Origin of the sequence: Amycolatopsis sp. NPDC006125 (genome assembly GCF_040614195.1) — a bacterium.
In the GTDB taxonomy this organism is placed as follows: domain Bacteria; phylum Actinomycetota; class Actinomycetes; order Mycobacteriales; family Pseudonocardiaceae; genus Amycolatopsis_E; species Amycolatopsis_E tucumanensis.
In genome coordinates this window covers 1-55,299 of record NZ_JBEXTZ010000044.1, presented here as the reverse complement: position 1 = coordinate 55,299, position 55,299 = coordinate 1, and the positions used below count along the sequence as shown (strand labels likewise).

General features: G+C 72.6%; 56 protein-coding genes and 1 pseudogene (1 of these 57 only partly in view). 29 read left to right on the top strand and 28 right to left on the bottom strand.

Going from position 1 to position 55,299, the window contains the following annotated elements:
• Nucleotides 1-144, top strand: the 3' portion of a protein-coding gene (locus ABZ193_RS22770) for a M20 family metallopeptidase (protein WP_020423176.1). Its footprint begins 1,152 nt before the window's first position; only the last 144 of its 1,296 coding nucleotides appear in the window; its start codon lies off the left edge, out of view; it ends in the stop codon at nt 142-144.
• Nucleotides 145-244: 100 nt separating this feature from the next.
• Here ABZ193_RS22770 and ABZ193_RS22765 read toward each other — a convergent pair whose 3' ends face one another.
• Nucleotides 245-697 carry a gamma-glutamylcyclotransferase gene (locus ABZ193_RS22765; protein WP_039792089.1) on the bottom strand — a complete coding sequence of 151 codons (453 nt, stop codon included), beginning with the start codon at nt 695-697 and terminating at the stop codon, nt 245-247.
• 99 nt (nt 698-796) lie between these two features.
• Between ABZ193_RS22765 and ABZ193_RS22760 the strand changes: the two genes are divergently transcribed.
• From ABZ193_RS22760 to ABZ193_RS22745, 4 genes are all read left to right on the top strand, one after another.
• Nucleotides 797-2,200 carry an NAD(P)H-quinone dehydrogenase gene (locus ABZ193_RS22760; RefSeq protein ID WP_020423174.1) on the top strand — a complete coding sequence of 468 codons (1,404 nt, stop codon included), beginning with the start codon at nt 797-799 and terminating at the stop codon, nt 2,198-2,200.
• 83 nt (nt 2,201-2,283) lie between these two features.
• Nucleotides 2,284-2,775 (top strand): hypothetical protein, encoded by a 492-nt coding sequence (locus tag ABZ193_RS22755; protein WP_354711368.1) that lies wholly within the window; start codon nt 2,284-2,286, stop codon nt 2,773-2,775.
• Entirely contained in the window at nt 2,772-3,299 is a 528-nt protein-coding gene (locus ABZ193_RS22750; RefSeq protein WP_354711367.1) for a class F sortase, read from the top strand. Before ABZ193_RS22755 ends, ABZ193_RS22750 begins: the two co-directional genes overlap by 4 nt.
• Nucleotides 3,300-3,369: 70 nt before the next feature.
• Complete coding sequence (locus tag ABZ193_RS22745) at nt 3,370-4,146, top strand: VOC family protein (RefSeq protein ID WP_237338792.1); 777 nt, start codon at nt 3,370-3,372, stop codon at nt 4,144-4,146.
• 887 nt (nt 4,147-5,033) lie between these two features.
• Here the strand turns inward: ABZ193_RS22745 and glpK are convergent.
• Nucleotides 5,034-6,539 carry a glycerol kinase GlpK gene (gene glpK / locus ABZ193_RS22740; protein WP_237338749.1) on the bottom strand — a complete coding sequence of 502 codons (1,506 nt, stop codon included), beginning with the start codon at nt 6,537-6,539 and terminating at the stop codon, nt 5,034-5,036.
• A gap of 33 nt (nt 6,540-6,572) precedes the next feature.
• Nucleotides 6,573-7,577, bottom strand: a complete 1,005-nt coding sequence (locus ABZ193_RS22735) for an MIP/aquaporin family protein (RefSeq protein ID WP_235716323.1) — start codon at nt 7,575-7,577, stop codon at nt 6,573-6,575.
• Between the two features lie 151 nt (nt 7,578-7,728).
• On the opposite strand from ABZ193_RS22735, the gene ABZ193_RS22730 reads away from it, so the two are divergent.
• Nucleotides 7,729-9,441, top strand: coding sequence for a glycerol-3-phosphate dehydrogenase/oxidase (locus tag ABZ193_RS22730; RefSeq protein ID WP_237338750.1), 1,713 nt, complete (start codon nt 7,729-7,731; stop codon nt 9,439-9,441).
• Nucleotides 9,442-10,032: 591 nt separating this feature from the next.
• Here ABZ193_RS22730 and ABZ193_RS22725 read toward each other — a convergent pair.
• From ABZ193_RS22725 to ABZ193_RS22705, 5 genes are all read right to left on the bottom strand, one after another.
• Nucleotides 10,033-10,671, bottom strand: a complete 639-nt coding sequence (locus tag ABZ193_RS22725) for an AMP-binding protein (RefSeq protein ID WP_354711365.1) — start codon at nt 10,669-10,671, stop codon at nt 10,033-10,035.
• 108 nt (nt 10,672-10,779) lie between these two features.
• Nucleotides 10,780-11,115, bottom strand: coding sequence for a hypothetical protein (locus tag ABZ193_RS22720; protein WP_020423463.1), 336 nt, complete (start codon nt 11,113-11,115; stop codon nt 10,780-10,782).
• Nucleotides 11,115-11,474 (bottom strand): DUF1707 domain-containing protein, encoded by a 360-nt coding sequence (locus tag ABZ193_RS22715; RefSeq protein WP_020423462.1) that lies wholly within the window; start codon nt 11,472-11,474, stop codon nt 11,115-11,117. The genes ABZ193_RS22720 and ABZ193_RS22715 overlap by 1 nt, the downstream gene beginning before the upstream one ends.
• Complete coding sequence (locus ABZ193_RS22710) at nt 11,471-11,929, bottom strand: DUF1707 domain-containing protein (RefSeq protein ID WP_020423461.1); 459 nt, start codon at nt 11,927-11,929, stop codon at nt 11,471-11,473. The genes ABZ193_RS22715 and ABZ193_RS22710 overlap by 4 nt, the downstream gene beginning before the upstream one ends.
• Before the next feature lie 9 nt (nt 11,930-11,938).
• Nucleotides 11,939-13,738, bottom strand: a complete 1,800-nt coding sequence (locus tag ABZ193_RS22705) for an acetyl/propionyl/methylcrotonyl-CoA carboxylase subunit alpha (protein ID WP_237338751.1) — start codon at nt 13,736-13,738, stop codon at nt 11,939-11,941.
• 179 nt (nt 13,739-13,917) lie between these two features.
• Between ABZ193_RS22705 and ABZ193_RS22700 the strand changes: the two genes are divergently transcribed.
• Nucleotides 13,918-14,541, top strand: a complete 624-nt coding sequence (locus ABZ193_RS22700; protein ID WP_020423459.1) for a hypothetical protein — start codon at nt 13,918-13,920, stop codon at nt 14,539-14,541.
• Here ABZ193_RS22700 and ABZ193_RS22695 read toward each other — a convergent pair.
• From ABZ193_RS22695 to ABZ193_RS22675, 5 genes are all read right to left on the bottom strand, one after another.
• On the bottom strand, nt 14,538-15,857 hold the full coding sequence (locus tag ABZ193_RS22695) for a dicarboxylate/amino acid:cation symporter (RefSeq protein WP_020423458.1): 1,320 nt from the start codon (nt 15,855-15,857) through the stop codon (nt 14,538-14,540). The genes ABZ193_RS22700 and ABZ193_RS22695 overlap by 4 nt on opposite strands.
• A 100-nt stretch (nt 15,858-15,957) precedes the next feature.
• A complete protein-coding gene (locus tag ABZ193_RS22690; protein ID WP_354711364.1) occupies nt 15,958-16,584 on the bottom strand; it encodes a Maf family protein in 627 nt (208 codons plus the stop codon).
• A gap of 16 nt (nt 16,585-16,600) precedes the next feature.
• Nucleotides 16,601-18,040: an MFS transporter gene (locus ABZ193_RS22685; protein WP_020423456.1), complete on the bottom strand. Its 1,440-nt coding sequence runs from the start codon at nt 18,038-18,040 to the stop codon at nt 16,601-16,603.
• Nucleotides 18,024-18,638, bottom strand: a complete 615-nt coding sequence (locus tag ABZ193_RS22680) for a helix-turn-helix transcriptional regulator (RefSeq protein WP_020423455.1) — start codon at nt 18,636-18,638, stop codon at nt 18,024-18,026. Before ABZ193_RS22680 ends, ABZ193_RS22685 begins: the two co-directional genes overlap by 17 nt.
• A 499-nt stretch (nt 18,639-19,137) precedes the next feature.
• Complete coding sequence (locus ABZ193_RS22675) at nt 19,138-19,785, bottom strand: GntR family transcriptional regulator (RefSeq protein WP_237338756.1); 648 nt, start codon at nt 19,783-19,785, stop codon at nt 19,138-19,140.
• Between the two features lie 59 nt (nt 19,786-19,844).
• On the opposite strand from ABZ193_RS22675, the gene ABZ193_RS22670 reads away from it, so the two are divergent.
• Nucleotides 19,845-21,089, top strand: coding sequence for an MFS transporter (locus tag ABZ193_RS22670; protein ID WP_237338757.1), 1,245 nt, complete (start codon nt 19,845-19,847; stop codon nt 21,087-21,089).
• A gap of 49 nt (nt 21,090-21,138) precedes the next feature.
• Here ABZ193_RS22670 and ABZ193_RS22665 read toward each other — a convergent pair whose 3' ends face one another.
• The 6 genes from ABZ193_RS22665 to ABZ193_RS22640 all read right to left on the bottom strand — a co-directional run bounded on the left by ABZ193_RS22665 (nt 21,139) and on the right by ABZ193_RS22640 (nt 25,535).
• Nucleotides 21,139-21,378, bottom strand: coding sequence for an acyl-CoA carboxylase epsilon subunit (locus tag ABZ193_RS22665; protein WP_354711363.1), 240 nt, complete (start codon nt 21,376-21,378; stop codon nt 21,139-21,141).
• A gap of 9 nt (nt 21,379-21,387) precedes the next feature.
• On the bottom strand, nt 21,388-23,028 hold the full coding sequence (locus tag ABZ193_RS22660) for an acyl-CoA carboxylase subunit beta (RefSeq protein WP_017986835.1): 1,641 nt from the start codon (nt 23,026-23,028) through the stop codon (nt 21,388-21,390).
• Between the two features lie 47 nt (nt 23,029-23,075).
• Nucleotides 23,076-24,068, bottom strand: a complete 993-nt coding sequence (locus tag ABZ193_RS22655) for a hypothetical protein (RefSeq protein ID WP_354711362.1) — start codon at nt 24,066-24,068, stop codon at nt 23,076-23,078.
• 89 nt (nt 24,069-24,157) lie between these two features.
• Complete coding sequence (locus tag ABZ193_RS22650) at nt 24,158-24,286, bottom strand: hypothetical protein (protein ID WP_354711361.1); 129 nt, start codon at nt 24,284-24,286, stop codon at nt 24,158-24,160.
• Nucleotides 24,283-25,224 carry an SRPBCC family protein gene (locus ABZ193_RS22645; RefSeq protein WP_354711360.1) on the bottom strand — a complete coding sequence of 314 codons (942 nt, stop codon included), beginning with the start codon at nt 25,222-25,224 and terminating at the stop codon, nt 24,283-24,285. The genes ABZ193_RS22650 and ABZ193_RS22645 overlap by 4 nt, the downstream gene beginning before the upstream one ends.
• Nucleotides 25,221-25,535 carry a metalloregulator ArsR/SmtB family transcription factor gene (locus ABZ193_RS22640; RefSeq protein ID WP_020423046.1) on the bottom strand — a complete coding sequence of 105 codons (315 nt, stop codon included), beginning with the start codon at nt 25,533-25,535 and terminating at the stop codon, nt 25,221-25,223. Before ABZ193_RS22640 ends, ABZ193_RS22645 begins: the two co-directional genes overlap by 4 nt.
• Before the next feature lie 110 nt (nt 25,536-25,645).
• Here ABZ193_RS22640 and ABZ193_RS22635 point away from each other — a divergent pair, with 110 nt between their 5' ends.
• Nucleotides 25,646-26,086: a PPOX class F420-dependent oxidoreductase gene (locus ABZ193_RS22635; protein ID WP_354711359.1), complete on the top strand. Its 441-nt coding sequence runs from the start codon at nt 25,646-25,648 to the stop codon at nt 26,084-26,086.
• On the opposite strand, the gene ABZ193_RS22630 is transcribed toward ABZ193_RS22635, so the two are convergent.
• A complete protein-coding gene (locus tag ABZ193_RS22630; RefSeq protein WP_354711358.1) occupies nt 26,083-26,691 on the bottom strand; it encodes a TetR/AcrR family transcriptional regulator C-terminal domain-containing protein in 609 nt (202 codons plus the stop codon). The two genes, ABZ193_RS22635 and ABZ193_RS22630, sit on opposite strands and share 4 nt — an antisense overlap.
• Nucleotides 26,692-26,763: 72 nt before the next feature.
• Here ABZ193_RS22630 and ABZ193_RS22625 point away from each other — a divergent pair, with 72 nt between their 5' ends.
• Genes ABZ193_RS22625 through ABZ193_RS22615 form a run of 3 tightly spaced genes read left to right on the top strand, consistent with a single transcriptional unit; the run spans nt 26,764 to nt 29,446 of the window.
• Entirely contained in the window at nt 26,764-27,285 is a 522-nt protein-coding gene (locus ABZ193_RS22625; RefSeq protein ID WP_354711357.1) for a peroxiredoxin-like family protein, read from the top strand.
• Entirely contained in the window at nt 27,282-28,265 is a 984-nt protein-coding gene (locus ABZ193_RS22620) for an LLM class flavin-dependent oxidoreductase (RefSeq protein ID WP_020423042.1), read from the top strand. The genes ABZ193_RS22625 and ABZ193_RS22620 overlap by 4 nt, the downstream gene beginning before the upstream one ends.
• Nucleotides 28,266-28,273: 8 nt before the next feature.
• Nucleotides 28,274-29,446, top strand: coding sequence for a serine hydrolase domain-containing protein (locus ABZ193_RS22615; protein ID WP_354711355.1), 1,173 nt, complete (start codon nt 28,274-28,276; stop codon nt 29,444-29,446).
• Here the strand turns inward: ABZ193_RS22615 and ABZ193_RS22610 are convergent.
• Nucleotides 29,432-30,418, bottom strand: coding sequence for an NAD-dependent epimerase/dehydratase family protein (locus ABZ193_RS22610; RefSeq protein WP_354711353.1), 987 nt, complete (start codon nt 30,416-30,418; stop codon nt 29,432-29,434). The two genes, ABZ193_RS22615 and ABZ193_RS22610, sit on opposite strands and share 15 nt — an antisense overlap.
• A 57-nt stretch (nt 30,419-30,475) precedes the next feature.
• The gene (locus tag ABZ193_RS22605; RefSeq protein ID WP_020423039.1) at nt 30,476-30,991 is read right to left on the bottom strand and encodes a helix-turn-helix domain-containing protein; all 516 of its coding nucleotides are present in this window, start codon (nt 30,989-30,991) and stop codon (nt 30,476-30,478) included.
• A gap of 82 nt (nt 30,992-31,073) precedes the next feature.
• Here ABZ193_RS22605 and ABZ193_RS22600 point away from each other — a divergent pair, with 82 nt between their 5' ends.
• A complete protein-coding gene (locus tag ABZ193_RS22600; protein WP_354711352.1) occupies nt 31,074-32,420 on the top strand; it encodes an MFS transporter in 1,347 nt (448 codons plus the stop codon).
• A 28-nt stretch (nt 32,421-32,448) separates the two neighbouring features.
• On the opposite strand, the gene ABZ193_RS22595 is transcribed toward ABZ193_RS22600, so the two are convergent.
• A complete protein-coding gene (locus ABZ193_RS22595) occupies nt 32,449-33,318 on the bottom strand; it encodes an alpha/beta hydrolase (RefSeq protein ID WP_354711351.1) in 870 nt (289 codons plus the stop codon).
• A 68-nt stretch (nt 33,319-33,386) separates the two neighbouring features.
• Between ABZ193_RS22595 and ABZ193_RS22590 the strand changes: the two genes are divergently transcribed.
• Nucleotides 33,387-36,824, top strand: coding sequence for a BTAD domain-containing putative transcriptional regulator (locus ABZ193_RS22590; protein ID WP_354711349.1), 3,438 nt, complete (start codon nt 33,387-33,389; stop codon nt 36,822-36,824).
• 471 nt (nt 36,825-37,295) lie between these two features.
• On the opposite strand, the gene ABZ193_RS22585 is transcribed toward ABZ193_RS22590, so the two are convergent.
• Nucleotides 37,296-38,423, bottom strand: a complete 1,128-nt coding sequence (locus ABZ193_RS22585; protein ID WP_354711369.1) for a C40 family peptidase — start codon at nt 38,421-38,423, stop codon at nt 37,296-37,298.
• A gap of 99 nt (nt 38,424-38,522) precedes the next feature.
• On the opposite strand from ABZ193_RS22585, the gene ABZ193_RS22580 reads away from it, so the two are divergent.
• From ABZ193_RS22580 to ABZ193_RS22545, 8 genes are all read left to right on the top strand, one after another.
• The gene (locus tag ABZ193_RS22580; RefSeq protein WP_354711348.1) at nt 38,523-39,344 is read left to right on the top strand and encodes a biotin--[acetyl-CoA-carboxylase] ligase; all 822 of its coding nucleotides are present in this window, start codon (nt 38,523-38,525) and stop codon (nt 39,342-39,344) included.
• A 23-nt stretch (nt 39,345-39,367) separates the two neighbouring features.
• Complete coding sequence (locus tag ABZ193_RS22575) at nt 39,368-39,913, top strand: PH domain-containing protein (RefSeq protein ID WP_017986847.1); 546 nt, start codon at nt 39,368-39,370, stop codon at nt 39,911-39,913.
• The gene (locus ABZ193_RS22570; RefSeq protein ID WP_354711346.1) at nt 39,894-40,493 is read left to right on the top strand and encodes a GNAT family N-acetyltransferase; all 600 of its coding nucleotides are present in this window, start codon (nt 39,894-39,896) and stop codon (nt 40,491-40,493) included. The genes ABZ193_RS22575 and ABZ193_RS22570 overlap by 20 nt, the downstream gene beginning before the upstream one ends.
• An 85-nt stretch (nt 40,494-40,578) precedes the next feature.
• Nucleotides 40,579-41,004: a YbaB/EbfC family nucleoid-associated protein gene (locus tag ABZ193_RS22565; RefSeq protein ID WP_020423032.1), complete on the top strand. Its 426-nt coding sequence runs from the start codon at nt 40,579-40,581 to the stop codon at nt 41,002-41,004.
• A complete protein-coding gene (locus ABZ193_RS22560; protein ID WP_354711345.1) occupies nt 41,001-41,321 on the top strand; it encodes a hypothetical protein in 321 nt (106 codons plus the stop codon). The genes ABZ193_RS22565 and ABZ193_RS22560 overlap by 4 nt, the downstream gene beginning before the upstream one ends.
• Before the next feature lie 3 nt (nt 41,322-41,324).
• Entirely contained in the window at nt 41,325-43,184 is a 1,860-nt protein-coding gene (locus tag ABZ193_RS22555) for a TNT domain-containing protein (RefSeq protein WP_354711343.1), read from the top strand.
• Nucleotides 43,181-43,459, top strand: coding sequence for a hypothetical protein (locus ABZ193_RS22550; RefSeq protein ID WP_017986852.1), 279 nt, complete (start codon nt 43,181-43,183; stop codon nt 43,457-43,459). Before ABZ193_RS22555 ends, ABZ193_RS22550 begins: the two co-directional genes overlap by 4 nt.
• A 68-nt stretch (nt 43,460-43,527) precedes the next feature.
• Complete coding sequence (locus ABZ193_RS22545) at nt 43,528-44,061, top strand: DinB family protein (RefSeq protein WP_354711341.1); 534 nt, start codon at nt 43,528-43,530, stop codon at nt 44,059-44,061.
• On the opposite strand, the gene hisN is transcribed toward ABZ193_RS22545, so the two are convergent.
• Nucleotides 44,046-44,828, bottom strand: a complete 783-nt coding sequence (hisN, locus tag ABZ193_RS22540; RefSeq protein WP_020423028.1) for a histidinol-phosphatase — start codon at nt 44,826-44,828, stop codon at nt 44,046-44,048. The two genes, ABZ193_RS22545 and hisN, sit on opposite strands and share 16 nt — an antisense overlap.
• 47 nt (nt 44,829-44,875) lie before the next feature.
• On the opposite strand from hisN, the gene ABZ193_RS22535 reads away from it, so the two are divergent.
• Both ABZ193_RS22535 and ABZ193_RS22530 read left to right on the top strand, forming a co-directional pair.
• Entirely contained in the window at nt 44,876-45,568 is a 693-nt protein-coding gene (locus tag ABZ193_RS22535; protein ID WP_026153804.1) for a response regulator transcription factor, read from the top strand.
• Entirely contained in the window at nt 45,568-46,857 is a 1,290-nt protein-coding gene (locus tag ABZ193_RS22530; RefSeq protein WP_020423027.1) for an ATP-binding protein, read from the top strand. The genes ABZ193_RS22535 and ABZ193_RS22530 overlap by 1 nt, the downstream gene beginning before the upstream one ends.
• 198 nt (nt 46,858-47,055) lie before the next feature.
• Here ABZ193_RS22530 and ABZ193_RS22525 read toward each other — a convergent pair whose 3' ends face one another.
• Together ABZ193_RS22525 and ABZ193_RS22520 are read right to left on the bottom strand one after the other, a co-directional pair.
• Nucleotides 47,056-47,589 (bottom strand): GtrA family protein, encoded by a 534-nt coding sequence (locus ABZ193_RS22525; protein ID WP_020423026.1) that lies wholly within the window; start codon nt 47,587-47,589, stop codon nt 47,056-47,058.
• Between the two features lie 68 nt (nt 47,590-47,657).
• Nucleotides 47,658-49,799 (bottom strand): sigma-70 family RNA polymerase sigma factor, encoded by a 2,142-nt coding sequence (locus tag ABZ193_RS22520; protein ID WP_354711339.1) that lies wholly within the window; start codon nt 49,797-49,799, stop codon nt 47,658-47,660.
• A gap of 180 nt (nt 49,800-49,979) precedes the next feature.
• On the opposite strand from ABZ193_RS22520, the gene ABZ193_RS22515 reads away from it, so the two are divergent.
• From ABZ193_RS22515 to purE, 5 genes are read left to right on the top strand one after another with little or no spacing between them, the layout of a single operon-like run.
• Entirely contained in the window at nt 49,980-50,789 is an 810-nt protein-coding gene (locus tag ABZ193_RS22515; protein WP_354711338.1) for a GGDEF domain-containing protein, read from the top strand.
• A gap of 42 nt (nt 50,790-50,831) precedes the next feature.
• Complete coding sequence (locus tag ABZ193_RS22510) at nt 50,832-52,163, top strand: glycosyltransferase 87 family protein (protein WP_020420999.1); 1,332 nt, start codon at nt 50,832-50,834, stop codon at nt 52,161-52,163.
• On the top strand, nt 52,138-53,280 hold the full coding sequence (locus tag ABZ193_RS22505; protein WP_354711337.1) for a glycosyltransferase 87 family protein: 1,143 nt from the start codon (nt 52,138-52,140) through the stop codon (nt 53,278-53,280). Before ABZ193_RS22510 ends, ABZ193_RS22505 begins: the two co-directional genes overlap by 26 nt.
• A gap of 7 nt (nt 53,281-53,287) precedes the next feature.
• The gene (locus tag ABZ193_RS22500) at nt 53,288-54,469 is read left to right on the top strand and encodes a 5-(carboxyamino)imidazole ribonucleotide synthase (RefSeq protein WP_020420997.1); all 1,182 of its coding nucleotides are present in this window, start codon (nt 53,288-53,290) and stop codon (nt 54,467-54,469) included.
• A 32-nt stretch (nt 54,470-54,501) separates the two neighbouring features.
• Nucleotides 54,502-54,981 carry a 5-(carboxyamino)imidazole ribonucleotide mutase gene (purE, locus tag ABZ193_RS22495; protein WP_039791803.1) on the top strand — a complete coding sequence of 160 codons (480 nt, stop codon included), beginning with the start codon at nt 54,502-54,504 and terminating at the stop codon, nt 54,979-54,981.
• 199 nt (nt 54,982-55,180) lie between these two features.
• On the opposite strand, the pseudogene ABZ193_RS22490 reads toward purE, so the two are convergent.
• Nucleotides 55,181-55,299, bottom strand: a pseudogene (locus ABZ193_RS22490) (IS982 family transposase); the annotation flags it as partial.

Sequence of the window (55,299 nt, the reverse complement as noted above, 5' to 3'; positions counted from 1 at the left end):
CCGGGCGCCTTCTGCCGCCTCGGGGTGTGGTCCGGCGAAGGCGACCAGCGCGACCTGCACCGCCCCACCTTCGAACTGGACGAGCGCGCGCTGCACGTCGGCGTCCGCGTCCTGGTCCACACCGCGCTGGCCGCCCTGGCCTGACCAGCACGAACAAGGCCGGCGAGCGTCTGGGTGACGCTCGCCGGCCTTCGCTTGTCCACAGGGCCGGCGGTTGTCCACAGGGGTTGTGGACAAGCCGGGGTCAGGATGTGATACCGCGGCAGGGGCGGGTGCGCAGGTCGTCCACGTAGTCCGTCGGCGCGCCCGCGGCCTCGGCGGCGTCGGCGAGCACGCCCAGGTACCGGGCCGACGGCAGACCGCCCTCGTAGGCGTCCAGCACGTACAGCCAGGCCAGCGCGGAGCCGTCCATCGTCTGCACGCGGAGCCGGATCTTGTTGTGCATGCCCAGCTCGCCGCCTTCCCAGCTGTCCAGCCGGGCCTCGTCCAGGGGCGTCACGTCGTACAGCACGACGAAGACCCGGGAGCCCGGGTCTTCGACGATGGTCGCCAGGGCGCCTTCCCAGCCGAGGTCCTCGCCTCCGAAGGTCAGCCGCCACCCCTCCAGCCAGCCCGTGCCGGCCATGGGCGAATGCGGCGCCCGCTCCATCATCTGATTCGGATCCATGTTGGACCCGTAGGCGGCATACAACGGCACGCGCACAGCCTAGCCGCCCATCGCTCACCCGACCGGACGTACTCCAGGTGTCGCGGCCTAAGGTTGTGGATGAGGTGCGCGTAAGGAGGAGGAGACCACGTGACCAGGATCGTGATCATGGGCGGCGGACCGGCGGGCTACGAGGCGGCGCTGGTGGCCGCACAGCACGGCGCCGACGTCACGATCGTCGAGAAGGACGGGCTCGGCGGCGCGTGCGTGCTCTACGACTGCGTCCCGTCGAAGACGTTCATCGCCTCCTCCGGCGCCCGCGCGAACATGCACGGCCTCGGTGAGCTGGGGATCATCACCGACATGGCCGACACGAGCGTCGACCTGCGCACCGTGCACGGCCGGGTCAAGGGCCTCGCGCTCGCCCAGTCCGCCGACATCCGCGCCCGCGTGCAGCGCGAAGGTGTGAAAGTCCTCACCGGCGAGGGCCGGTTCGACGACGACGAGCCCGGCCTGGCCACCCACAAGGTGCGCGTCACGAAGGCCACCGGCGACGTCGACGTGCTCGACGCCGACGTCGTCCTGATCGCCACCGGCGCCACCCCGCGCGTGCTGCCGGGCGCGGTGCCCGACGGCGAGCGCATCCTCGACTGGCGTCAGCTCTACGACCTGCCGGAACTGCCCGAGCACCTGGTCGTGGTCGGGTCCGGCGTGACCGGCGCCGAGTTCGCCTCCGCCTACACCGAGATGGGCGTCAAGGTCACCCTCGTCTCCAGCCGCGACCGCGTCCTGCCGCACGAGGACGCGGACGCCGCCGCCGTGCTGGAGGAGGTGTTCGCCCAGCGCGGCAACACCGTCGTCAAGCACGCGCGCGCCGAGCGGGTCGAGCGCACCGAGAAGGGCGTCGAGGTCCACCTGCAGGACGGCCGCGTCATCGAGGGCACCCACGCGCTGATGACCGTCGGCTCGGTGCCCAACACCAAGGACATCGGCCTGGAGCGGGTCGGCATCGAGCCCGGCCCCGGCGGGTTCATCACGGTCGACCGCGTGTCCCGCACCAGCGTCCCCGGCATCTACGCGGCCGGCGACTGCACCGGTGTGCTGATGCTCGCGTCGGTGGCCAGCATGCAGGGCCGGATCGCGATGTGGCACGCGCTCGGCGAGGGCGTCGCGCCGATCAAGCTGAAGACGGTCGCCGCGAACGTGTTCACCCACCCGGAGATCGCGACCGTCGGCATCAGCCAGAGCGCGATCGACTCCGGCGAGGTGCCTGCCCGGACCATCATGCTGCCGCTGGCGACCAACGCGCGGGCCAAGATGGAGGGGCTGCGCCGCGGTTTCGTGAAGCTGTTCTGCCGTCCGGCGACCGGTGTGATCGTCGGCGGCGTGGTCGTGGCGCCGACGGCGAGCGAGCTGATCCTGCCGATCGCGCTGGCCGTGCAGAACCAGCTGACAGTCGACCACCTGGCGCTCACCTTCGCGGTGTACCCGTCGCTGTCCGGCTCCATCACGGAGGCCGCGCGGCAGCTGATGCGGCACGACGACCTGGACTGACGTCACGGTTCGGTGTCGGGGGCCAACCCCGGCACCCGGCGGCGCGCCTTAAGGGCCATCAGCTCTACCGCCGTGAGGCCGCCATGAGAACAACCGCCATCGCCGCCGGCTTCTTCGCGACCCTGGTCGCCGCCACGCCGGCGTTCGCGCAGACCACCACCACTTCGCCGGAGGAAACCAGCTCGGCGGAGGAGACCACTTCGGCGCCGATGCCCGTCTGGTTGAAGCTGTCCGCGTACAGCGGGCACGCCGGCGAGCAGGTCTCGGTCGCCGCCGCGTGCGACGCCGAAGCCAGTCCACTCACCACGCGAGCCTTGCGGGTGACGCAGCCGCTCGCGGCGAACGCGGAGGGTCATCAGCCGTGGGCGTTGTTCGCCGAAACGGTGATCCGCGATGTGCCGGAAGGCTCCTATCCGGTGTCGTTCCACTGCGGTGGGGAACCGGTGACCGTCTACTTCACCGTGCTCGACCGGGATTCGTCGGCCGCGCCGGGCAAGGCGGACCAGAGCCCGGGGCAGACGCGGGTCGTGCCGCGGGGCGCGCCGCAGACCGGTGACGGGTCGCTGGCGCCGTGATCCGGGCGGCGTTCGCCGCGGTGCTGGGCCTGCTCCTGCTGTGCGGTTGCGCCGCATCGCCGGAGCAGGCCCGGCCGGTCGCGGCTCCCGCTGCCGTGGAGATCCCGGCGATCGGGGCGCGCTCGACACTGATCCCGTTGGGGCTCAACGAGGACGGGACGGTGGAGACGCCGCCGGTGACTTCGCCAGGGCAGGCGGGCTGGTATTCACACGGCCCGGCGCCGGGGGAGCGCGGGCCCGCGGTGGTGCTCGGGCACGTCGACGGCAACCGGCGGCCGGGGATTTTCGCGCGGTTGGGGGAACTCTCGCCCGGTGACCGGGTGGAGGTGTCGCGTGTGGACGGTTCACGCGCTGGTTTCGTGGTGACCCACGTGGAGCGGGTGGCGAAGGCGGAGTTCCCGACCGCCGCGGTGTACGGCGACACGGCCGGCCCGGAGCTGCGGCTCATCACCTGCGGCGGCGAGTTCGACCGGGCGGCGCGCAGTTATCGGGACAACGTGATCGTGTACGCCGTTCTCGGCTGACCCGTTTTTGTCGGGGGTGGCTGCCAGACTGTGACCACTGGCACAACTCCTGGTGGAAGGGATGTTCGAGATGACTCTGCGCGACACCGCTTGGCCCGAGGGCACGCCGGCGTGGGTCGACCTGATGGTGGCCGATCCGAAGCGGGCGGCCGAGTTCTACGGTGGGCTGCTCGGCTGGCGGTTCGAGGACCAGGGCGAGGAGTACGGGCACTACACGATCGCGACGCTGGAGGGCAGAGCCGTAGCCGCGGTCGGCCCGTTACCACCCGCGGTGGACGACCAGGGCGCGGCGTGGACGACGTACCTGGCGGTCGCCGACGTCGACAAGACGACCGCGAAGATCAGCGAGGCAGGCGGTCAGGTGCTGTTGCCGCCCGGCGATGTCGGCGATTCGGGCCGGATGGCGATCGCGGCCGACCCGACGGGCGCGGCGTTCGGCCTCTGGCAGGCGAAGGGGCACATCGGCGCGGGAATCGCGAACGTGCCGGGCACGCTGGTCTGGAACGAGTGCATGACACGCGACTTCGACTCGGCGAAAGGTTTTTACGGCCGAGTGTTCGGCTACCGCTTCGACGACCTGTCCGCAGACGGCTTCGTCTACGCGGCGCTGAACGTGGACGACCGGACGGTCGGCGGGCTGGGACAGCTGCCGCCGGAGGTCCCGGCGCAGGTGCCGCCGCACTGGTCAGTCTACTTCGGAGTGACGGACACCGACGAGGCGCTGGCGAAAGCGGAGTCCCTTGGCGGCCGCCGGATGACCGAGCCGCAGGACTCACCGTACGGGCGAATGGCCCAGGTACTGGACGACCAAGGGGTGCCGTTCACGCTGATCGCGGTGGAGTCCTGAGCGGAGGACGGTAGGGGTTTCGGTCGGGGTTTCGGTCGGGGTTTCGGTCGGGGAGGGGATGCCGAGGTTTTCGATGAGCTGAGTCTTGCGCCTGCGCGGCGGACGGTCCCGCTGGGGCCGCGCAGGTTGTTGCGGGCCGAGTCGCAGTGCTGAGCTCGGGCTGAGGCACGGTTGCTTCGGACCGGATCGCAGCGCCGTGTTGGTCGCGGGAGGTTGTTGCGGGCCGAGCCGTAGCGCTGAGTTCGGGCTGAGGCACGGTTGCTTCGGACCGGATCGCAGCGCCGTGTTGGTCGCGGGAGGTTGTTGCGGGCCTAGTCGCAGTGCTGAGTTCGGGCTGAGGCACGGTTGCTTCGGACCGGATCGCAGCGCCGTGCTGGTCGCGGGAGTTTGTTGCGGGCCGAGCCGTAGCGCTGAGTTCGGGCTGAGGCACGGTTGCTTCGCGTCGGATCGCAGCGCCGTGTTGGTCGCGGGAGGTTGTTGCGGGCCGAGTCGCAGTGCTGAGCTTGGGCTGCGTGAGGTTGCGTCGTGCCGGATCGCAGCGCCATGCTGGGCGCGCGAGGTTGTTGCGCGCTGAGCGCGTGCCCTGCGTCAGCTTCCCGCCGCGCCCGGTCGCGGCCCGCGGCGGCCCAGCGCCGCCCCGCCCTGCCATCGCTCACCGCAGGGCGCGATCCGAGCGCACCGGAGCGAGCCGAGCGCACCGGACTGCGGTGCGAGCCGAGCGCACTGGAACGAGCCGGCCGCACCCCTCGCGAGCCGAGCGCACCGGTCGCGAGCCGACCGCACCCGTCGCGAGCCGAGCGCACCCGTCGCGAGCCGATCGCACCGGAGTGCGGCGCGCGCCTCCCGCCGAAAACCCTGCCGTGGCAAGGAAACGCGCGCCGCCGCCGTCACTCCACCCAGTCGAAGGTCTTCGTCACCGCCTTCTTCCAGTTGTGGTACTGCGCCTCGCGGTGCTGGGCGTCCATCGACGGGTTCCACTCCTTGTCCTGGGCCCAGTTGTTGCGGATGTCGTCCTCGCTCGCCCAGAAACCGACCGCCAAGCCGGCGGCGTACGCGGCGCCGAGGGCCGTCGTCTCCGCCACCACCGGGCGGATCACCGGGACGTCCAGGATGTCGGCCTGGAACTGCATCAACAGCTCGTTCACGACCATCCCGCCGTCGACCTTCAGCGACTTCAGCGGCACGCCCGAGTCCGCGTTCATCGCCTCGATCACCTCGCGCGTCTGGAACGCCGTCGCCTCCAGGACCGCCCGCGCGATGTGCCCCTTGTTCACATACCGCGTCAACCCGGCGATCACGCCACGCGCGTCCGACCGCCAGTACGGCGCGAACAGGCCCGAGAACGCCGGCACGAAGTACGCCCCGCCGTTGTCCTCCACCGTGCGCGCCAGCTCCTCGATCTCGGCCGCATTGCGGATGATCCCGAGGTTGTCCCGCAGCCACTGCACCAGCGAACCGGTCACCGCGATGGAACCCTCCAGCGCGTACACCGTGTCGTTCGACCCGATCTTGTAACAGACCGTCGTGAGGAGGCCGTTCTCCGACATCACCTTCTCCGTGCCGGTGTTCAGCAGCACGAAGTTGCCGGTGCCGTAGGTGTTCTTGGCCTCGCCGGGGGACAGGCACGCCTGCCCGAACGTCGCGGCCTGCTGGTCACCGAGGATGCCGGCGATCGGCACACCCGACAGCACGCCACGCGGGCGCACCTTGCCGTACTCCTCGGACGACGACCGGATCTCCGGCAGCATCGACATGGGAATCCCCATGTCCGCCGCGATTTCCTCGTCCCAGCTCAGCGTGTCCAGGTCCATCAGCAGGGTGCGCGAGGCGTTCGTCGGGTCCGTCACGTGCACCCCGCCGTCCGGGCCGCCCGTCATGTTCCACACGGTCCAGGTGTCCATGTTGCCGAACACCAGATCGCCGGCCTCGGCGCGTTCCCGCGCGCCCTCCACGTTGTCCAGGATCCACTTGACCTTCGGCCCGGAGAAGTAGGTCGCCAGCGGCAAACCCGTCTTCGGCCGGTACCGCTCCTGGCCACCGCCGAGCTCGCCGAGCTGGTCGACGATCCGGTCGGTGCGGGTGTCCTGCCAGACGATCGCGTTGTAGACCGGCTTGCCCGTCTTCCGGTCCCACACCAGCGCCGTCTCGCGCTGGTTCGTGATGCCCACCGCGGCGATGTCCCCGGCCTGCAGGTCGGCCTTGGCGAGCGCGCCCGCGGTGACCGCACGCGTGTTCTCCCAGATCTCCTCCGCGTTGTGCTCGACCCACCCGGCCTGCGGGAAGATCTGCTCGTGCTCCCTCTGTTCGACGGCGACCACCCGGCCGGAGTGATCGAAGATCATCGCCCGCGTCGATGTGGTGCCCTGGTCGATGGCGGCGACATATGAGGCCATGGGACTCCTCCCGTTGATTTGCCTGCCTGTGGGCTACTCGGATCGCTGCACCTGCCGCCCGGACCGGGTCTGGTCCGTCTCGGGCAGAACGTCCCCCTCGGACCGGGCGCCGTCACCCGCGTCGCCGTCGGCGGAGCCGGGAACCCGGCCGGGCGGCGGCGTCGGTTCAGCACCCGGCGCCGGACGGACAGCCAGCACGCTGCCGATGAAGAAGTCGTAGACCAGAACACCGACCACACCGCCGACGAGCGGTCCCACTATCGGAATCCACCAGTACGAGCTGAACCACTCCCCGTTGCCCGGGAAGGCCGCATCACCCCACCCGGCGAAGAACGCCAGCAGCCGTGGCCCGAGGTCGCGGGCCGGGTTGATCGCGTACCCGGCGTTCGTCCCGTAGGTGAGGCCGATCGCGACCACGACCAGGCCGACCACGAACGGGGCGAGGTTGGCCGACGGGGGTTGGTTGCGGGCGTCGATGATCGCCGCGATGATGGCGACGAGGATCGCCGTTCCGACGATCTGGTCGACCAGCGGCCCCCACACACCGTTGCCGAAGTACTCCGCGGGGAACGTCGCGAAGATCGAGAACGTGCCCACCGAACCGTCCCGGCCCGTCGGGGGGTTCTGCGACGCGAGGAACGCGTCGATCGCGTTGTGGTACACCGCCAGGACCACGGCCGCGCCGGCGAACGCGCCGACCACCTGGGCCGCCCAGTAGGGCAGGACCTTCGCCCAGGGGAACTTGCGGCGGATGGCCCAGGCCAGGGTCACCGCCGGATTGATGTGGGCCCCGCTGACCCCGCCCGCCACGTAGACGGCGAAGACCACCGCGAGGCCCCAGCCCCACGCGATGATCAACCAGTTGGCGGGCCCGAAGTCGACGGTTTGGCGGCCCGAGCCCGGCAGGCCGACCACGGCCACGGCCACGGATCCGCAACCGAGGATGATGAGGATCGCGGTGCCGAGGAACTCGGCCAGTAGTTCACCCGCCGTGGTCTGCCGCATCCTCGTCCAGGGACGGGCTGTCCGGTCGGTCATGACACACCTCCCAATGCGCGAGACGACGTTGTCCCGAACGTCACATGGTGCTCGCCCGCCGACCGGACGACAAGCGCTTGCGCGGTGAGGACGTGCGGAAACGTGTCATGCTGGGTGGGTGCAGCGGACGTTCACGAGGGAAGGAACCGGAGTGACTGAGGCGAAGCTGGGGCCGGAGGCGAGGGAGGAGACCTGGCGGCGGCTCGGTGCGGAGACGTTCGACCTCGTGGTGATCGGCGGCGGGGTGGTCGGCGCGGGCACCGCGCTCGACGCGGCCACGCGCGGCCTGCGGGTCGCCCTGGTCGAGGCCCGTGACCTGGCGTCCGGCACGTCGAGCCGGTCGAGCAAGCTCTTCCACGGTGGCCTGCGGTACCTCGAACAGCTCGAGTTCGGTCTCGTCCGCGAGGCGCTGCGCGAGCGCGAGCTGATGCTCACCCGCATCGCGCCGCACCTGGTGAAGCCGGTCAGCTTCCTGTACCCGCTGCAGCACCGCGTCTGGGAACGTCCCTACACCGCGGCCGGCCTGTTCCTGTACGACACGATGGGCGGCGCGCGGTCGGTGCCGGGGCAGAAGCACCTCACCCGTGCGGGCGCACTTCGGCTGGTCCCCGCACTCAAACGCGATGCCCTGATCGGGGGAATCCGGTACTACGACTCGCAGGCCGACGACGCCCGCCACACCATGACCGTCGCCCGCACCGCCGCGCACTACGGCGCGGTGGTCCGGACCAGCACCCAGGTCGTCGGGTTCCTGCGGGAGGCCGACCGGGTGTCCGGTGTGCGCGTGCGGGACGTGGAGGACGGGCGCGAGACGGAGGTCCACGCGAACGCGGTCATCAACTGCACCGGGGTCTGGACCGACGAGCTGCAGCGCCTGTCCGGCAGCCGCGGCCGGTTCCGGGTGCGTGCGAGCAAGGGCGTGCACATCGTGGTGCCGCGGGACCGGATCGTGTCGGAGTCCGGGCTGATCCTGCGCACCGAGAAGTCCGTGTTGTTCGTGATCCCTTGGCGGAACCACTGGATCGTCGGCACGACGGACACCGACTGGAACCTCGACCTGGCGCACCCCGCGGCCACGAAGAACGACATCGACTACATCCTCGAGCACGTCAACTCGGTGCTCGCGACGCCGCTGACGCACGACGACATCGAGGGTGTCTACGCCGGACTGCGGCCGCTGCTGGCCGGGGAGAGCGAGGAGACGTCGAAGCTGTCCCGCGAGCACGCGGTGGCGCGCGTGGCGCCCGGGCTGGTCGCGATCGCGGGCGGCAAGTACACGACGTACCGGGTGATGGCCGCCGACGCGGTCGACGCCGCCGCGCCCGACCTGCCCGGCCGGTTGCAGCCGTCCATCACCGACAAGGTGCCGCTGCTCGGCGCCGACGGCTACCACGCGCTGGTCAACCAGGCCGACCACCTCGCCGCGCAGCACGGCCTGCACCCGTACCGGGTCCGGCACCTGCTCGACCGGTACGGCTCGCTGGTGCACGAGGTGCTGGCGCTCGGCGACGGCAAGCCGGAGCTGCTGCGGCCGATCGAGCACGCCCCGGACTACCTCGGGGTCGAGGCGGTGTACGCGGCCAGTCACGAGGGCGCGCTGCACCTGGAGGACATCCTCGCCCGGCGCACCCGCATCTCGATCGAGTACCCGCACCGCGGTGTGGATTGCGCCGAGGCGGTGGCGCGGATGGTCGCGGACGTGCTGGGCTGGTCCGAGGAGGCGGTCCGGCGCGAGGTCGAGGTGTACACCGCGAGGGTCGCCGCGGAGCGGGACTCGCAGACGCAGCCGAGCGACGAGGCAGCCGACGAGCGGCGGTCCAGCGCGCCGGAGGCGAGGGCCCGGTTGACCGCCCCGGTGGGGTGAGGTTTCCGGGCTGAGGGGCCACCCGGCGGGACGGTTGCCGCCGAGCTCGGCGTGCCGGGCTGGCGGTGTGGCAGCGCTGACGAGCACGGCCAGGGTCAGTGGGCGGGCTGCGGCTCGAGGCCGTGCCGCGACCGGCTGAGTTCGGTGCGGTGGGGCTGGTGGTGGGGTGCCAGCTGTGCTGACGGGCGTTGGTGGGTGCGCTGTGGTTCGCGGCCGTGCCGCGACCGGCCGAGCTCGGTGCGGCTGGGCCGGCGGCGCAGCCGCGCTGACGAGCGCGGCCCAGGGTTGGTGGGCGAGCGCTGTGGTTTGCGGCCGTGCCGCGACGGGAGCCGGGGCCTGCTGGTGGGAGTTCGTGGGCGCGCCGCTGGCACGGCGTGTGCGTGCGGTCAGCTCGGGTGGGCGCGCTGGCGGCTGCGGCGCGCGGTCTCGCTGCGATCGGGGCTTGCCGGCCGCTCAGCGGCAGGCCGCGAGCGCGCCGGGAGCGGTGGTAGCTCGCGTGGCCCGGCCTCGAGGGGGGCCGCGACCTGCCGCGAGCGGGGCTGACCCCCGCGTGCAGCAGGCGCGGCGCACTGCGGCCGTGAGCGAGGTCTGTCAGGCTTCGCCGGCGAGGTTGGCTGCCGCGAAGCTTCCGGTGCCTGTGGTGCGCTCGTGCAGGACCACCGTGTCGCCGGCGAGCAGGGCCTTGCACGTCAGCCGGTTGCCGATCGGGTGCGACAGGGGCGCTATCAACAGCACCCGCTGCGGGCCCTCGGCGTTCGGTTGCGTCGTGCGGGCCATCTCCTCGTACACGTCCCGGTAGCAGACCAGGTTCGTGCCGTCGCCGGAGAACATCGTCTCGATCGAGCGCGGCAACGCGGTCTCCTCGTCCCGGCGAGCGGCGCGCGCGACCCGCGAAGTCACCAGCGGGCCTTCCGGATCCGTGGTCAGCACGTGGTCGACCTCGAGCAGCTCCAGCAAATCGGAACGGCCCTCGTCGATGTGCACCACCCGAGCACCGAGCAACTGGGAGGCGAACTGCAGGAGAATTGTTTCCGGCGCGTTTCCTCCGGTAATTGCGACCAGTTGCCCGGGGACGATCCCCTCGGATTTCAAAGTCGCATGCAGCCGCCGTAATGTGTCGAAGGTCTCCCGATACGTCATCGACCGGCCACGATGGGCGAAAGCGATCTGGTCGCCGCCATCTAACAGCACGTCGAGGATGCGGGTCAGAAAGACGCTGGACTCGCCCACGTTCCCCCCGTTCAGCGCTGAATCGGAATCTGAATCCAGATCACCACAACCCGCGACGGCGCGCGAGGAATTGTGTCAGCGAGCACAAGAGGACTGGGCCACATCCGGCTACGGACGCCGGACCGCCAGCCCGAGCGCGCCCGCCGCGAACCGGGCGACCGCGGCGACGGCGTCCCGCTCGGCCACCTCGTCGTCCGGAGAGGTCCAGACCTCGATGGTCCCGTCGGTGCCGAGCACGACCTCGCCCAGCATCGCACCGGTCCGCGGCTCCGCGATCACCCACGCGTAGCTCTCGTCCCGCGCCCACTCACGCGCCCGCCGCGCCACGTACTGGCTCGGCGCGGTCACCCCGGCCGCCGTCAGCGCCGGGCGGTCGTCCAGCTGGTCGTCGGATCGCAGCTGCCGCAGGTAGTACCGGCCGGCGTTGATCTCCACCGGATCCATCAGCGCCGCCAGCCCAGCACGACCGCCATCACCACCGGCACCAGCAGCACCACCCACATGCCGCGGGTCAGCACGAACACCGCCACCGCGGCGATCACCAGCAGCGGGAGCAGCCCGAGTCCGACCTTCCGCGCGGGCGGCCGGGCGGGCGCGGGCCGGTCGAGCACCCGCGGCCGGGGCGCGGGCAGGTCGGCGAACAACGGCGCGAGGTCCGACCGGGTCCGGGCCGCCGCGACCTGCGCCGAGCGCCGCCCGAACTCGTCGATGTCCAGCCTGCCGGTGCGGACGTGCTCGGACAAGGCGTCCATGGCCTCCGTGCGCTCGGCGTCGGACAGCCGCAGGTCCGGTTCGTCGCTCACCGGCGCCGGTCCCGCCTGCCGTGGGCGCCGTGCCGGTGCTTCTCCCAGTCCGAACCCCAGAAATTACTCGCGGCCGCGGTGAACACGAACGGCATGGCGACCCACCACCAGGTTGAGGTGGCGAAGGCCAGCACGATCGCCGCCACCCACAGGAACGGCACCGCGGCGGCCGCCACGCGCTGCGGCAACGGGCGGTCCGACCACTGCCGCGGCGGCCGGTCCGGCTTCTTCTCGACCGCCTTCGCCGGCTGCTCGAACACCGGGTGCGGCTCGGGGAGGTCGGCGAACAGCTCGGCGAGGTCCCGCCGCGTGCGGGCGGCGGTGACCTTCGCCGAACGGTCGCCGTACTCGTCGAGGTCCAGGCGCCCGGCGCTCAGGTGCTCGCCGAGAGCCTTCAGCGCGGACTCCCGGTCGTTGTCGCCGATGCGCAGATCGGGCGAGGGAACCTCGGTCACACCGTCAGGTTAGTCCTTGATTTCGAGCAGGGAAGCGCCTTGCGTGACAGCGGCGCCGACCTCGACGGAAAGTCCGGTCACGGTGCCCGACTTGTGCGCGGTGACCGGGTTCTCCATCTTCATCGCCTCGAGCACCACGAGCAGCTCGCCGGCCTCGACCTGCTGGCCGTCCTCGACCGCGACCTTGACGATGGTGCCCTGCATCGGCGCGGCCACGGTGTCGCCGCTCGCCGCGGCCTTCGTGCCACCGCCCCGCTTGCGCGGCTTGGCCTTCGCGCCACCGCCGCCCTTGCCGCCGCCGCTCGCCAGCGCGAGGTCGCCGGGCAGCGACACCTCCAGCCGACGACCGCCGACCTCGACGACCACCGTCTGACGCGGCTCGGCGTCCTCGTCGGCCTCCGCGGCCGCGGTGAACGGCTCGATCTGGTTGTCGAACTCCGTCTCGATCCAGCGGGTGTGCACGGAGAAGCCGTCCTCATCGCCGACGAACGCCGGGTCGCGCACGATGACGCGGTGGAACGGCAGGACCGTCGCCATGCCCTCGACGACCATCTCGTCCAGCGCGCGGCGGCTGCGCTCCAGCGCGTTCTGCCGGTCGGTGCCGGTGACGATGACCTTGGCCAGCATCGAGTCGAACTGGCCGCCGATGACGCTGCCGGTGACCACGCCGGAGTCGACGCGGACGCCGGGGCCCTCCGGGAAGACCAGCTTGGTGACGGTGCCCGGCGCGGGCAGGAAGTTGCGCCCGGCGTCCTCACCGTTGATGCGGAACTCGATGGAGTGGCCGCGCGGCTCGGGGTCCTCGGTGAACCGCAGCTTCTCGCCCTGGGCGATGCGGAACATCTCGCGCACCAGGTCGACGCCCGCGGTCTCCTCGGACACCGGGTGCTCGACCTGCAGGCGGGTGTTGACCTCCAGGAACGAGATCGTCCCGTCCAGGCCCACCAGGTACTCGACCGTGCCGGCGCCGGAGTAGCCGGCCTCCTTGCAGATCGCCTTGGCCGACTCGTGGATGGTGCGGCGCTGCTCGTCGGTCAGGAACGGCGCGGGCGCCTCCTCGACCAGCTTCTGGTGGCGGCGCTGCAGCGAGCAGTCACGGGTGCCGACGACCACGACGTTGCCGTGCAGGTCGGCCAGGACCTGCGCCTCGACGTGGCGAGGCTTGTCCAGGTAGCGCTCGACGAAGCACTCGCCCCGGCCGAACGCGGCGACCGCCTCGCGGGTGGCCGACTCGAACAGCTCGGGGATCTCCTCCTTGGTGCGGGCGACCTTCAGGCCGCGGCCGCCACCACCGAAGGCCGCCTTGATCGCGACGGGCAGGCCGTGCTCGTCGGCGAAGGCGATGATCTCGTCCGCGTTCGACACAGGGTCCTTGGTGCCCGGGACCAGCGGGGCACCGGCCTTGAGCGCGATGTGCCGCGCGGTGACCTTGTCGCCGAGGTCGCGGATCGCCTGCGGGCTCGGCCCGATCCAGGTCAGGCCCGCGTCGATGACCGCCTGCGCGAAGTCGGCGTTCTCGGAGAGGAAGCCGTAGCCGGGGTGGACGGAGTCGGCGCCGGAGCGCTTGGCCACGTCGATGAGCTTGTCGATGACGAGGTAGCTCTCCGCGGCCGTGGTGCCGCCGAGGGCGAACGCCTCGTCGGCGAGCTGGACGTGCGGCGCGTCCCGGTCGGGCTCGGCGTACACCGCGACACTCGCGAGCCCGGCGTCCTTGGCCGCTCTGATGACGCGGACCGCGATTTCACCCCGGTTGGCGACGAGGATCTTCGTCACCGGTCCGCCCTGGGTCGCGCTGGCCTGCTCGGGCACGCCCTTACCTCCATCTGGTCCTTCACGCAATCCCCCCGGAGCGTCGCGCGGCGCTTCCGCGGGCCTTTCCCGGAGTTTACGGCGGAGTAGTCGTGCTGCGGTGAGACCCGGCTCACGCTTACCCTGAAGGGGAAAGGGGTGGGCACGTGGGCAGGGGACGCGCGCCTCGTTCGGTTGTCGTGACCGCGGTCGTGGCGGCCGTCGTGGCGTTGTCTGCGCTGGTCACCGTGCGGTTGCTGCGCGAGGACGGGACGAGCGCGCAGGCGCCGGCCGACGGCGGCGGGACCAACGCGGTGACGGCGGGCGCGGACTGCGGCGAGGGGCCCTGCCAGGTGGTGGCGCGGGCGACCGTGGACGGCAAACCGGTCGAGCTGCTCGCCGATTCCCAAGGCGGCAACGGGCGATTTCAGGCGGGCGCGAACACGATCGAGGTGACGGTGACCGCGCTGGGCGGGCGCCTGGACGCGAACTCGTTGTCCTGCGTGAGCGGCACGGTGTCGGCCTGCCTCGTGCACGCGCGGCAGGAGGGGGCTGCGATCGCGCAGCTGCTCGTCGACCGCGCCGGCACCTGGCGCTCGGTCGACAAGCCCTACTACTCCAGCGGCGGGGTCGTGCGGCTGGACGACGTCACCGGCGACACCGCGCCCGAGGTGGTGGTCGTGCAGACGTCGCCGGTGCTGGCGCGGGTGTTCGCGCTCGACGGCAGCGCGCTGGGCTGCACCCGGCGCTACACCTCGGTCAGCCAGTTGCGTGGCTGGCCCGAGGTGCAGCTCAACCCGGGCGACCTGCGCGCCTGCAGCTAGGCCCGCGCGGGCTGCGGCGCGTCGAGCAGCGGCGCCGCGGTGGGGGAGTTCAGGACCTCGTCGTCGAGGAGGCCCTCCGTGCGCGCGATCCACGTCGGGATCGCGATCTGGCCCGCCACGTTCGTCGCCGTGCGCATCATGTCCAGGATCGGGTCGATGCCGTAGATCACGGCGATCCCGGTGGCGATCACCTCGGGCGGCAGGTTCAGCGTGCTCAGCGTCAGCGTGAGCATCGTGAACCAGCCGGTCACCCCGGCCGTGGCGATCGCGCCGAACACCGCGACCACGACGATCAGCAGGTAGTCGCCGAAGGACAGCGAGATGCCGAACAGGTTCGCGATGAAGATCGTGGCCACCGCGGGGTAAACCGCGGCGCAACCGTCCATTTTGGTCGTCGTGCCGAGCGGGACCGCGAAGCTCGCGTAGCCCGGGTCGACGCCGAGGTTCACCGCGGTCTGGCGGCTCAGCGGCAGCGTCGCGCCGGACGAGCGGGACACGAACGCGAACTGCAGCGCCGTCCACGCCTTGCGGAAGAACACCGCCGGGCTCACCTTGCCGACGAAGCGCAGCAGCAGCGGGTACACGCCGAACAGCACCAGCAGCGTGCCCGCGTAGACGGCGACGATCAGCGACAGCAGCGGCCGCACGAACTGGTCGCCGTAGGTGGCGAACGCGTTGCCGATCAGGCCGAGCACACCCAGCGGCGCGAGCCGGATGATCCAGCCCAGCACCTTCTGCACGATGTCGAACACCGCGCGGTTGAAGTTCACGAACGGCTCGGCGCGGTCGCCCAGCGCGTACGCGGCGAGGCCGACGGCCAGCGACACGAGCACGACCTGCAGGATCTCGCCGTCGGCGAAGGCCTCGAACAGGTTGCTCGGCACCAGGTTGTTGATCAGGTCCAGCCACGAGCCCTGGTCGCGCGAGGCGAGCTTCTCCACGGTCGACGGCTGGGGCTGCAGCGAGACGCCGCTGCCCGGGTTCACGATCTTGCCGATGACGATGCCGATGAGCACCGCGATCAGCGAGGTCGTCGCGAACCACAGCACGGTCTTGCCGCCGAGGCGGGCCGCGGTGCGCGCGCCGCCGAGGCCGCGCAGGCTCACGATGCCGAGCACGATGGCGGTGAAGACCAGCGGCAGGACGGTGACCTGCAGCAGGTTCGTGAAGATCGACCCGATCGTGTCGAGGGTCGTGACGAGCCAGTCCTGGCCGGTCTGCTTCGCGAGGATGCCCAGCAGGGCGCCCACGACGAGGGCGACGACCACGATCAGGCCGAAGACCTTGGGTTTGGTGTAGGTCCGTAACAGGGACACGGGTTCGCTCCGGGGCGTGAAAGTCACTGGTTGTGCCGCGTGTGGTCAACACGCGGCGTCACCGGACTCTTCCCCATGACCCCTTCGTGTGGGGCAGTTCTCAGGATGTGGGAGACCAGAGGTCGGTCACGCTGATCCCGATCTCCGCGAGCAGCCGCCGGGTCAGCGGCAGGCTGATCCCGATCACGCTGGAGGGGTCGCCGTCGATGCCCTCGACGAACCACCCGCCGAGCCCGTCGAGCGTGAACGCGCCCGCGACCCGCAGCGGCTCGCCGGTGCCGACGTAGGCGTCGATCTCGGCCTCGGTCGGCGACGAGAACCGCACCCGCGTGCTCTGGGTGCCGACGGCCTGGCCGGCCTTCTCGCCGCCCTTGACCAGCAGCACCGCGTGGCCGGTGAGCAGGTCGCCGCTGCCGCCCGCCATCTGCGCCCACCGCTTGCGCGCGGTCTCCGCGTCGCCCGGCTTGCCGAGCATCTCGCCGTTGAACGAGAGCATCGAGTCGCAGCCGACGACCACCGCGTCCGCGTGCGTGCGGGCGACCTCGGCCAGCACGGCCTCGGCCTTGGCGAGCGCGAGGGCGGTGACGAGCTCCTCGCGGGACGGGTCGGTCAGGGCCGCGGCCACGGCGTCCTCGTCGACGCCGGAGACCACGACACTCGGTTCGATGCCCGCGGCGCGCAGAACCGCCAGGCGCGCGGGGGACTGTGAGGCGAGAACGAAGTGCACGTCGGGAGGGTATCCGTCAGGCACGCGCGGCGGCTGGGGCGGGCGCGGGCCGCGGCGCCGGGCGGCGCATGGCGGCCGCCGCGATGATTCCCAGCAGCAGCACGGCCACCGGCAGCAGCATCGTCTCGCGCGCCGCGTCCGTCAGCGCCTGTGCCTGGTTCCCGCCGCTGCTCGCCATGCCCGCGCTGATCCGGGCCTGCAGCAGCACGCCACACGCCGCGCTGCCGAGCACGCCGCCGACCTGGCGGGCCGTGTTGAAGATGCCCGACGCGGTGCCGGCCAGCCGCGGCTCGACCGAGCTCATCGTCACGTTGCTCATCGGCGCGAACACCGAGCCGGTGCCCACTCCGCACAGCAGCAGGCCGGGGAAGGTGACCCACCAGGTGCTCGTCTCCCGCGCCATCAACGCGATGAGCCCGAGGCCGGCGGCGAGCGCGACGATCCCGAAGATCACCAGGTACTTCGGGTTCGTCCGGTCCGACAGGCGGCCGATGAACGGCGCGATGATCCCGGACAGCAGCGACATCGGCGCGGTGACCAGCCCGGCCTCGGTGGGCGACAGCAGCAGCACGTCCTGCACGTAGATCACCAGCGGCAGGAACATCGCGGTCATGGTGAAGCCGATCGTGACCGAGGTCAGCGTGCCCGCGGAGAAGTTGCGGTTGGCGAACACCCGCAGCGGCAGCAGCGGCTCGCGGCGGTTGTAGCGCTGCCACACCACGAACCCGGCGAGCAGCAGCACTCCGGCGGCGATCACCTCGACCACGTTGACCGGGCCGGCGACCGTGCCCCAGTCGTAGTGCTGCCCGTTCTGCAGCCCGAAGACCAGCAGCGACAGCCCGGCGACCGACAGCAGGATGCCGGGCAGGTCGAACGAGTGGGAGTTGCGTGGCTGCCAGTCCGGCACCATCAGCGCCGCGAGCACCAGGCCGGCCACGCCCACCGGCACGTTGACGAAGAAGATCCACTCCCAGCCCAGCTGGTCGACCAGCACACCGCCGAGCAGCGGCCCGGCGATGGTGGCCAGGCCGGCGACCCCGCCCCACATGCCCATCGCCGGGCCGCGCTTGGCAGGCGGGAACAGGTGCGTGATGAACGCCAGGGTCTGCGGCGTCATCAGCGCCGCGCCCAGCCCCTGCACCGCGCGCGCCGCGATCAGCGTCTCGGCGGTGCCGGACAGGCCGCACCACAGCGACGCGAGCGTGAACACCGCAAGCCCGGCCAGGTACACGCGCTTCGGCCCGAAGCGGTCGCCGAGCCTGCTGGTGAACAGCATCGGCACCGCGTAGGTGAGCAGGTAGACGCTCATCACCCAGACGATGGCGTTGAGGTCGGTGTTCAAGCCCTTCACCATCGACGGAACCGCGATGGACACGATCGTGGTGTCCAGCAGGATCATGAAGAACCCGACGCACAGCGCGATCAGCGCCGCCCACGGGTTAGCTCGCTCTGTCATCGGATCTGTCCTCAGTGGATTCGGTGGGGACGAGGGAGAGTGCGGGGTCCTGGGTGTCGTAGTCGATCCACTGCAGGCGCCCGGACCTGATGTCGTGGACCAGTTCCCGGGTCCACTCGAGTTCGAACCGCACCTGCGCGGCGGTGTAGCGCCAGTCCACCCAGTAGATGGGCGGCACCTCGGCGGTCAGCTTGCGGGTGACGACCTCTTGCGCGGCGGCTTTCGCTTCGAGCTGCAGGAGGCGCTTTTCCAGCTGCTCCAGCGAGTCCTCGCGCCCGAGGTCGTCCATCACCCCGAGACCGCTGACGTACTCGGGGTACTCGGTGGCGATGGTGCTGAGCATCGTCCTGGCGCGGTCGATGAACGCGTCGCGGCCCTGTTCGGTGAGGGCGTAGACGGTCCGTTCCGGCCGTCGGCCCTCGCGCTGGGTCTCGAAGACCTCGATGTGCCCGACGGCCAGCAGGCGGTCGACCGTGTGGTAGAGCGAGCCGGTCTTGACCGCGACGCGGTGCTCCAGGTGCCGGTCGCGCATCAGCTGGGTCATCTCGTACGGGTGCATCGGCCGCTCGTTCAGCAGCTCCAGGACGGCCAGTGCCATGGGTGTGAGTTTGGGTGCGGCCATGATCGCTCCAGTCCGTTTATTCCGCGTGGACTATACGGCGCTGACTATTGCGCTGGCAAGGAGGGGGCGAGTGGCGGGGTGGTGTGGCGGGGTGGCGTGGCGGGTCGTCTGGCGGGATGGCGCGGCGGGATCGGTCGGCGGGATGGCGCGGCGGGTCGCCTGGCGGGGTGGCGTGGCGGGCCGCCTGGCGGGGTGATGCGACGGGTCGGTCGGCGGGTGGCGTGGCGAGTCGGCTGGCGGGGTGGTGTGACGGGTCGGCTGGCGGGGTGCGGCGGGTCGTCGGCGTGGTGGCGTGGCGGGTCGCCTGGCGCGGCGGCGCGGCGGGTCGACTGGCGCGGTGGCGTGGCGTGGCGCGGCGGGTCGCCTGGTGCGGCGGGTCGCTTGGCGGGATGGTGCGGCGGGTCGCCTGGCGCGTGCGGCGGTCGACTGGCGGGCTGGCGCAGCGGCGGTCGATCGGCGGGCCGGCGCAGCGGCGTCAGTGCGCGGCTTCGTCCCGGACGGCGGCGATGTGGTTGCCGATCAGGGTCTGCAGGCCCTCGGCGTCACCGTCGGCGAGCAGGTCGCAGATGCGCTCGTGCTCGGTGAGGATGATCGGCGGGCGCACCGTGTTGTCGCGCAGCGCGGTGTTGACCATGCGCAGCTGGCGGTCGCGCAGGCCGGAGTAGAACTCGGCGAACAGGGCGTTGCCCGCGGCCTCGACGAGCGTGGCGTGGAACTCGCGGTCGAGCTGGGTGAAGCGGGCCGTGTGCTCGGGCATCGACACGGCGCGCTGCTCGTCGAGCACGGCACGCATCTTCGCGGCGACCTCGCGGTGCGTCCCAGCGGCGATGATCTTCGTGGCCGCGTGGCGCTCCAGGAAGATCCTGGCCTCGGCGATGTCGTGCACCTCGTTCGGCGACACCGGGACGACCAGCGCGCCGCGCTTCGGGTACAGCCGCAGCAAGCCCTCGGCGGACAGCCGCAGGAACGCCTCGCGGACCGGGGTGCGGGACAGCTCCAGCGCTTCGGCGACCTCGCCCTCGCTGATCAGCCTCCCGCCTTCGAGACGGCCGTCCAGGATGCGGTCCTTGGTCCACTGGTAGGCCCGGTCGCCGGCCGCCTGTGAGCGGTCCCTCGTTGACATGGGCGCATCGTAGCCAGGAGGCTGATAGATACAAGATAGATGCAACAGGAGGTGATCCGGTGGCCGCGGGCAGGGCTTGGCTGATGTGGGGGCTGGGGGCGCTGTGCTACCTGACCGCGTTGTTCCACCGGATGAGCCTGTCGGTCGCCGGGCTCACCGCGCAGGAGCGGTTCTCGATCGACGCGACCGGGCTGGCCGCGTTCTCCGTGGTGCAGCTCGTGCTCTACGCGTTGCTGCAGGTGCCCGTCGGGGCGGCCGCCGACCGCTTCGGGCCGCGGCGCCTGCTCGCGCTCGGGATGGCGCTGATGGCGGCGGGGTCGATCGTGTTCGCGCTGGCCACGGCCTACCCGGCGGCGATGGCGGGCCGGGCGCTGATCGGCGCCGGTGACGCGTTCCTGTTCGTCAACGTGCTGCGGCTCGCGCACAACTGGTTCCCCGGCCGCCGGTACGCGCTGGTCGCGGCGCTCACCGGGATGATCGGCGGGCTCGGCCAGCTGATCGCGACCGCGCCGCTGGCCGCACTGCTCACCGGGTTCGGGTGGACGCCCGCGTTCCTGGTGGCCGGCGTGATCACGGCGGTGCTGCTGGTCGCGGTCGGCGTCGCGCTGCGGGACGGCCCGTCGGCGACAGTGCGCGAGGAGCCGCGGGAGCCGTTGCGGGTGAGCCTGAGGCACGCGTGGCGCAATCGCGGCACGCGGCACGCGATGTGGACGCACTTCACCTTGATGGGCGCGTTCGTCACGTTCACCGCGGTGCTCGGCCAGCCGTACCTGGTGCACGCGCAGGGCCGCACCCCGGCGGCGGCGAGTGCGCTGCTGACCGTGGTGGTGGGCGGGTTCGTGCTGGCCGGGACGTTCGCCGGGCAGCTGGCTTCCCGGCGGCCCGGCGTGCGCGGGCCGATGGTCGCGACGGCCGCGGTGGTGAGCCTGGTGTGCTGGGCGGTGCTGGTCGTGGTGCCCGGACCGCTGCCGGTGGCCGTGCTCGGGCCGGTGCTGTTCCTGATCGGCGCGGCGGGCGCGGTGAGCATGCTGGCGTTCGACCTGGCGCGCTCGGCCAACCACGGGCACCAGGCCGGGGTCGCGAGCGGCGTGGCCAACATGGGCGGGTTCACCTTCGCGGTGGTCGCCGAGCTGGGGGCCGGCCTGCTGCTGGACGAACTGCTGCGACACGGGGTGGCCGGGCCGCTTGCCTACCGGCTGTCGTTCCTGGTGGCTCTCGTGATGGGACTGGCAGGCACCGTGCGGCTGCTGACGCTGCACAAGCACGCCGGGGTGCGCCCCCGCGAGCTGGAATTGGCTGCTTAGCCGAACGTTCTGCGCCGGTGGGCAGGCCCACCGGCGCAGAACTGGAAACTCAACGCGGCCAGGCCGAAGCCCGCCACGCGCCGGAACCCGGCTGCGGCAACGGCTGCCGCACCAGGGCGGCGCGGTCCGCCCAGAACGAGGTCCGCTCCGGCTTCTCCGGCTCGTCGCCGGGCGTGGAAGCGGCCGCGGCCACCACGGCGGTCAGCGCCGCCAGCTCGGCCTCGCTCGGGTCGCCGCGCACGATGCGCAGCAACGGCCGGGCGGGCGGGGTCTCTTCGGACTCGCTCATCGCTCCCCCTTACAGCGGGATGTTGCCGTGCTTCTTGGGCGGCAGCGTCTCGCGCTTGTCACGCAGCATGGACAGCGCCCGCGCCACGTGCCCGCGCGTGTGCGACGGCACGATCACCGAGTCGACGTAACCGCGCTCGGCCGCTTCGTACGGGTTGAGCAGCGTGTCCTCGTACTCCTGGATCAGCTCGGCCCGCAGCGCCTCGACGTCCTTGCCCTCCTCGGCGGCCTTGGCGAGCGTCTTGCGGTGCACGATGTTGGCCGCGCCCTGGGCGCCCATCACCGCGACCTGCGCGGTCGGCCACGCCAGGTTGATGTCCGCGCCGAGGTGCTTGGAGCCCATGACGTCGTACGCGCCGCCGTAGGCCTTGCGCGTGATGACCGTGACCAGCGGGACCGTCGCCTCGGCGTAGGCGTAGATCAGCTTCGCGCCGCGGCGGATGATGCCGTTCCACTCCTGGTCGGTGCCCGGCAGGAAGCCTGGCACGTCGACGAAGGTCAGCACCGGCACGTTGAACGCGTCGCAGGTCCGCACGAACCGCGCCGCCTTCTCCGAGGCGTCGATGTCCAGGCAGCCGGCGAACTGCGTCGGCTGGTTGGCGACCACGCCGACCGCGTGCCCGTCGACCCGGCCGAACCCGACGATCACGTTCGGCGCGAACAGCTCCTGGACCTCCAGGAACTCGCCGTCGTCGAGCACGCGGGTGATGACCTCGTGCATGTCGTAGGGCTGGTTCGGCGAGTCCGGGATCAGGGTGTCCAGCTCGAGGTCGGACTCGGTGACGCCGTCGGCGATGGACCCGTCGGTCGGCTCCGGCGAGTCGAACACCGGCGGCTCGGACAGGTTGTTCGACGGCAGGAAGGACAGCAGCTCCTTGACGTAGGCGATCGCGTCCTCCTCGTCGGTGCCGAGGTAGTGCGCGTTGCCCGACTTGGTGTTGTGCGTCCGGGCGCCGCCCAGCTCCTCGAACGTCACCTCTTCGCCGGTCACGGTCTTCACGACGTCCGGACCGGTGATGAACATGTGCGAGGTCTGGTCGACCATCACGATGAAGTCGGTGAGCGCGGGGGAGTAGACGTGCCCGCCCGCGTTGGCGCCCATGATGAGCGAGATCTGCGGGACGACACCGGAGGCCTTCACGTTGCGGGTGAAGATCTCGCCGTACAGGCCGAGCGAGACCACGCCCTCCTGGATGCGCGCGCCGCCGCCCTCGTTGATGCCGATGATCGGTCGGCCGGTCTTGATGGCCAGGTCCATCACCTTGACGATCTTCTCGCCGTAGACCTCGCCGAGCGAACCGCCGAACACGGTCACGTCCTGGCTGAACACGCACACCGGGCGGCCGTCGATGGTGCCGTACCCGGTCACCACACCGTCGCCGTACGGGCGGTTCTTCTCCTGCCCGAAGTTCGTCGACCGGTGCCGCGCCAGCTCGTCGAGCTCGACGAACGAGCCGGGATCGAGCAGCAGGTCGATCCGCTCGCGGGCGGTCTTCTTGCCCTTCGCGTGCTGACGCTCCACGGCACGGGCGGACCCGGCGTGCACCGCCTCGTCGTTCCGGCGGTACAGGTCGGCCAGCTTCCCGGCCGTGGTGTGGATGTCCGGCTCCTCCGCCGGAGGCGTCCCGATCGGCTCCGTCGCGCTGCTCATGACGGGAGCCTATCTACTGCGCAAGGGGCGCGTGTGTGGCGTGAACCTCACCTGGCGAACCGCGACCAGGCGTCGAGCAGCCGCCGGGCCGATCCGCCCACCGGCCCGACCGCGTCGGCCAGGGTCTTCGCGTCCGGCAGCCGCGCCGAGTCGACCGCCGCCACCGCCTGCGCGGCGTCCGAAATGGTCGACGAGCACACCGAGAGCAGGTAGTCCGGCACGGTCAGGGCCGGGTCGGTCACCCCGACCACCGGCGTGCCGACGGCGGTGACCAGCGGGAACACCGTGCCCGGGATGCCGATGGCTGCTTCGGCGCGTGCCGAGGCCTGCACGGACGGGACGTCGCTGATCTCGTAGCGGTCCCACAAGGCGCGGTTCTCGCGCGGGTGCAGGCCGACGAGGATCCGCTTGCCTGCCGCCGCGAGTTTTTCCGCCGACGCGAGCAGCAGTTCGGTGCCGGGCGCCGCGGAACCGGTGCCGTCCGGGTGGGTGACGCTGGTGAGCACGAGGACGAGGCCCGGCTCCGGCTTGCGCTCGGGCAGCCCGTCGGTCTGCGGCGAGCCGACGACCTCGATGCGGCGGTGCGTGCCGAGGTAGGCGCCGAACGCGCGGGCCTCGGCGGGGGAGGACGACGTGATCAGCCGCGGGTGCAGCTCCTTCGCCCGCGCGGCCCGGACCGGCTGCTGGTAGGCGAGCGAACTGGCGACGAGCGGCAGCTTCCGGAAGCGGGCCGCGCAGTCGGCGGGCCAGTCCCCGGCGCCGGTGACGACGAGCAGGTCCGCCCGCGGCGCGGTGTCCGGGGTCGCGACCGGAACCGGGTCGCCGGGGGTGACGCCGGTCAGGTCCGGGACCAGCTGGATCAGCCGCCAGCCGCGCCGCGCGGCCTCGGCCAGCAGCGGTTTGACGTGGTAGGTGCCCCACGGCTCGTTGGTCGCGATCAGCACGCGCGGGGCTCGGGAGGCGCTGGCGGTCCCGCCACCGAGGGCGGCGAGCGCGACAGCACCGCCGAGCACCGCACGCCGGGACACCGGTTTCGTCATGATCGACAAGCTAGGCGGCGCGGACGGCCTGCGGGTGAACAGCGAGCGAACGGTGTCAGCCTGCCAGCTGCTCGGCGCGTTCCCACACGTCAGTTTCGTGACGTCGCCGAGGTCGAGGCGGCCTTGCACACCTTCTCCGGCAGGTGCTTCAGGTGGCGCTCGAAGACGAGCGCGGCGCGGCCGTCCGGCTGACGGCGCAGTTCGCGGAGGTCGGTCACCGCACCTTCTCCTCGTAGCGCCTGGTCAGCAGGGCCGTGCGCTCCTCGGGCCATGGGCAGCGGATCTCGCCGAAGGTGGCGGCGAAGAACAGCTCCAGGTGGGTGTGCCAGGCGGCCAGCAGCTCGGCCCGCAGGTGCTTCAGCGCGAACGGGACCGTCTGCGTGAGCTCGATCCGGGTGCCGAGTTCGGCGTCGGCGACGATTTCGAACCGGACGCGGCCCGCGGGTGCGCCGTCGTGCAGCCACTCGTACTCCAGGACGTGCGGCGCGGACGCGGTGACGACCTTCCCCGCGGGCACGTAGCCGTTGGTGGCGCGCAGTGGCGGCGGGCCGCCGGGTTCGACCGGGGAGTCCTCGGTGAGCAGCCGCCAGATCTCCGCAGCCGGTTTCCAGACCAGGTCGCGGGCGAACCGCAGCTCGTACCCGGCGGCCGTCTCGTGCGCCGAGCCCTCGCCGAGGCCGAACTGGTCGATGTAGTGCTCCATCGCGGTCAGCCAGTCCGGCGGCGGGGGCGCGTCGGCGCCGTCCAGCCGTGCGGTCAGTGCGCCGAGGCAGGTGTCCCAGCCGATCGCGTTCCGTCCGGCGGACAGCCGCCCGATGTCGCCGCCGCCGATCGTCTGGGTGAAGACCAGCAGGCAGCCGTCACCGTCCGGCAGCAGCTCGAACCGCAGGACGTCGAGGTTCCAGGTGAAGGCGAACACCTTCGGCGGGTCGAATTCGAGGACCTCGCCGGTGCCGCCGTCGTCGACGGGCGCCTCGTCGGGGAAGACGAACCGGATCGGCGCGCCGATCCGCGCCTCGGTCTCGACGCGCGCCGGGAACCAGTGCGCCAGTTCGGCCGGGTCGGTGACGGCTCGCCAGACCTTCTCGGGCCGGTGCCGCAGGCGACGTTCGAAGCGCAGCACGGGTTTCCCTGCGATGGTGCGGAATTCGGTCACCTCGGGTCCTCCATCGAGTCCAGGTGGCGTTCGAGGGCGTCCAGACTGGCGTCCCACATGCGCCGGTAGGGGGCCAGCCACGCGTCGATCTCGGCGAGCGGCTCCGGGCGCAGCCGGTACCAGCGGCGTTGCGCGTCCTGCCGGACCTCGACCAGCCCCGCCTCGCGCAGCACCTTGAGGTGCTTGGATACCGCGGGCTGGGTGAGGCGCAGGCGCTCCACGAGGTCCCCGACCGGGCGCTCCGACGTGCGGAGCAGGTCGAGGATCTCGCGCCGTCGCGGCTCGGCGAGGACCTCGAACGTTGATGCCATATGAGGAATATAACCGTCGGGGAATATAAGTCAAGCTGTCACATCGGTGTTCCCCGGGCACTTCGGAGTGCCTTCTTCCGCGACCGCGCCGGCCGGGACAAGATCGGCTCATGAGCGAAGAACTCCTCGACCTCGTCGCCGGCCGCCAGTTCGGCACCCTGGCCACGATCCGCCGCGACGGCAGGCCGCAACTGTCCACAGTGGTCTACGGCTGGTACCCGGAGGAGAAGCTCATCCGGATCAGCTCGACCGCGGACCGCGCGAAGGTGCGGAACCTGCTCCGGGACCCGCGCGCGGTGCTGCACGTCGCGGCGCCGGACGGAATGGCGTACGCGGTCGTGGAGGGCGACGTCGACGTGTCGCCGGTCAGCACCGAGCCGGGAGACGCGACCGGACGCGAGATGGCCGAGCTCGCCTCGCGGTTCGAGGACCCGTACGCCGACCTCGACCGCTTCTACCAGCGAATGGTCGACGAGCAGCGTGTGGTGATCCGCCTCCCGGTGTCCCGTGTGTACGGTCTCCCGCCGGGCGCGCTTCCCGTGCCGGACTAGAGCCCGAGGCCGCGCAGCAGGATGTCGAACCCCTGGCGGAACTCCTCCTCCGGCGGGATCGAGCGGGCCTGCGCGGCGGTTTCGGACAGGATCGGGAACTCCTCCGGCGGCAGGTCGGCCAGCGCGGCCGTGCCCGCGCCCGACAGCGCCCCGAAGTGTTCCACCTGCAACGCGCCGAACACGTAACCCAGGATCGTCCGGAACGCGATCGCCCGCCGCTTGCCGGTGAGGCCCGCGTCGGTCAGGACGGTCAGCATCGTCTCGCCCCAGCGGATCGAACTCGGCACGCGGTGGCGGTGCATCAGCAGCAACGGCACCACCGCCGGGTGCCGTGAAACCGCGATCCGGACCCGGTCGGCCAGCACGCTCAACCGCTCGCCGGCCGAACCGCGCGGCACCGTCACGTCGATCGCCTGCAACACCAGGTCGACCACCAGGCCTTCGAGCTCGTCGCGGTCGGACACGTAGCGGTAGAGCGACATCGTGCCCATGCCGAGTTCCTTGGCGACCGTGCGCATCGACAACGCGTCGAGCCCGTCGCGGTCGAGGACGGCCAGTGCCGCGGTGGCGATCTGCGTGGTGGTCAGCGAGCGGGGTCGTGGCATGGCGTTTGACAGCGTACAGGATACGCGCATACGTTCGTAGGCGTACACCACACGCCTACGGAGGGACCCATCATGCGCGAGTTCGAACTGGACGCGGTCGGCGGCGAGCGCGTCCCCGTTCCCGACCCGGAACGCCTGGTCCACCTGCAGTTCCGGCGCTTCGCCGGCTGCCCGATCTGCAACCTCCACCTCCGCTCGGTCGTGCAGCGGCACGACGAGATCGAAGCCGCAGGCATCCGCGAGGTGGTCTTCTTCCACTCGCCCGCTGACGAACTGCGCGACTACGACCTCCCGTTCTCCGTCATCGCCGACCCGGACAAGCGCTACTACCGCGAGTTCGGCGTCGAGTCCGGTCGCCGCGCCCTGCTGCACCCGCGGACGTGGGGCGCGATCCTGCGCGGCTCCGCCCTAACGCTGCTCGGCAGATTCCGGCCGCCCGCGGTCCGGCAGGAGGGCGGGCGGCTCGGGCTGCCCGCGGACTTCCTCATCGACCAGGGCGGCCGCGTGGTGGCGCGGAAGTACGGCGAGCACGCCTACGACCAGTGGTCGGTCGACGAACTGCTGGCCCGCGCGCGGACGGCGGTGGTCCGGTGAAGCACGGGCTGATGCTGTTCACGGATTCCTTCGGCAGCGGCGCTTCCTCGACGGAAGTGTTCGGCTGGGCGCTCAGCTACGCGGCGGAAGCGGAGCTCGCCGGGTGGGACGAGATCTGGACCACCGAGCACCACTTCACCAGCGCCGTGCACACCCCGTCGGCGGTGGCGATGGCGGCGTTCCTGCTCGGGCGCACCGGCCTCGGCGTCGGCACCGCGGTCGCGGTACTGCCCAACCACCACCCGGTCGCGCTCGCCGAGCAGGCCGCGCTGCTGCACCACGTCGGCGACGGGCGGTTCACGCTCGGCGTCGGGCGCGGCCAGCCCCGCGCGGATCTGGAGGTCTTCGGCGACGGGCTCGCCGGGTACCGCGACATCTCGGGCCGGCTCGCGCAGTTGTCGGAGGCGTTGCGCACCGGCGAGTTCGGCGACTTCCGGGTCGTGCCGGACGTGCCGGGGCGGTCGCCGCTCGCGTTGTCCGCGGCCTCGGTGCCGACCGCGCGGCTGGCCGGGCGGTTCGGGTTGCCGATCATCCTCGGACCGTTCGTGAGCCTCGCCGACAAGCGTGCGATGGTCGACGCGCAGATCGAGGCGGCGGCCGGGCACGGGCACCGGATCGACCCGGCCGACAACGTCGATTCGAGCTACTTCGCGATCGCCGACACCACCGACGCTGCGCGGGAATCGCTGGTCGACGGGCTGCGGGCGATGTTGCTGCGCGGCGCGCCGGGCGCGCGGTGGCTGGTCGAGCAGCCGGAGATGACGGCCGACCGCGCTGACGCGATGGCCCGGCAGCTCGTGCGCAACGTGATCGCCGGTGACCCGGACGAGTGCGCGCGGCAGTTGCGTGAGCGGGAGGAGCTGCTCGGCGCTGGCCGGATCATCCTGATGCCCGAGGGGGCGGGCTCGGCCGGCGCCGTGCTGCGCACGGTGCGGCGGGCCGGCGCCGAAGTCTTCACAGCGGCTCACTGCTCGGCTTGAATCGGACGATGAGCACAGGCGGCTTGTCGAAAGCCCGGCTGGGGCGGCTCCACGACGTGATGGCCGGTTACGTCGAACGCGGCGAGGTCCCCGGGGTGATCACGCTCGTCGAGCGCCACGGGGAGGTGCACGTGGACGTGCTCGGCTCGGTCGCGTTCGGCGGGCCCGCGTTGAGCCGGGACAGCCTGTTCCGCATCAGCTCGATGACCAAACCCATCGCCGCGGCGGCCGCGATGGCGCTCGTCGAGCAGTGCCGGCTCCGGCTCGGCGAGCCGCTGGACGAGCTGCTGCCGGAGCTGGCGGACAGGCGGGTGCTCGCCCGGATCGACGGGCCGCTCGACGAGACGGTCCCCGCCGAGCGGGCCATCACGCTGCGGGACCTGCTGACGTTCCGGATGGGGTTCGGCCAGCTGTACCTGCCGGAGGAGCCGCCCATCGTGCGGGCGGCGCACGAAGCCGGCATCGGAATGGGCCCGCCGAGGCCGTCGGAGATGCCGGAGCCGGACGAGTGGATGCGGCGCCTCGGCTCGCTGCCGCTGATGTGCCCGCCCGGCGGCCGCTGGCTCTACAACACGGGTTCGGACGTGCTGGGCGTGCTGCTGGCGCGGGTGGGCGGTTCACTGGAGGAGGTGCTGCGCGAGACCGTGCTGGACCCGCTGGGGATGGACGACACACGGTTCACCGCGGACGCGGACCGGCTGGTCACCGCGTACGGGGGCGACCTCACGGTCTACGACCCGCCGGACGGCGAGTGGTCCCGCCCGCCCCGGTTCCCGTCCGCCGCCGGCGGCCTGGTGTCCACGGTGGACGACCTGCTGCGCTTCGGCCGGATGATGCTCCACTTCGGACGGTCGGGCAGCGGGCGGGTGCTGGCGCGGCCCACGGTGGAGGCCATGGTGACCGACCAGCTGACGCCGGGGGAGAAGGCGGTGTCCGGCTTCTACCCCGGCTACTTCGACACGCGTGGCTGGGGCTTCGGCCTGTCGATGACCACCGCGCGCGACGACATCGCGTCGGTGCCCGGCCGGTTCGGCTGGGACGGCGGGCTCGGCACGTCGTGGTTCTCCGACCCGAAGGAGGACCTGGTCGGGATCCTGCTCACGCAGAAGGCCGGGTTCCCGCAGTACAACAACCTGTACCTGGACTTCTGGACCTCGGTGTACCAGTCAATCGCCGATTAGCGCGGCCTCCTCTTCCGGGGTGAGCCCGGCCTTGCGTGGGCGGTCCAGGCCACGGGCGCGCTCCTCGTCGAGGGCCGCGCGCACGGTGTCGGCGAGCGGGCGGATCTCCAGCCCGGCCGCGTGCGCCGCCGACGCGTCGTGCGCGGCGAGGCCGTGGTGGCTCTCCGGCAGCCACAGCGGCAGTGACTTCGGGCCGAACCACGGCTGGACGCCCGCCGCGGTCAGGGTTTCCTCGGCGACCGGGACCAGCTCGGTGCCGGGCGGGGCGACGAGGTCGGCGATCTCCTCCAGCACCGGGCCCAGCGGAGCGACCGGGCTGACCGCGTCGAAGGCGCCGGTGAGGCGCTGCTCGCCTGCCGTCACGATCCACGCCGCGAGGTCGCGGACGTCGACGTGCTGGAACGGCTGCTTCGGGGTGTCGGGCACCGCCACGCGGCCGCCGCGGCTGAAGCGAGCCGGCCAGTAGCCGAAGCGGTCCATGTAGTCACCAGGGCCGGTGATCTGCCCCGGCCGCACGATGAACAGCCGGTCTCCGAGGGCGTCGCGGGCCGCGTGCTCGCAGGCGACCTGCACGCCGCCGTAGACCTCCGGCGTCATCTCGGCCAGGTCGATCCGGTCGTGTTCGATCGGTTCGTGCTGCGGGGATTCCGCGGTCTGGCCGAGCGTCGCGGTGTCCGCGTAAGTGTTGATCGTGGAGACGTACGTCCAGTGCCGGGTGGTGATGACGCGCAACGCGTCGCGGACCCAGCGCAGCCCGGTGTACGCGATGTCGACCACCGCGTCGAACCGCTCGCCCGCCAGTACGTCGATCGAGCCCGGCTCGTCCCGGTCGACGCGCACGTGCCGCGCGCCGTCCGGCACGCTCCCCGACACGCCACGCGCCGCGCACACGACGTCGTGGCCGCGCCGGACCGCTTCCGCCGCAACGGTTTTCGAGAGGAACGACGTCCCACCCAGCACCAGCAACCGCATGTGATCGACTCTGCCCGAGCCCGTCCGCGGCAGGCCAGGGATTTCGCGCAGAGCGGATCAGGTCAGCGGGGTCAGCAGCCGGTGCGGCTCCCGCAGCGCGACGCTCACCGGATCGTCCCGGTGGTCGCGCTTCGCACCGGGGCCGAGGCTCACCACCAGGTCCGCCGGCGCGGGGACGGTCCGGCAGCGCGGGCAGAGCCCGGATTCCGTGACGGCCGTGCCGCAGTCCGCGTGGCTGAAGACGCGCCGCGGCCCGGCGGGCGGCCCGAACTCGTGCTCGCCCCACTGCGCCAACGCGAACACCGCGGGCCACAGGGCGATGCCGCGCGCGGTGAGGACGTACTCGTGGCCGGACGGCCGCGGCCGCCGTTCGAGCAGGCCCGCGGCGACCAGGGACTTCAGTCGGTCGGTGAGGACGGCGCGCGGGATGTCCAGGTGCGCGCACAGGTCGCCGAACCGGCGGACGCCGTAGAAGAAGTCCCGCAGGACGAGCAGCGTCCACCGCTCGCCGACGACCTCCAGCGCCCGCGCCAGTGAGCAGTCCTGGGTCGCGTAGTCCTTGCCGAGTGCCACGGATCCAGCATAGCGACTGGTTCAGTTATTGAACTACTGCTGCTAGTGTCCCTCCTAGTTCGTTGACTGAACTGGAGGGGTGATGGCAACGCTGGTGATCGCGTGCGCCGCGGCGTTCCTGGTGCTGGTGAACTTCACCGCGCCGCTCGCCACGCTCGGCGAGATCGCGGACGCGCTCGGGGCGGGGCCCGCCGGGCAGACGTGGATCCTCGGGAGCATCAGCCTCGGCCTGGCCGCGGCGCTGCTGATCGCGGGGAGTCTCGCGGACACGTTCGGCCGCAGGCGGGTGTTCGTGCTGGGCGGAGCGGGGCTCGCGGCCGGCAGCGTGCTGTGCGCGCTGGCCCCGGAGACGTGGGCGTTCGTCCTGGGGCGGATCGTGCAGGGCGTGGCCGGGGCGGCGTTGCTGGTGTCCAGCCTGGGGCTCATCGCGCACGCCCACCCGGCCGGGGCGGCGCGCGTGCGGGCGACGGGGCTGTGGGGCGCGATGCTCGGTGGCGGGATCACGGTCGGGCCGGTGATGGCCGCGCTGTTGACCGCGCCGGCGGGCTGGCGGTCGGTGTACTGGCTGATCGCGCTGCTCGGCGCGGCGGTGGCGGCCGCGGGCGCGCGGTTGCCGGAATCCCGGGGGATCCCGCGGCCGACGGACTTCGCGGGCCTGCTGACGCTCGGGCCGGGGATCGCGCTGCTGGTCGCGGCCCTGACCGAGGCCCGCGCGGGGTGGGACGCGGGTGTGGTCGTCTGGGCGGCGCCGGCGGTGGTCCTGCTGGGGGTGTTCGTCGTGGTCGAGTTGCGGGTCGCGGAGCCGATGATCGACCTGCGGCTGCTGCGCGCCCCGGCGTTCCGCGCGGCCACGACGGGGGCGCTGACCAGCGGGATCGCGGTCGTGTCGTACATGACGTTCCTGCCCAGCCTGTTGCACCGGCTGCTCGGGCTGACCCCGCTCGCCGCCGCGGCGGTGGTGTCGATCTGGTCGGGTGTGTCGTTCGTGGTGGCCGCCCAGGCCCGGCGGGTGACGGGACGGCTGGGCGACCGGCGCCAGGCCGCGCTGGGGCTCGGCCTGTGCGCGGCGGGGGAGCTGGCCACGCTCGGATTGACGGCGCACTCGTCGTGGTGGCACTTCGCGCCCGGGCTGGCCGTGGCGGGCGTCGGCACCGGCCTGTCGAACGCGGCGCTGGCGGGGCTCTCGGTGCGAACCGTGCCGCCCGACCGAGCCGCGATGGGCACCGGGGCCAACAACACGGCCCGCTACGTCGGATCCGCGCTGGGGATCGCCCTGGTCGCGGTCGTACTGGCGGTGGCGCCCGGTGCGGCCGGGGTGAACTACGCGGCCGCGATCACGGGTGCGTTGGCCTTGCTCGGCGCTGTGGTGACGGCCCTGAGCCGGGAGCGCGTTCCGGAGCACGGGCTGGTGAGCAGCGGACGGGGCTAGTCGGTCATCCGCCGTCCGCTGCTCGCCGTCATCGCGCCAGGAGGTCTCGCAGCGCCTTGATCACCTCGGCCGGGCCTTCCTCCGCCATGAAGTGCCCTGAGGTCACCGTCCGGTGGTCGAGGTCCGGCGCCCACTTCCGCCACACCGCCGCGGCGTCGTAGCCGAGCGCGGCGCCCCAGTCCTGCTGCAGCACGGTCACCGGCATCGTCAGGTGGCGGCCGGCTTCGCGGTCGGCGGTGTCGTGCGTGATGTCGATCCCGGCGGTCGCCCGGTAGTCGGCGACGATCGAGGTCACCGCCTCACGCGAGGCGCGCAGGTACTCGGCCCGCACGTCCGCCGGGATCGCGTCCGGGTTCTGCGTCCACGCGTCCAGGAAGTAGCCGAAGAACTCGTCCGGCACGGCGCCGATCATCTTCTCCGCCAGCCCGGGCGGCTGCGCCATCAGGTACAGGTGGAACCCGACCGCCGCGCTCGCGCCGTGCATCACGTCCCACATGTCCAGCGTCGGCAGCACGTCCAGCGATGCCAGGTGCGTGACGGTGTCCGGGTGGTCCAGTCCGGCGCGGATCGCGACCAGCGCGCCGCGGTCGTGCCCGGCCAGCGCGAACCGCGAGTGCCCGAACGCGCGGGCCACCGCCACGACGTCGGCGGCCATCGTGCGCTTGGAGTACGTCTCGCCGGTGTCCGCGGGCTTGTCGCTGTGGCCGTAGCCACGCAGGTCCGGCACGATCACGGTGTGGTCGGCGACGAGGTCGGCGGCCACGTGCCGCCACATCAGGTGGGTCTGCGGGAAGCCGTGCAACAGCACGACCGGGCTGCCGGAACCGCCGATGGCCACGTTGAGTGAAACGCCCTCGGCGACGGGAACCCGCTGGTAGTCGAATCCGGTGATCTGCATGGCACCGAGCGTGCGCCGGCCCGGTCAGCAACGGATCAGCACGCGCTCAGCGGCTACAGTGCGTGGTGATGGGCTCGTCCGTGCGGTTCGCGGTGCTCGGCCCGCTGATCGCCGAGGCCGGGCGCGGTCCGCTCGACCTCAAGGGACCGCGGCACCGGGCCGTTCTCGCGCGCCTGCTGACCGCGCGCGGCCGGGTGGTGCCGGTCGACCGCCTCGTCGACGACCTGTGGGCCGACCCGCCCGATGGCGCGGTCGGTGCCATCCAGACCTTCGTCGCGGCGTTGCGTCGCGCGCTGGAGCCCGACCGGCCGCCGCGCACCCCCGCGCAGTTGCTCGTGACCACCGGCGGCGGCTACGCGCTGCGCGCCGACGAGGTCGACGCGTGGCGTTTCGAGGAGGCGGTCACGAAGTCCGCCGGTCTCGCACCGGCCGAAGCACTGTCCCTTGTGGACGAGGCACTGGGTCTGTGGCGCGGCCCGGCCTACGCCGAGTTCGCCGATCAGGCTTGGGCGCGTGCGGAGATCGCCCGCTTGGACGAGCTGCGCCTGCTCGCGGTGGAACGCCGGGGGGACGCGTTGCTGGGCCTCGGGCGGGCCGCGGAAGCCGTGCCGGACCTGGAGGCCCACACCGGCGCGCATCCGTTGCGGGAGAACGGGTGGCGGCTGCTCGCGCTAGCGCTGTACCGGGCCGGCCGTCAGGGCGACGCGCTCGCCGCGCTGCGCCGGGCACGGCAGGCGCTGGCCGACGAACTGGGCGTCGACCCAGGGCCGGACTTGCGCGAGCTGGAGGCGGACATCCTCGCGCAGGCGCCCGAGCTGCGTGGTGCGATGGCTGAGTCGGGTGGGCGGGCGCCGGGCTCGGTCGGGCGGGGCGATGAGTCGGAGGGTGAGGCGTCGGGCCTGCCGGGCGGGCGGGGCGCTGCGCTGGGGGGTCAGGCGTCGGGCGGGCGGGGCGCTGCGCTGGGGGAACCGCTCGTCGGGCGGGATGACGAGCTGGCACGGCTCGTCGAGGCCGCCGGGCGGGCGCCCCTCGTCCTCATCTCCGGCGAGGCGGGCGCTGGCAAGACCGCGCTCGCCGAAGCATTCACCGCTGAGATGGCAGCGCGGGGCTGGTCCACCGCGTGGGGCGTCAACCCCGAGCACGAAGGCGTGCCCGCCGCCTGGCCGTGGACCCTGATCCTCGACGCGCTCGGCATCGCGCCCCCGGCCGAGCCGAACCGCTTCCAGTGGCACCGCGCCGTGCGCGAACAGCTCGCCCGGCGGGGCAAGCTGCTGCTGGTCCTCGACGACCTGCACTGGGCAGGCGAGGAGACCCTGGCGCTGCTGTCCGCGCTGGTCACCGACCCGCTGCCGGGGCCGGTGCTGATCGTCGCCACCTACCGCAGCACCGACGTCGCCCCCGGGCTCGCCGGTTTTCTCGGCCGGATCGCGCGGGCCGAGCCGGTGCGGATCTACCTCGGCGGCCTGCCCGCCGACGCGGTGCCTGCGCTCGTGCGGGCCACCACCGGCCGGGACGTCGACACCGGCACCGCCCGGACGATCCACCAGCGCAGCGGCGGCAACCCGTTCTTCGTGCGCGAACTGGCGCGCGTGCTCGACACCGAGGGTGCGCTGGCGGCGGTGCCGCCGGGCGTGCGGGACGTGGTCCGGTACCGCGTCGCTCAGCTGCCCGACGCGGTCCAGGCCGTGCTGCGGCAGGCCGCGGTCATCGGCACCGAGGTCGACCTGGACCTCCTGCCCGGCGACGCCCTCGACGCGCTCGAACTCGCCGCCGAACGCGGTTTCCTCGTCGAACACGGGCCGGGCCGGTTCCGGTTCGCGCACGCCCTCGTCCGCGACACGCTCTACCAGGACCTGTCCCGCTCGCGCCGGGCCCGGTTGCACGCGCGGATCGGCGAGGCGATCGAACGCCTGCGGCCCGGGGACGGCGCCGCGCTGGCGCACCACTTCCTGCTCGCCGAGGCACCCGCCGCGGTGCGGTACGCGCGCGCCGCGGCCGAGGACGCCGAGCGCCGCTTCGCCCCGCACGAGGCCGCGCGGCTGTGGCAGGCCGCGCTCGACCACGCCGACCGCCGCGCGCCCGCCGAGCCGGATCGTGGCGTGGCCGGCGGGAGTGCTGCCGCTGCTGGCGGTGGTGGTGCGGCTGCCGGTGGGAATGGCGGTGTGGCTGGCGGCGCAGGTGGTGCGGTTGCCGGTGGGGATGGCGGTGTGGCTGGCGGCGCAGGTGGTGCGGTTGCCGGTCGGGATGGCGGTGTGGCTGGCGGCGCAGGTGGTGCGGTTGCCGGTGGGGATGGCAGTGTGGCTGGCGGCGCAGGTGGTGCGGTTGCCGGTGGGGCTGGTGGTGTGCCTGGCGGCGCAGCTGGTGCGGCTGCCGGTGGGGATCGTGGTGCGGCTGCGGGCGCGGATCGGGGTGTGGGCTCCGGCGCCGGCGTGCCGGAGCGGCTCGAGCTGATCATGGGCCTCGTGCGGGCGCTGGCCGTCGCCGGTGAGCTCGATCGAGCGCGCGAGCACCGGGCCGAGGCGCTCACCCTGGCCGAGCAGGTCGGTGACCCCGCGCTGACCGCACGCGTGCTCGTCGCCTTCGACGTGCCCGCGATCTGGACCGCCGCCGACGATCCCGCGCTCGCCCGGCGGATCGCCGACGCGACCGAGCGGACCCTGGACGCGTTGCCACCGGGCGAAGACGCGGTTCGCGCACGTCTGCTCGCCACGCTCGCCCTCGAACTGCGCAACACCGCGGGCGACCGGGGACCGCGGGCCGCGCGGGAAGCCGAGGCACTGGCCCGGCGCCTCGACGATCCCGCCCTGCTCGCGTTCGCGTTGAACGCCCGGTTCATGCAGTCCTTCGAGCGCGCCGGGCTCGCACCGGAGCGGGCCCGCATCGGGCGCGAGCTGGTCGAGCTGGCCCGGCGCCACGAACTGGTGACGTTCGAGGTGCTCGGCCACCTCGTCCTGGTGCAAGCCGCCTCGGCCCTCGCCGACTTCGCCACCGCCGACCGCCACGCGGAGGCGGCCGACGAGCTCGGCGAGAAGCACGAGATCCCGCTCGTCGGCGTGTTCACGCAGTGGTATCGCGCGATGCGGACGTCCGCGGCCGGGCAGCCCGCCGAAGCGGCGTACCGCGCGGCGGCGGCCCGGCTGGCAGGCACCGGGATGTCCGGTGTGGACAGTGGGATCCTCGGCTTCGCCCTGCTGTGCGACCGCCTCCAGCGCGGCGCCGACCCCGGGCACGACCTCGACTTCGGCGCCTACGAGCCGTGGTGCCGCCCGGTGGTGTCCGACGACGGGTCGGAGATCCCGCCCTCTCCGCGCGACCTGCTCTTCGAAGCCCGCACGTGCCTGCACGCCCTGGTAGCGATCCGCCGCGGCGACCGGCCGGCGATGGCCCGCCTGCACGCCGAACTGCTGCCCGCGGCGGGCGAACTGGCCGGCGCGGGCAGCGGACTGCTCACGCTCGGCCCGGTCAGCCGGTACCTGGACGAGCTGGCCCGCCACGGCAACGGTTGAGTTGAGGTGCCCACAAACTCCCGTGCTCGTGACGGCTGCCCGGTCGCGTCGCGGTCCGGGCGGCAGACGTGCGTGGTGGCTGCTTGGGCCGGCGCAGCGTGGCTTCGGCTCGAAGCGGTTCACGCCTCGCGATCGTGCCGGGCGGCCGGCGATGCGCGCGGCCGTTGCGGGGCAGGCCTTCGCGGTCCAGCCGCGAGCGGATGGAAGTGGTCGGGGTGGAGCCGGTCTCGGTCATGTCGGCCATCCTGCCCGGGGAGTACGACAATTCCACGCCTGCGGCCGAATTCCTTCACGAGGTGGTGCAGTCGTGCACTGGGACACCCACCGGTGGTGATGTTCCGGACCTCTGGCCGGAGGATCTCGTGGCAGCGCTGAGCCGAGTGGATCAGGTCGTCGATGACGTGGCGGAGGAACGGGCGGCTACCTGCGGGCCAAGAAGCTCGACAACCGCCGGCTCAGGAGGTGACTGCGTCAGGCGGCCGGGCGGCTCGCTCCCGCGTAGTCGTCCGTCCGCGTGCGGTACGTCGCGATCTGGATGGCCATGCCCTGCGTCGGCGCGTTGATCATCAGGCCGTTGCCCAGGTAGAGGCCCACGTGGTGGATGCGGGTCGCCGGGTTGCCGTAGAACACCAGGTCGCCCATCTTCGGCTCGGCGACCGCCGGGGTGGACCGGAACTGCATGTCCGCGGTGCGCAGCAGGTTCACGCCCGCCGCGTCGTAGGCGGCCTTCGTCAGCCCGGAGCAGTCGAACCCGGCCGCGCCCGCGTCCGGGCCGTTGCCGCCCCACACGTACGGCAGGCCGAGCTGGTCGAGGGCGAACCGGGTGGCCCGCACCGACGGCGCGGACGCCGACGCCGGATCCAGCGAAAGCTGCGCGTACAGCTGGGCGTTGCCGAGCGCCTGCTGGCGGAACAGGTCCGAGTCGCGGTAGTGCTCGATCGCCTTCCACCAGCCCTGCCCGGCCTGCAGGTCGGTGTTCCCGGCGCACAGCGTGCGGCCCGCGGCCACGGACGCGTCGTCGATGTCCTGGATGTCGCCGCGCGCGCCGGCCCGCTGCCACTCGGCCTGGGTGAGTTGCATCGGCCCGCTGCGCGGCTCCGTCGCGGCCTCACCGGCGGCGCCGGTCAGCGGCACCGCGCCCAGCGCCTTCGCCGGCGTCCCGTCCGCGCCCAGCGACCCGCCGCCGAACCGGCCGTGGTCCGTGCTGGCCTTGCCGATCCCGGCGAGCGTCACCCACGACAGGTGGCAGCCCGGGTCCTCCTCGCGCAACGTCAGCTCGCCCGTCGCGTACCCGATCAGCGCGCGCTCCGGGATGTCCAGCGGACCGCTCAGCCCGGCCGCCCACTTCTCCAGCTCGCTGCGGCCCTGCTCCTGGGGCGCCTGCGCCTGCACCGGGGCGTTCGGCTCGAGCACGGTCGGCGCGGACGCGAGCGCCGCGTTGCCCGGCGGCGGCTCGGGCGGCACCACGTCGGCGGCGGCCCGCACCTGTTCGCCCGGCGGCTCGACCAGCAGCCACCCGCAGGTGCCCACGGCGGCGACGAGGATCAGCGCGATCAGGGCACGCCCGGCGGCGGCCCGCCCCCAGGATCGGAAACGCATGGTCACCTCGCCAACACTAAAAGACAACGGCCGCTCCGGACACAGTGATCCAACGACCGGACCCCCTCGTGCGTGACGGAGGGCGAATAGGCTTCCCACATGAACGCGATCAACGCCGGGCGGCTGCGCGCCGAACTGCTCGCCCCGCAGGGTCCGTACGCGGCGCTGGACGTCGTCCCCAGCACCGGCTCCACCAACGCCGACCTGCGGCGGGCGAGCGTCGAGGGCGCGGCGGACCGGACCGTGCTGATCGCCGAGGAGCAGACCTCCGGCGTCGGCAGGCGCGCGCGGGTGTGGGCGTCCCCCAAGGGCAGTGGCATCTATCTCAGCGTGCTGCTCCGCCCGGTGGAGGTCCCGTTCAGCGCGCTGGGCTCGCTGGCGATCGCGGCCGGGCTCGCGGTGACCGACCTGACCGGCGAACTGGGTGTCGACGCCGTTCTCAAGTGGCCCAACGACGTGCTCGCCGGCCCGGACCGCGGCAAGTGCGCGGGCATCCTGTCCGAGGCCGTCGCCGGGGACGAGCTGGGCGTGGTGCTCGGCATCGGGCTCAACGTCCGCCCGCTGGGCCCGGGTGTCGAGCCGGGCGCGGGCGGGCTGCTGCCGACGTCGCTGGCCGAGCAGGGCGCCCGCACCACCGACCGCACCGACATCGCCACGTTGCTGCTGGCCGCCCTCGCCGACCGGGAGGACCGCTGGCGCGCGGCGGGCGGCGACCTCGCGAAGGCCGGCCTGCTGGACGACTACCGGGCCCGCTGCGAGACCCTCGGTCAGGAGGTGCGCGTGCTGCTGCCGGGCGACCACACGATCCTCGGCACGGCCGAGGACGTCGACGGCGCCGGCCAGCTAAAAGTGCGTGGCCAGGACGGCAAGCGGCACACCGTGTTCGCCGGAGACGTCGTGCACCTGCGCCCGGTACGGTGAAGCGGTCGCGAGAGGAGTTCGCAGTGGCCTACCCCGACGATCTGCTCAGCGAGAACGAGCAGGTCATAGTGCACAGCCATCCGCACGCGAAGATGCTGATCTGGCCGGTGATCGGTTTTCTCGTGACGCTGGGGCTGGGCATCTGGCTCGTCACGCTCGCCGGCGACGCGCCCGCGCCGTGGAACGACGTGGCCCGCATCGCGATCGCCGTGGTCGCGGTGGTGCTGATCGTCTGGTTCTTCCTGGTGCCGCTGGTCCGCTGGCGCACCACCCACTTCATCGTCACGACCGACCGCCTCATCGTCCGCGAGGGCGTGATCAAACGCACCGGCATCGACATCCCGCTGGGCCGGATCAGCAGCGTGCAGTTCGAGCACGGCATCGTGGACCGCCTCTTCGGCTGCGGGACGCTGGTGATCGAGTCCGCTTCGGACGAGCCGCTGCGGTTCGAGGACATCCCGCGCGTCGAACGGGTGCACACGATGATCTACCGGCAGGTCAACGACAACCCGTACGACGACTTCCCCGGCGAGCAGGGACCGCAACCCCGTGGCCGCGGCGTCCGGTGATCTCACCCGATCCAGCGACCTGCGGATCACGGAGCTGACCGCGGGTGACTGGCCGCTGTTCGAGCGGCTGCTCGGCCCGGGCGGGCTGCAGGGCGGCTGCTGGTGCGCCTGGTTCCGGATGACCAGCAGGCAGTTCCGGGAGACCGGCCCCGAGGGGCACAAGGCGCACGTGCGCGATGAGGTTCGCGCCGGGAAACCGTTGGGGCTGCTGGGGATCCTCGACGACGAGCCGGTCGCCTGGGGCGCGGTCTCGCCCCGGCTGGACAACCCGCGCCTGGCCACCTCCCGGGTCGCCGCGCTGCCGGACGACGATCCCACGGACGTGTGGTCGGTGACGTGTTTCTACGTGCACCGCCGCGCCCGCGGGCGGGGCATCGCGGCGGCGATGCTGCGCGCCGCGACCCGGCACGCGTTCGACCGCGGCGCCCGCGTGGTCGAGGGATATCCGGTGGACGCCAGGAAAAAGCGGCCCGCGGGCGAGCTCTACCACGGCACCGTCGAGATGTTCGCCGCGGCTGGTTTCGAATTGACCGCACGACGTGACACGGTTCGGGCACTCATGCGTATTTCGGCTCGATGAGGCAACCTGATGCCGAGGGGGAACCGGAGCGCGCCGCCGCGCGTCCGAGTCCGAGCCGACTGCTGTACTCGCGAGGAGGGGTGCCGTGACCGAGCATCGGGCGCAGGTGGAGGAACTGCTCGCCGACTACCGCCGCAGCCGGGAGAACCTCGCGTCGGCGCAGCGCGATCTCGCGGCCGTCACCGCTTCGGCCACCGACGCCGACGGGCTGATCACGGCGACCGTCGGCCCGCGCGGCACCCTGACTTCCCTGACCGTCGCGGACGGCGCGTACTGGCGGTACCGGCCGAACGAGCTGGCGCAGCAGATCGTGCGCGTCACCGCCGAAGCCACCGTGCGGGCGCTCGCGCGGGCCGGTGAGGTGCTGGCGCCGGTCTTGCCCGCGGGCACCGATCCGCAGGCGCTGCTGCTCGGCACCGGCGACCTCGACGCGACCGAGATCGCGCCCGCGAAGCCCCGTCTCGCCCCGGATGAGGAGAGTCTCGAGGACCACCGCTGGATGACGCGATGAGCGGCGGGTTCGAGGCCGACGCCGACCGGCTCGCCGTTTCCTCCGGCGACTTCGACAGCCTCGCGGAGCGCGCGGCGGCGGTCGCGGAGCGGCTGGAGCGCGCCCTCGCCGGCGCGGACGGGGCGTGGGGCGACGGCCCGGTCGGGCAGGCGATCGCCGCGTCGCACGTGCCGTCCGCCGAGGAGACGCTGGCCGGGCTGCGGAGCCTGTCCGGGCGGCTGACGGCGTTCGGGCAGACCGTCGGCGAGGCCGCCGGGCGCTACCGCGGGTCCGAAGAGGACGCGCAGCAGGCGATCACCGAAACGGCACAGGGGTAGCGCATGGGCATCGAGCTGCCGCGGGAACTCGCCGATCTCGCCGCGGAGACCGGGCTGTCCTGGCCGGACGCGGACGAGGACAGGTTGCGTGAGCAGGCGTCCGCCTGGCGCGACGCGCACCGCGAACTGACCGCGCTCGCCGCGGAGGCTGACCAGCAGGCGGGCACCGCGGTCGCCGCGCTGTCCCGGGACGCGGGCGAGGCGGCCGGGCGGGCGTGGTCGGCGTTCGTCGACCCGGAGAACGGGCACCTCACCGCCGCCGCCCGTGGCGCCGCCGAAGCCGCCGACCGGTTGGACAACGCGGCCGAGCAGGTCGGCGCCGCGAAGGTCGAACTGGTGCGGCAGCTCGTCGAGGCCGCGAAGAACCGGGACGCGAGCCTCGCCGCCGCGGAGAACGGCCACCCGACCGCGATCCTCGGCGTCGAACCGATCCTGCGCGGCACCGCGGCGAACCTGGCGGTCGTGACGCACGGCCTCGCCGCGACCCTCGGTCCGGCGCCGGTCGGCTCGCTGGTCACTCCGCTCGTCGAGCCGAACCCGGGCGCCCGCACGCCGGACGGTCAGGGCGCCCTGCTCGGGGTGGTCACCGGGCTGGCGCCGGAACTGGTGGCGCCGGTAGTCACGCCGTCCCCCGCGGTGCTCGGCAGCGCGTCGCCGGCCGCGCCGGCCGCGCCGTCCGCGCCGGCTGTGCCGTCGGCGGTGGCCTCGGCCGTGCTGACGCCGCCGGTGGTGCCGCCCGTGGTCCCCGAACCGGCCTTCGCCGACACCGACACCGGCCCGATCCAGCTGCCGGACCCGCCGACCCCGCCGTCGCTGCCGCAGTACGAGGGGCTGCTGGACTCCGGGGGCTTCGACGAGGTGCCGACGCCGTCGACCGGGCTGCCGAACGCGACCGTCGCCGCCGGGTTCTCCGAGAACGCCGTGCCGCCGATGGGAATGCCGGGGATGCCCGGACTGCCGGGCGCGCCCGCTCCGGCTGCCGGGTACGCGCCGGCGGCTCCCGCGGCCGGGTACGCGGCCCCCTTCGCGCCGCAGGCACCAGTCGCGCCGCAGCCGCCGGTCGCGCCGCAAGCACCGGTCGGGCCGCAGCCGCCGGTCGCGCCGGGCCCGCGCCAGCCGTACCAGCCGTATCCCGAACCCGCCTCGCGCGCGCCGGAGCCGATGGGCGCGCCGCGGCAGGAGCGGGAGACGATCGTCGCGTTGTTCCGGGTCCACATGTTCCCGATCGGCCACCTGCCCGTCGCCACCGACAAGCCGGCGCGGCAGCTGCCAGCGCCGCCGTGCGAGGTCGACTACGCGCCGGGACTGCGGTTCCCGCCGCACGACCACCCGCGCTCGGACCTGATCCGCACCGACGACGCGCTGGCGAAGGTCCAGGCCGGGTACGGCCGCCGTCCCTCGCCCGCCGGGACGCCCCCGGCCGAGGTGCTCGCCGGGTACGACCCGCTGGGCGGTCTGCACGAACGCGACTGGGACCGCCGGTTCCTCGCCGGGAAGCGCCGCGAGGTGCCGGAGTACGCGTGGCCGCCGGGCGAGCTGTACCCCGAGGGCGGCACCGCGGAGGGCGAGCCGGAGGTGCTGGCCGAGGGCACGGTGCTGGACCGGTTCGGCGATCCGCGCGGCCGGGTGTTCGCCCCGGACGGCACCCCGTTCGCGCGGCGGTCGCTGCCGCCGCCGGTCCGCGACGCCGGCTACCGGCGGTACCGCGTGCTGCGGGACGTGCCGGTGTGGCGCGCGGTGTCGGCGCCGTGGTTCGGGCAGCCCGGCGGCGGCGAGCGATACCGGGCGGTCTATTCGGCCGACGAGCTGGTCACCCTGGGGTATCTGGCGGACATCACGTTCGAGGAGGGCGCTGCGCAGTGAACGTCGAGTCGATCGTGCGGTGGCTGGCGGCCATCGGGGTGCCCGGCGAGGTGATCTCGATCGGCAAGGAGGCCGACAACGCGTGGTGCCTGCTGCGCGTCGAGGAGTCCGAAGAGGGCGGCCCGGTGTGGGAGGTGTTCTGGCGCGAGCAGGGCAACCGCTACGACTGGGCCCGGTTCACCAACGAGCAGGTCGCCTGCCACTACCTGTTCGGCAGGCTGGCGTGGTCGCAGGTCGCCCGCGGTGCGGTGGGGTTGCTGCCCGCGCCGGCTTAAGACGGGCTGACGGCACCGTTAAGGAATTCGCGCTGGTGCTCGCGGGGCGCCGCGGTGATGCTCGATCCATGATCACCCCCGACACCAAGGACTGGACCTGGGTGCTGCGCGCGCCGTGCCCGGAATGCGGTTTCGACGCCGCGACGTTCACGCGCGAAGACGTGCCCGCGATGCTGCGCGCGAACGCCGGCGCCTGGCGCGAGGCGCTGGGCCGGCCGGACGCGCGAGAGCGGCCGGCGCCGGACAAGTGGTCCACCTTGGAGTACGGGTGCCACGTGCGCGACGTGTGCCGGATCTACCTGGAGCGCCTGCGGCTGATCCGCACGCAGGACGCCCCGCGGTTCCCGAACTGGGACCAGGACGCGACGGCGGTCGAGGACCGGTACGACACCCAGGACCCGCGGGTGGTGGCGGACGAGCTGCTTGCGGCGGCGGACCGGCTGGCCACGGCGCTCGCCGAGGTGACCGGCGCGGAGTGGGACCGGACCGGCACCCGCAGCGACGGCGCGCACTTCACCGTCGACACCTTCGCGCGCTACTTCATCCACGACCCGCTGCACCACCTCTGGGACGTGACCGGCGAGCGCTACCGCCGCAGGTAGCCGAGCGCCTCGTCGTGCAGGTGCCCGTTCGACGACAGCGCCGAGCCGCCGTCGAAGCGCTCCGCGCCGGTCAGGTCGGAGAACCGGCCGCCGGCCTCGGTGAGCAGGATCTGCATCGGCGCGACGTCCCACGGGTTGACGATCGGCTCGGCCGCCAGGTCGATCGCGCCCTCGGCGACCAGGCAGTGCTGCCAGAAGTCGCCGAAGGCGCGGGTTTCCCAGCAGGCGTCCACGAGGCCCAGGTACGCCTCGCGCGAGTGGTACTCGGTCCACGAGCCCAGGTCCGTCGTGGACAGGTAGGCGTCGGACAGCGCGGACACCGCCGACACCGAGATCCGGCGCTCGCCCGCGGAGTCGCTCATCCACGCGCCCTCGCCCGCCGCGGCCCACCAGCGGCGGCCCAGCAGCGGCGCGCTGACCATGCCGACCACCGGCTGCCCGTCCTCGACCAGCGCGATCAACGTCGCCCACACCGGGCCGCCGCGCAGGAAGTTCTTCGTCCCGTCGATCGGGTCCAGCACCCACGCGCGGCCCGACTCCCAGTCCGTGCCGCCGCGTTCCTCGCCCGCCACGGCGTCGTCCGGGCGTTCGGCGGCGAGCACCTCGCGCACCGCGTCCTCGACCGCCGTGTCCGCGTCGGTGACCGGCGTGCGGTCCGGTTTGCTGCTGACCTTCAGGTCGCGGGCGCGGAACCGGGCCGTGGTGATCGAGTCCGCCGCGTCCGCGAGCTTCCCCGCCAGGATGAGATCGTCCGTGTAGCTCGCCACGCCACGATGTTTTCACGGGCCGCGGTCGTAGAGTTGGCCAGGTGAGCATGGTGTTGCTGGCCGAGGACGACCCGGCGATCGCGGACCCGCTGTCGCGTGCGCTCGAGCGGGAGGGCTACGACGTCGAAGTGGTGGGGGACGGCCCCGCGGTGCTCGACACCACCCAGGCCAAGCGGGTCGACCTGCTCGTGCTCGACCTCGGGCTGCCCGGCATGGACGGTCTGGAGGTGTGCCGCAGGCTGCGCGCGAACGGCAGCGAGCTGCCGGTGCTGATGCTCACCGCCCGCACCGACGAGGTCGACTTCGTGGTGGGCCTCGACGCCGGCGCGGACGACTACGTGGCCAAGCCGTTCCGGCTCGCCGAGCTGCTGGCCCGCATCCGCGCCCTGCTGCGCCGCCGGGCGCCCGAGGTGCTGGAAGCCGGCGGGGTGCGGATGGACCTCGGCGCGCGGATGGTGCTCGTGGACGGCCGCGAGGTGCAGCTGGCGAACAAGGAGTTCGAGCTGCTGCGGGTGCTGATGAGCCACGCCGGGCAGGTGGTGAGCCGCGACGAGATCCTCGCCGAGGTGTGGAACGACCTGGAGTCCAAGACGTCCAAGACGCTCGACATGCACATGTCGTGGCTGCGCCGGAAGCTGTCGGTGACCAGCGACGGCAAGGGGTCGGTGATCCACCACGGCGACGGTGAGCGGCGGATCGCGACTGTCCGCGGCGTCGGCTTCCGGTTCAACGCAGACTAGTGCGCCGCCGGATCCTGCTCGCCATCCTGCTCGCCGTCGCGGTGACCGCGGCGGCGCTGGGCATCCCGCTCGGCGTGACCGCGTGGAAGCTGGTCGACAGCATCTACAACGAGGACCTGGCCGGCCGCGCCGCGCAGATCGCCGCGACGCTGGACACCGAGCTGGCCGACGGCGCGCTCGACCAGAACGACCTCACGCAGGTGTCGGTCGCCATCCCGCAGGGCGGCAAGCTGGTCGTCGAGGTGCCGGGCCAGGACCGGATGACCGAGGGCGCCGACCCGGGGGCGGACCCGGTGACGGCGACCGTGCAGCTGGCGCGGCAGGGGCACCTGGAGCTGTCGATCCCGTCCGGGCCGCTGCGGTCGCGGCAGACCACAGTGACGCTGGCCGTGCTGCTGCTGGTGGTGTTCTCGGTGACGATCGGGACGGTGGTGGCGACCGTGACCGCCCGGCGGCTGGCCAAGCCGTTGCGGCACGTGGCCGAGCGGGCGGCGCGGCTCGGCGGCGGGGACTTCCGGCCGGACACCAGCCGCTACGGGATCGGTGAGCTGGACATGGTCGCCGAGGCGCTGGACACGTCGGGGACCGCGCTGGCGCAGCTCGTGCAGCGGGAGCGGCAGCTGGTCGGGGACGTGTCGCACCAGCTGCGGAGCAGGCTGACCGCGCTGCAGTTGCGGCTGGAGTCGCTGACGGTGGCCGACGACCCGGACACGGCGGAGGAGGCGCGGGCGGCGCAGGAGCAGGCGGACCGGTTGTCGGAGGCGCTGGAGGAGCTGCTGGCGGCGGCGCGCGCGGCGAGCGAGGTCGACACGGAGGCGCTGGAGCTGGCCGCGGAGCTGCCCGAGGTGTCGCAGGAGTGGCGGCAGTTGCTGCGCGCGGAGGGCCGCAACCTGCGCCTGCGAATCGGCGAGGGCCTGATGGCGCGGGCGACGCCCGGGCGGTTGCGCGAGGTGGTGGGCGTGCTGCTGGACAACGCGCTGCGGCACGGGGCGGGGACGGTCACGCTGGCCGCGCGCCGGGGCGAGACCGAGGGCACGGTGGTGGTCGAGGTGAGCGACACCGGCTCGGGAATTCCGGACGACCTCGCGCCGCACATCTTCGAGCGCGGTTTTTCCGGCGGCGGCTCGACGGGGGTCGGGCTGGCGCTGGCTCGTGCCCTGGCGGAAGCCGACGGCGGGCGGCTGGAACTGTCCAGCCGGCGGCCGGCGGTGTTCAGCCTGTTCCTGCGGGTGCCGAACCCGGGGGACGTGCCGGAGGTGCGCTGGCCCGCGGAGCGCGTGCCCCGCTGAGCGAGGCGAGCTTCAGCCGGCTGCCGTAAGCCCCTGGGGCGGCAGCGTCAGGCATTGCTGGGGCGGTTACGCCCGGGGCCGGTGGCGGAAGCGTGGCGCTGCCCGCGGGTGCCGGAAAGCATGAACGAGTGCTGGCCTGCGGAGCGCGTGCCGCCACTGCGCTGGGGCCAGCCGCGGCCGAACCCAGAGCGGGCAGCGTCAGGCGTTGCTGTCGGCCTCGTCGCGGGAGAGGTCCCTGCGGCGCTTCCCCAGTTCGTCTGGGAAGACCCACCGCTTGAAGCCCCAGAAGCGGAACACCATCGCCAGCAGCATGCCGATGATGGACCCGCTGACGAAGTCCGCCGCCTCCTGCGCGAACCGGCTCACGTGCGGCAGTTCCAGGTGCAGCACGTACCGCGACACCCACAGCGGAATCAGGTTCACGGCCACGGCCAGGCCGCTGATCACGAAGAACAGCGCCGCCTCGTGGTGCCTTTCCCGTCCCCCACGAGTCCGGAACGACCATTCGCGATTGAGAATGTAGGACACGATGGTCGCGACGATGATCGCGATCGCTTTCGCGGTGGTCGGCTTGTCTTCCAGCACGCTCAGTTTCAGCAGGTACCAGACACCGTTGTCGACGATGAAGGTCGTTCCGCCGACGATCCCGAATTTGAGCAGCTCCCGATGTTTGATCAACACCGAGCGCAGTGGCTCGGGCGTGTGCGACAACACGCTTTCCACAACGGTCACTTGCGCAGTGTACGTAGTCCGCGAAACGGGGGATCGTCAGGCGGCCGCGAGAGCCGGTTTCATCCCATTCATTTCGGCGGGTACGGGATCCACGGCAACCACCACCACGGCCGCCCGTGGTCCTTGGTCGTCGAGGTGGTCGTCGTGGTCGACGGGGTCGTCGGCGAAACCGTCGTCGTGCTGCTCGACGTCGTCGTGGTCGTCGATCCGCTCGTGGACGGGTCGGTCGTCGTCGCGGGCTTCGACGACGGCGTCACCGTCGTGCTGGTCGGGGCGAGCCCCGGCATCCCGCAGTGCGGCAACCAGCAGTCGAACGTGACGGTCCGCGAGGCGTGGGCGCGGCCCAGCGTCGCCGAGACGGTGACGGTCCGGGATTCCTTCTTCGGCCGGTCCAGCTCGAACCACAGCCGCAGGTGCTCACCGGGCTGGAGCGCGTTCAGGCTGGTGCAGGTGGTCGTCGGGCCGCTGTCGCACGCCGCCCGGAAGTTGCCCAGGATCAGCCGCGCGTCGGTGTCGATCGAGAGGGTGACGGGCTTGGTGTTCTCGCCCTTGTTGACCACGTCGACGGACAGCCACGCGGACCGGCCCCACGCGGGCTGGCCGCTCCACAGGGCCGTCGCTTCCAGGGCCAGGTCGTCCGGCAGCTCGGCGACCGCCACCGGCACGTTCACCGACAGGCGGATGTTCGCGCCCGCGTTCACCGTCCCGGTCACCTGGCCCGAGGACGCCGTCCGGTCCGCCTTCAGCAGGAACGTCAGCACCGCGGTCTCACCGGGCTGCAGCCCGCGCGGCGTGGTGCAGGTGACCGTGCCCTCGCCCGGCGGGCAGTTCACCAGCAACGGCCCGGCAGCGGCCTGCGCGGCGTAACCACCGGCGCCGCCACCACCGCCACCGGCAGGCACGACGCTGATGCCGGGCGGCAGGTTCAGCGTCGCCGCGACCGGTTCGGACACCGAGGCGCCGCTGTTGCGCACCGTGATCGGCAGGGCGACCGCGTCCCCGCCCGGTTCCAGTTCGAGTGCCGAAGCCGGGCCTTCCGCGGTGATGTTCGCGGGCCCGGCGGGCGGCGGTGGCGGCGGCGCCGGGGTCGGCGCGGGCGCGGGGGCCGGGGGCACGACCGGCGCGGGTGCCGGTTCGACGGCCGGCGCGGGCGGCGCGGCGGGCGGAGCAGCGGGGGGCGCCGGTGGCTGGGCCGGCGCGACGGCGGGCGGTGGCGCCGGAGCCGACGCGGCCGCCGGGATTTCCTGCGTGCCGCCACCCGCGGCCAGCGCGGCGGCGACCGCGGCGGCCACCGCCGTCCCGGCGACGCCGACGCCGACGAACTGCCGCGGCCCGGCGGCGGCGAGCGAAGCCGCCCCACCGGCAGACCCGGCCGCGGCGCCCGCGGTCGCCACGGTCGCGGCCGTCGCCTTGCCCGCGGTCGCGAGGTAGCCCAGCGCCGCCCCGCCGAGCACGATCGGCGCGATGATCGCCCGCAGCGCGCCGTTGACCTCGGCCAGTTCGGCGGCCAGCGCGCGGCAGTCGTCGCACTCGTCCAGGTGCGCCTCGACCTGGGCGCGTTCCCGTTTCGACAGGCCGTCGCGGGTCCACGCGCCCAGCCGCTCGGCGCAGGCGCGGCACTTCTCGGCGGACGTCTCGGCGAGGTGGACCTGCAGGTAGGCCTGCCGCAGGCCCTCGCGGGCGCGGTAGGCGAGCGCGGACACCCCGTTCGGCGTCAGGCCCAGCAGCGGCGCGACCTCCGCCGGGCTCTGCTGCTCGATCTCGGTGTGCCACAGCACCGCCTGCCAGCGCTCGGGCAGGGACGCGAAGGCCTTGGCCGCCATCGTCCGCTCCAGGCCGGCGACGGCGGTGTCGGAGAACTGGACGGTCAGCGCCTCCGCGCCGACCGTCGTCATGTCCTCGTTGAGGTCGACGCGCTTGTCCTTGCGGGTCTTGTCGTAGGCGGTGTGCCGCAGCGCGGTGAGCAGGTAGGCGCGGAAGGCGCTGTCCGGGCCCTTGCCGCCGCGCAGCGTGTCGAGGACCTTCGCGAACGCGTCGGACACCAGGTCGTCGGCCTCGGCGTTGGACCGCGCGAGCTGACGCGCCAGGTTGTAGGCCGCGCCCACGTGCCGTTCGTAGAGCGTGCCGTAGGCGGCCAGGGTGCCGGTGCGGACGTCGGTGATCAACTCCGCGTCGCTCTTGCCCTCGAAATCGGCCGGAAGGGTGGACACCGCTCTCCTTATCCCCAGTGTTGCGCGATCAGTGTGACTGACCGGCCCGGCCTCGTCACGCAACACCTCGCCCTATTGACCCGCACGGTGTAATTCCGTCACGACCCGCCGCGTGGATCGTCACTTCACCGGAACAGCGGTCGCGGGACGAGAGGACGGTTGCCAGTGGACGTGCCGGCCATGGGTTTGCGGCTCGAACCGGAGCCCGGCGGCGACGGCCGATCCCTGGCTGAGCTGCGGGCGCGCTGGCGGTCCGCGAGCCTGGCCGCGGGTTGGCGTTTCCCCAGCGACTGGGCGTTGCCGGAGGTCGACACGGTGTGCGCGGCGCTGCTGCGCAGGGGCGCGGCGGAAATCCCGATCGCGGGCCTGGCCAGGGCGCGGGCCGCGGCGGGTGCGGGGCTGGCCGAGACGCTCGCGGATCTGGCGGCGTTGCACGCCGTGATCACCCCGCCGGGGGATTCAGGTGGTCTGGTGAGCCCGGACGTGGACGCGCTGCCGTCCCGGCTACTGCGGGTGGCGGCGCTCGCGTGGGCCGAGGTCGCGATGGACAAGCTCGCCACCACCGAGGTCATCGACCCGCTCACCGGCCTGCCCACCGCGTCCTACCTGCGGACCCGGCTGCGCGAGTTGTACGGGCGGCCTGCCCATCAGGTGTCCGAGGACCACACGCTGCTGGTCGTCTCGGTCGACCTGTCCGGGGTGACCGGCTGGTCGCGGCTCACCGCGATGATCCTGATCGCCGAGGCGCTGCGGGTGGTGTTCGACGGCGGCGAGAGCATCGCGAAGCTCGGGCCGTCGACGGTCGCCGCGGCGGTCCCGCGCGACGGCCGGATCGCCGCGAAAGCCGTGATGCTGCGGCGCGAGCTGCACGAGCGCCTGTCGGTCGACGACCAGCTGGAATCGGTCAGCCCGCCGAAGATCAAGCTGGTCCGGCTGCCCGCGACGCACGATTCCGCGTGCGACCTGCTGCAGCGACTCGCACGAACCTGACCCTGTCGCCAACGATTGGCCGATTCGTGATTTCCTGAAAGGGTGACCCAGTCAGTGCCCGCCGCAGGCGGCGAACCGCTCAGCGAGCCGGCGCACCCGCGCCTGGCTCTGCGGACCTCGCTCGCCCGGTTGTCGGTGCGGCCGCGTTCGATCCTGCTGCTGTCGCTCGTCCCGCTGCTCGCGCTCGTCTTCGGTGTCGTCGGCTGGCTGCTCGACTGGCGGCTCGGCGTGGACAGCGCGGTGTACCGGGCGGGGGCGATCACGCTCCTGCACGGCGAACCGCTCTACGACGCGAACACCCTGCCGCCGGAGCCGTGGTGGGCGCTGCTGCCGTTCACCTACCCGCCGACGGCCGCGCTGCTGTTCGTGCCGCTGGCGATCCTGCCGGTCCAGATCGCCTGGGGTGTGCTGACCGCGATCTCGGTGCTGGCGATGGCGCTCGTGGTGCGGGTGGCGATCGGCTCGCTGCCGACCCCGCCCGCCGTCCGCCGCTGGTGGTCCTCGCCGGCCCGCGCGACGCTGCTGTTCTCGCTGGTCATGCTCGGTCTCGAGCCGGTCTGGCGGACGATCTTCCTCGGCCAGATCAACCTGATCCTGATGGCCGTCGTCGTGCTCGACGTCCTCGTGATCACCACCCGCAATTCCCGCTGGGGCGGGGTGCTGGTCGGCATCGCCTCGGCGGTGAAGCTGACGCCGCTGGTGTTCGTCGCGCACCTGTTCCTGACCGGCCGCCGCCGCGAGGCGTTCCGCGCGTTCGGCGTGTTCCTCGGCCTGCAGCTGCTGATGCTGGCGCTGATCCCGGGCGACACGATCCGCTACTGGACCAAGACGATCTCCGACACCGGACGCATCGGCCCGGTGCACTGGGCGGGCAACCAGTCGCTGAACGGCCTGATGAACCGGCTCACCGACCTCGCGCCGTGGGCCTCGAAGGCGGCGCTCGGCGTCGCGGCGCTGCTGGCGATCCCGGCCGTGTGGCTGATGCTGCGCTTCCACCGCCGCGGGCAGGCGCTGGCGGCCCTGCTCGTCACCGCGTTCTTCGGGCTGCTGGCCTCGCCGATTTCGTGGTCGCACCACTGGGTCTGGGCCGTGCCGCTGATCGTGCTGCTGGTGTCCCGGCTGCCGCAGGCCACGCTCGCGAACGCGTGGAAGCGCTGGGTCGCCACCGGGGCGGTGGTCGCGGTGTTCATCAGCTGCGTGCTGCTGGCGCTGCCCAACGGGCGCAACATCGAGCTGCACTGGAAGTTCTGGCAGACCGTGCTCGGCAACGCCTACATCCTCACGCCGCTGGTCCTGACGGTGGTGCTGGTGACGCGTTGGGCACTCCAGCGCCGGCGGGAGCGGGCGCGTGACGACGTTGCGGTCCCGGGCTGAGCCCGCACTCGTCGGCGTCCTCGTCCTGGGCGCGTTCGCGGCCGGGGTGGCCGTCTGGCTCGCGGGCTGGCACCTGGGCGCGGACAGCGCGGTCTACCGCGCCGGCGCGCTGACCTTCCTGCAGGGCGACGCGGTCTACACCCCGGAGCGGCTGACCGCGCTGCCGTCGTGGGTGTCGCTGCCGTTCACCTACCCGCCCGCGGCGGCGTTGCTGTTCGTCCCGCTCACCGCGCTGCCCAGCGGACTGACCTGGGGCGTGCTGGCCGCGACGTCGGTGCTGTCGCTCGCCGTGGTGGTCCGCGTGAGCGGGCGGTTCCGCGGCTGGGCGGTCGCCGGGCTGACGGTGGGGGCGCTGGCGCTGGAGCCGGTCTGGAAGACGATCTTCCTCGGCCAGATCAACCTGGTGTTGCTCGCGCTGGTCGTGGTCGACGTGCTGGTGCTGGCCGGCTCGCGCTGGTCCGGCGTGCTGATCGGCGTCGCGGCCGCGGTGAAGCTGACGCCGCTGATCTTCGTGGCGCACCTGTTCGTCACCGGCCGGTGGCGCGACGGCCTGCGTGCGCTGGCCACGTTCGCCGGGCTCCAGGCCGTGATGTTCGTGCTGATGCCCGGCGACGCCGCGCGGTACTGGGCCGAGGCCGCGTTCGACCCGCACCGCGTGGGCGGGGTGTCCTGGATCTTCAACCAGTCGCTCGGCGGGCTGGTCAACCGGCTGTCGCACGAGGCGTCCTGGTCGACGGCGGTCGCGCTGGGCGTCGGGGCGGTGCTGGCGGTGCCCGCGGTGTGGCTGGTCCGGCGGCTGCACCGGCGTGGCGAGACGCTGGCCGCGTTGCTGGTGACCGCCTTCTTCGGGCTGCTGGTCTCGCCGGTGTCGTGGTCGCACCACTGGGTGTGGGCGGTGCCGCTGATCGTGCTGCTCGCGTCGAAGGCGCGCTGGGTGTGGGCGGGCCTGGTGGCCGCGTTCTTCGCCAGCTGCGTGGTGATGCTGGTGCCCAACGGCGGCGACACCGAGTTCGGGTGGGGGCCGGAGCTGTTCGTGCCCGGCAACGCGTACGTGCTGGCCGCCGCGCTGGGAATCCTCGGGCTGGCGGCCCGTGAGCTGCGTCTCGCCGTAATCTAGAGCCGTTATGGACAAGCGCACAGGTCTCCCGGTCGTCGGGATGGTGGGCGGCGGCCAGCTCGCCCGGATGACACATCAGGCCGCGATTTCGCTGGGACAGTCGCTCCGGGTCCTCGCGATCGACGAGAACGACGCCGCCGGCCTGGTCGCCGGGCAGGTCCAGATCGGTCACCACACCGACCTCGACGCGCTGCGCGAGTTCGCCAAGACCGTCGACGTGGTCACCTTCGACCACGAGCACGTCCCGTGGGAGCACCTGTTCGCGCTGGTCAACGAGGGCTTCACGGTGCGGCCGGGGCCGGACGCGCTGGCGTTCGCGCAGAACAAGCTGGTGATGCGCGACCACCTGTCGGCCACCGGCTTCCCGTGCCCGCCGTACGCCGAGGTGTCCGAAGTGGAGGACCTCCTCAAGTTCGGCGCCGAGCACGGCTGGCCGGTCGTGCTGAAGGCGGCCACCGGCGGCTACGACGGCCGTGGCGTGTGGATGGTCGAGTCCGACGCCGAGGCGCGCACGCTGGTGCCCGAGCTGCTCGCCGCGGGCACCGAGCTGCTGGTCGAGCAGCGCGTCGCCATGAAGCGGGAGCTGTCCGCGCTGGTCGCCCGCTCGCCGTTCGGGCAGGGCGCGGCCTGGCCGGTCGTGGAGACGGTGCAGGAGAACGGCATCAACACCGAGGTGCTGGCGCCCGCGCCGGGCCTGACCTCGCGGCAGGTGCACGAGGCGCAGGAGCTGGCGCTGCGGCTGGCGAACGAGCTGAACGTGGTCGGCATCCTGGCGGTCGAGCTGTTCGAGACCGACGGCGGCCTGTTGATCAACGAGCTGGCGATGCGGCCGCACAACTCCGGTCACTGGACGATGGACGGCTCGGCCACCTCGCAGTTCGAGCAGCACGTGCGCGCGGTCCTGGACTACCCGCTGGGCGTGACCGACCTGATCGCGCCGACGGTGATGGCCAACGTCCTCGGCGCGCCGGAAACGCCGCGGATGGCGCCCGACGAGCGGCTGCACCACCTGTTCGCGCGCTTCCCGGACGCGCGCGTGCACCTCTACGGCAAGGGCGAGCGGCCCGGCCGCAAGCTCGGGCACGTCAACTTCGTTGGCGGCGACCTGGACAACCTGCGGACCCGCGCCAAGCTGGCCGCGCACTGGCTGTCGCACGCCGAATGGCCCGACGGCTACGACATCCACTGAGAGGAAGACGCGTGACCGACGTCGGCGTGATCATGGGCAGCGACTCCGACTGGCCCGTGCTCGAAGCGGCCGGGACGGCGCTGGACGAGTTCGGCGTGTCCTACGAGGTCGGCGTGTACTCCGCGCACCGGACCCCGCAGCGGATGCTCGACTACGCGCGCAGCGCGGCGGACCGCGGCATCAAGGTGATCATCGCCGGCGCCGGGGGAGCCGCGCACCTGCCCGGCATGGTCGCCTCGGCGACGGTGCTGCCGGTGATCGGCGTGCCGGTCCCGCTGAAGTACCTGGACGGCATGGACTCGCTGCTGTCGATCGTGCAGATGCCGGCCGGGGTGCCGGTGGCGACGGTCTCGATCGGCGGCGCCCGCAACGCCGGGCTGCTGGCCGTGCGGATCCTGGCCGCGCAGGACCCGGCGCTGCGGGAGAAGATGGCGGCCTTCCAGGCCGACCTCGAACAGCTGGTCCTCGACAAGGACGCCAAGCTCCAGGAGAAGCTCCCCTCGCAGAAATGAAATTTGCGGGACGGTGCGGGTGGCGGAACCTCAGAAGCCCCCTCGCTGTGGGATCGCCTCCTCATGAACGCCGGTTCACCACGTCGGCGCTGTCCTCGCGAGGGGGCTCCTGAGAACCCGCGGCGGTGCCGGCTGCGTGGGTGGTGAAAGCGGTGCTGCCGTGGAGTAGTTGGTCCTAGATGAGTAATTCCGATCTTGGTTAGTGGTCGTAGGCGATCAGGGATCGGGTTGTGGGTTGGCCGGTGGCGCGGTTGTGCCAGATGGCGGCGGTGAGGGCGAGGAGTCGTTGTGCGATGCGGGCGGTGACGCCTTCGAAGG

Excerpts from the sequence above, each read along its gene's own strand:
- ABZ193_RS22755 (WP_354711368.1), top strand. The coding sequence starts at position 2,284 with ATGAGAACAACCGCCATCGCCGCCGGCTTCTTCGCGACCCTGGTCGCC.
- ABZ193_RS22745 (WP_237338792.1), top strand. The coding sequence starts at position 3,370 with ATGACTCTGCGCGACACCGCTTGGCCCGAGGGCACGCCGGCGTGGGTC.
- glpK (WP_237338749.1), bottom strand. The coding sequence starts at position 6,539 with ATGGCCTCATATGTCGCCGCCATCGACCAGGGCACCACATCGACGCGG.
- ABZ193_RS22735 (WP_235716323.1), bottom strand. The coding sequence starts at position 7,577 with ATGACCGACCGGACAGCCCGTCCCTGGACGAGGATGCGGCAGACCACG.
- ABZ193_RS22720 (WP_020423463.1), bottom strand. The coding sequence starts at position 11,115 with ATGGATCCGGTGGAGATCAACGCCGGCCGGTACTACCTGCGGCAGCTG.
- ABZ193_RS22685 (WP_020423456.1), bottom strand. The coding sequence starts at position 18,040 with ATGACAGAGCGAGCTAACCCGTGGGCGGCGCTGATCGCGCTGTGCGTC.
- ABZ193_RS22680 (WP_020423455.1), bottom strand. The coding sequence starts at position 18,638 with ATGGCACTGGCCGTCCTGGAGCTGCTGAACGAGCGGCCGATGCACCCG.
- ABZ193_RS22675 (WP_237338756.1), bottom strand. The coding sequence starts at position 19,785 with ATGTCAACGAGGGACCGCTCACAGGCGGCCGGCGACCGGGCCTACCAG.
- ABZ193_RS22665 (WP_354711363.1), bottom strand. The coding sequence starts at position 21,378 with ATGAGCGAGTCCGAAGAGACCCCGCCCGCCCGGCCGTTGCTGCGCATC.
- ABZ193_RS22660 (WP_017986835.1), bottom strand. The coding sequence starts at position 23,028 with ATGAGCAGCGCGACGGAGCCGATCGGGACGCCTCCGGCGGAGGAGCCG.
- ABZ193_RS22655 (WP_354711362.1), bottom strand. The coding sequence starts at position 24,068 with ATGACGAAACCGGTGTCCCGGCGTGCGGTGCTCGGCGGTGCTGTCGCG.
- ABZ193_RS22640 (WP_020423046.1), bottom strand. The coding sequence starts at position 25,535 with ATGGCATCAACGTTCGAGGTCCTCGCCGAGCCGCGACGGCGCGAGATC.
- ABZ193_RS22635 (WP_354711359.1), top strand. The coding sequence starts at position 25,646 with ATGAGCGAAGAACTCCTCGACCTCGTCGCCGGCCGCCAGTTCGGCACC.
- ABZ193_RS22630 (WP_354711358.1), bottom strand. The coding sequence starts at position 26,691 with ATGCCACGACCCCGCTCGCTGACCACCACGCAGATCGCCACCGCGGCA.
- ABZ193_RS22625 (WP_354711357.1), top strand. The coding sequence starts at position 26,764 with ATGCGCGAGTTCGAACTGGACGCGGTCGGCGGCGAGCGCGTCCCCGTT.
- ABZ193_RS22615 (WP_354711355.1), top strand. The coding sequence starts at position 28,274 with ATGAGCACAGGCGGCTTGTCGAAAGCCCGGCTGGGGCGGCTCCACGAC.
- ABZ193_RS22610 (WP_354711353.1), bottom strand. The coding sequence starts at position 30,418 with ATGCGGTTGCTGGTGCTGGGTGGGACGTCGTTCCTCTCGAAAACCGTT.
- ABZ193_RS22600 (WP_354711352.1), top strand. The coding sequence starts at position 31,074 with ATGGCAACGCTGGTGATCGCGTGCGCCGCGGCGTTCCTGGTGCTGGTG.
- ABZ193_RS22595 (WP_354711351.1), bottom strand. The coding sequence starts at position 33,318 with ATGCAGATCACCGGATTCGACTACCAGCGGGTTCCCGTCGCCGAGGGC.
- ABZ193_RS22590 (WP_354711349.1), top strand. The coding sequence starts at position 33,387 with ATGGGCTCGTCCGTGCGGTTCGCGGTGCTCGGCCCGCTGATCGCCGAG.
- ABZ193_RS22585 (WP_354711369.1), bottom strand. The coding sequence starts at position 38,423 with ATGCGTTTCCGATCCTGGGGGCGGGCCGCCGCCGGGCGTGCCCTGATC.
- ABZ193_RS22580 (WP_354711348.1), top strand. The coding sequence starts at position 38,523 with ATGAACGCGATCAACGCCGGGCGGCTGCGCGCCGAACTGCTCGCCCCG.
- ABZ193_RS22560 (WP_354711345.1), top strand. The coding sequence starts at position 41,001 with ATGAGCGGCGGGTTCGAGGCCGACGCCGACCGGCTCGCCGTTTCCTCC.
- ABZ193_RS22555 (WP_354711343.1), top strand. The coding sequence starts at position 41,325 with ATGGGCATCGAGCTGCCGCGGGAACTCGCCGATCTCGCCGCGGAGACC.
- ABZ193_RS22545 (WP_354711341.1), top strand. The coding sequence starts at position 43,528 with ATGATCACCCCCGACACCAAGGACTGGACCTGGGTGCTGCGCGCGCCG.
- ABZ193_RS22535 (WP_026153804.1), top strand. The coding sequence starts at position 44,876 with ATGGTGTTGCTGGCCGAGGACGACCCGGCGATCGCGGACCCGCTGTCG.
- ABZ193_RS22515 (WP_354711338.1), top strand. The coding sequence starts at position 49,980 with ATGGGTTTGCGGCTCGAACCGGAGCCCGGCGGCGACGGCCGATCCCTG.
- ABZ193_RS22500 (WP_020420997.1), top strand. The coding sequence starts at position 53,288 with ATGGACAAGCGCACAGGTCTCCCGGTCGTCGGGATGGTGGGCGGCGGC.
- purE (WP_039791803.1), top strand. The coding sequence starts at position 54,502 with ATGGGCAGCGACTCCGACTGGCCCGTGCTCGAAGCGGCCGGGACGGCG.